Genomic DNA, 57,671 nt, shown 5'->3' on the forward strand with positions numbered 1-57,671 from the left:
TCCGGGCAGGCCGAAGTCCAGGTCCAGGCCGGGGAAGGTGAAGCCGGGGAAGCCGGGCAGGGCGGGCAGGGTGAGGTTGGCGCCCAGGTTGAGTATTGCGTTGATGCCGCTGTTGAATGCAGCGTTCAAGGCTGGCAATCCGCCGCTCAGCGCGGCGGAAATGTTGCCGATCAACGCGCCGCCGGTTTGTGCAAGCGCAGCCAGCGACGGCAGCGCCCCGGTGAAGTTTGCGGTGAGGTTCGCGGAGATGTTGGCGCCCAGTGTTCCGCTCAAGAACGCCGCAAGCGCAGCGTTGGCCTCGCCGGTAAGTCCCGCGCCCAAGGCCGAGATAGACGCACCAGCGCCGCCCAGCCCCACGCCGAGGTTGGTGATGATCTGACCGGTTTGGGCAAGCCCCGCGCCGAAGCCAGAGGCAAGCGCCCCGCCAGTCTGCAGCGCCAGACCCGCGCCGAGGCTGGGCAGTGCTGCGAAGGCGCGGAAGGCGTTCGCGGCGTTGAGGCCGAGGGACCCGGATCCGCCGAGCGAGAGGCCGAAGCCACCCAACGATGCGTTGAGGGCACCGTTGAGCCCGGCGGCCAGATTGCCGAGACCGATCTCAATATTGGTGGCGAGCTGACCCAGATTGAACAGGGCCGACACGTTCAACGCTTCCGCGGCAGCGTAGGACGTCGCGCCACGGGTCAGTGCATTGACGAACTCCTGGTGATACGCCGCGGCTTGGGCGCTGGCGGCCTGGTAGTCGCTACCAAAGGTGCCGAACAGCCTCGCGATTGCAGCTGACACCTCATCTGCGGCCGCCGGCGCCACCTCAGCCGTCGCTCCCACTGCTGCAGAACTGACGTCGACCAATGTGGAACGAAGCCCGGCCAATTGCTCGGCAGCCGCTTCCACGAATTCAGGCACGATCAATACAGACATGTCCATCTCCCCAGATGACCCAAACAGACATAAACCATGAGCCTCAGACGCCCGAACGCCGCGAAGGCAACACGTGCGCAATAGATCCCCACGCCAGGATTGCGCTAAACCAAATATTTCTGAGAGTTTCCGGCCGGAATCTTAGGGTCTGCGATCACCCCAGCAGTCCTACCTTTGGGCCGAAATCAACTGCGCGAGAGAGCAACTGCTCCTGCGTAGCAGGGCTCCGATGGGGATCGGGTGAGGTCCTCACCGGCGTGTCGAGTTGACTTTAGCGCCAACCGACGAGGAGTCAATGGGCAAGGTGCTATCCCGCGGTGTACGGAATGAATTTGCAATCTAATGAATAACCATGCAACTATCGCCGGATGATCGACGGGATGAAGGTGGCCGTTGCCGGGGCGAGTGGCTATGCGGGTGGTGAGATCCTTCGTCTGCTCCTCGGGCATCCCGCACTGGCCGACGGTCGGCTTACCATTGGAGCAGTCACCGCGGCATCCAGCGCCGGCAGCACCCTCGGCGAACATCACCCGCACTTGGTCCCACTGGCACACCGGGTAGTCCAACCTACTGATCTCGACATCCTCCGTGGCCACGACGTGGTCTTTCTCGCTCTCCCCCACGGGCATTCGGCCGCCCTTGCCGAACAGCTCGGCCCCGAGACCCTCATCGTCGACTGCGGTGCGGACTTTCGGCTCACCGATGCCGCAGCCTGGGAACGCTTCTACGGCTCCGCGCACGCCGGGAGCTGGCCCTATGGGCTGCCCGAGTTGCCCGGCGCGCGAGAGCAGCTCAAAAATGCCCGACGCATTGCCGTGCCTGGCTGCTACCCGACGGCGGCACTGCTGGCCCTGCTGCCTGCAATCGCTGACGAACTCGTCGATCCAGCGGTCACCGTGGTGGCTGTCAGCGGGACCTCGGGCGCCGGTCGCGGCGCCAAGACCGAATTGCTCGGCGCAGAGGTGATCGGGTCGGCGCGGGCATACAGCATCGGTGGCGTCCACCGCCATACTCCCGAGATCGCCCAAGGATTAGGTGCAGTCGGCGCCGGTGACATCACCGTGTCATTCACTCCCGTGTTGATTCCGACGTCGCGCGGCATCCTGGCCACCTGCACGGCACGTACCCGAGCCTCCATCGACCAGTTCCGAACCGCTTACGAGAAGGCCTACGACGCCGAGCCCTTTGTTTACCTGTTGCCGGAGGGTCAATTGCCGCGCACCGGGTCTGTGATCGGTAGCAACGCCGCGCACATCGCGATAGCAGTGGATGAGCGGGCGCAGACATTCGTGGCAATCGCAGCCATCGACAATCTCGTCAAGGGCACCGGCGGCGGCGCGGTGCAGTCGATGAATCTGGCACTGGGATGGCCTGAAACCGAGGGGCTTTCGGTCGTCGGAGTCGCGCCGTGACTGAAACTGTCAACGCCACGCGACTGCTGCGGGCCCAAGGGGTCACCGCCCCGGCCGGCTTCCGCGCCGCCGGAATCGCCGCCGGCATCAAGGTGTCCGGTGCTCTGGATCTGGCATTGGTCTTCAATGAGGGGCCCGATCATGCGGCGGCCGGCGTCTTGACCCGCAACAAGGTCAAGGCCGCCCCTGTGCTGTGGACCCAGCAGGTGTTGACCACCGGTCGCCTGCGGGCAGTCATTCTCAATTCCGGTGGCGCTAACGCGTGCACCGGTGCGGGCGGTTTCCAGGACACCCACGCGACGGCCGAAGCGGTGGCTGCCGCATTGTCGGACTGGGGAACCGAGACCGGGGCCATCGAGGTCGCCGTGTGCTCCACCGGGTTGATCGGCGACCGGCTTCCGATGGACAAGGTCCTCGCCGGAGTTCGCGACATCGTTCACGACATGCACGGCGGACTGACCGGAGGCGACGATGCCGCACACGCCATCATGACCACCGACACGTTTCCGAAACAGGTTGCGCTGCACCACAAAGACAACTGGACGGTGGGCGGGATGGCCAAGGGCGCCGGGATGCTGGCACCGTCGCTGGCCACCATGCTCTGCGTGATCACCACCGACGCGGTGGCCCAGACCCCCGCGCTCGAACATGCATTGCGCCGCGCCACCGCCCGCACGTTCGACCGGCTCGACGTCGACGGCAGCTGTTCCACCAACGACACCGTCTTGCTGTTGGCCTCGGGCGCCAGCGAAATCATCCCCTCCCAAGCAGATCTCGATGAGGCGGTGCTGCAGGTCTGTGACGACCTGTGTGCCCAGTTGCAGGCCGACGCCGAGGGCGTCACCAAGCGGGTAAACGTGACGGTGAAAGGCGCCGCCTCAGAGCAGGACGCGCTGGTCGCGGCGCGGGTCATCGCCCGCGACAGTCTGGTGAAAACCGCTCTATTCGGATCCGACCCGAACTGGGGCCGAGTGCTCGCAGCCGTGGGGATGGCACCGGTCGCACTCGAGCCCGAGCTGATCACCGTGTCATTCAACGACTTTGTCGTCTATCGCGACGGGGCAGGGGCGCCGGGCGCCCGCGACGTCGATCTATCGGGTGCCGACATCAACATCGTGGTGGACCTTGCGCTCGGTGACGGTGCGGCCACCATCCGCACCACCGACCTTTCGCACGGGTATGTCGAAGAGAACTCGGCCTACAGCTCATGACCGACGGCACCGACATGTTATCCACCCAGGTCAAGGCGCAGGTATTGGCTGAGGCACTGCCGTGGCTCAAACAGCTGCACGGCAAGATCGTGGTCATCAAGTACGGCGGCCACGCGATGATCGACGAATCGCTGCGCCGGGCATTCGCCGCCGATATGGCGTTTCTGCGTAATTGCGGCGTGCACCCCGTGGTGGTCCACGGTGGCGGGCCGCAGATCACCGCTATGCTGCGGCGGCTGGGCATCGAAGGTGACTTCAAAGGCGGATTCCGCGTCACCACACCGGAAGTGCTCGACGTCGCCCGGATGGTGCTGTTCGGCCAAGTGGGCCGCGAGCTGGTCAACCTCATCAATGCGCACGGGCCGTACGCGGTCGGGATCACCGGCGAGGATGCGCAGTTGTTCACCGCGGTGCGGCGCAGCGTGACTGTCGACGGCATCGACACGGACATCGGCCTGGTCGGCGATGTCGAATTGGTGAATACCGCAGCAGTTTTGGATCTCATTGCGGCACGGCGCATTCCGGTGGTTTCCACGCTGGCACCGGATGCCGAAGGCGTGGTGCACAACATCAACGCCGACACTGCGGCCGCTGCACTGGCCGAAGCCCTGGGTGCCGAGAAGTTGTTGATGCTGACCGATGTCGAAGGTCTCTACACCAGCTGGCCGGACCGCACCTCGTTGGTCAGCGAAATCGACACGGCCACACTGTCTCAACTGCTCCCCAGACTGGAGGCGGGCATGATCCCCAAAGTCGAGGCATGCCTGCGGGCCGTCACCGGTGGAGTACCCAGCGCGCATGTCATCGACGGACGTGTTCAGCATTGTGTACTTGTGGAGTTGTTCACCAACGCCGGGACCGGCACCAAAGTGGTGTCGGCATGACGAAAACAAGGGCGCTTCAACAACGTTGGCAAGCAGTCATGATGAACAACTACGGCACGCCGTCGATGGCATTGGCCAGCGGCGACGGGGCCGTCGTCACCGATGTGGACGGTAAAACCTATATCGACCTACTGGGCGGGATCGCGGTCAATGTTCTCGGACATCGCCATCCCGCCATCATCGACGCTGTCACCCAACAGATGTCGACACTCGGCCACACCTCCAACCTGTACGCCACCGAGCCCGGGATCGCCCTGGCCGAGCAGCTGGTCGAACTGCTCGGCGCCGACGCTCCAGCGCGAGTATTCTTCTGCAACTCCGGAACCGAGGCCAACGAGGTGGCGTTCAAAGTCACCAGACTCACCGGCCGCACGAAAATCGTTGCCGCACAGGAAGCCTTCCACGGCCGGACGATGGGTTCCCTCGCCCTCACCGGACAACCTGCCAAGCAGGCACCGTTCGAGCCGTTGCCGGGCAACGTCACTCACATCCCGTACGGCGACGCTGAGGCCCTCACCGCTGCGGTCGACGACGACACGGCCGCGGTCTTTCTGGAGCCGATCATGGGTGAAAGCGGTGTCGTCGTCCCACCCGAGAGTTACCTGACGGCTGCCCGCGAGGTCACCGCACGCCACGGCGCGCTGCTGGTGCTCGACGAAGTGCAGACCGGAATGGGGCGCACCGGAACGTTTTACGCCCATCAGCACGACGGCATCACTCCTGACGTGGTGACCTTGGCCAAGGGCCTGGGCGGGGGTCTGCCGATCGGGGCGTGTATCGCGATCGGACCCGCCGCCGACTTGTTGACCCCCGGCCTGCACGGCAGCACTTTCGGCGGCAATCCGGTGTGCACCGCGGCGGCGCTGGCTGTGCTCCAGGTTCTCGAGGCCGACGATCTGGTGCGCAGCGCGGACGTCAAAGGCAAGGCACTGCGACACGGTATCGAATCGCTGGGCCACCCGCTGATCGAGCAGGTGCGGGGACGGGGACTGTTGCAGGGCATCGTGCTGAGGGCGCCGCACGCCAAAGCCGCCGAAGCGGCGGCCCGGGACGCCGGGTATCTGGTGAACGCGGCCGCTCCCAACGTTATTCGGCTGGCACCGCCGTTGGTCGTCAGCGAGGCTCAGCTCGAGGGCTTCGTCGCCGATCTCACCGGCATCCTCGACACGGCAGGAACACGCGATGCTTAGACACTTCCTGCGCGACGACGACCTCACGCCAGCGGAACAGGCCGAGATCCTGACCCTGGCAGCCGAACTCAAGAAGTCTCCGTTCAGCCGTCGTCCCCTCGAGGGGCCGCGCGGAATCGCGGTGATCTTCGACAAGAACTCCACCCGTACCCGGTTCTCGTTCGAGATGGGCATCACCCAGCTGGGCGGGCACGCCGTCGTCGTGGATGGGCGCAGCACCCAACTGGGCCGTGACGAGACCCTCGAGGACACCGCCAGGGTGTTGTCCCGCTTCGTCGATGGCATCGTGTGGCGGACGTTCGGCCAGGAACGCCTGACCGCCATGGCATCGGCCGCATCGGTGCCCGTCGTCAACGCGCTGTCCGACGAATTTCACCCCTGTCAGGTGCTGGCCGACCTTCAGACCGTCGCCGAGCGCAAGGGGACGTTGAACGGCCTGAAGATGACCTATCTGGGCGACGGCGGCAACAACATGGCTCACTCGCTGATGCTGGGCGGTGTGACCGCCGGCATGCACGTCACCGTTGCTGCGCCCGAGGGTTTTACCCCCGATCCCGAGGTGGTCGCCGCGGCCGAGCGGCGCGCCCAGCAGACTGGCGCGACAGTCACCGTCACCGCCGACCCGGAGGGCGCGTCCGGCGGCGCCGACGTCCTGGTGACCGACACCTGGACGTCGATGGGGCAGGAGGACGACGGACTGGACCGGGTCGAACCTTTCCGACCGTTCCAGGTCAACCAGCGCCTGCTGAGCATCGCTGACCCGGAAGCCATTGTGCTGCACTGTCTTCCGGCGCACCGCAGTGACGAGATTACCGACGAGGTGATCGACGGGCCGGCCAGCGCGGTGTGGGATGAGGCCGAGAACCGGTTGCACGCCCAGAAGGCGCTGCTGGTGTGGTTGCTGGAGCAGCGCTCATGACCACCGGCGGCACCAAGGCCGCACCCGAGGTCAGCGCCAACCGGGCCGGCCGGCAGGCCCGCATCGTGGCCATCCTGTCCACCCACGAGGTGCGTAGCCAAGGCGAACTGGCGGCCCTGCTGGCCGCCGAAGGTGTCGAGGCCACCCAGGCCACCTTGTCCCGTGACCTCGAGGAGCTGGGTGCAGTGAAGTTGCGCGGCGCGGACGGCGGCGTGGGCGTCTACGTCGTCCCCGAGGACGGCAGCCCGGTGCGCGGCGTCGCCGGCGGTACGTCGCGACTTTCGAGGTTGCTCGGCGAGTTGCTGGTGTCCACCGATGCCAGCGCCAACCTCGCGGTGCTGCGCACTCCACCCGGTGGGGCGCCGTACCTGGCCAGCGCGATCGATCGCGCGGCGTTACCGTACGTGGTCGGCACCATTGCCGGCGACGACACCGTGTTCGTGGCGGCCCGCGAGCCGATGACCGGCGCCGAGCTGGCGAACGCACTGGAAGACCTCAAATAAACTGCTGCAGACTCGCGACCCTAAAGGAGAACTGTTCATGTCAGAGCGCGTCATCCTGGCCTACTCCGGCGGCCTGGACACCTCGGTGGCCATCAGCTGGATCGGCAAGGAGACCGGCCGCGAGGTCGTTGCGGTGGCGATCGACCTCGGCCAGGGCGGCGAGGACATGGAAGTCGTGCGGCAGCGGGCACTGGACTGCGGAGCTGTCGAGGCCGTCGTCGTCGACGCCCGCGACGAATTCGCCGAAGGCTACTGCCTGCCGACGATCCTCAACAATGCGCTCTACATGGATCGTTACCCGCTGGTGTCGGCGATCAGCCGACCGCTGATCGTCAAACACCTGGTTGCCGCGGCACGTGAGTACGGCGGCAGCATCGTCTCGCACGGCTGCACCGGCAAAGGCAACGACCAGGTCCGGTTCGAAGTCGGATTCGCTTCGCTGGCACCAGATCTCGAGGTGCTGGCGCCGGTCCGCGACTACGCGTGGACGCGGGAGAAGGCCATCGCGTTCGCCGAGGAGAACGGTATCCCGATCAGCGTCACCAAGCGTTCACCGTTCTCCATCGACCAGAACGTGTGGGGCCGCGCGGTGGAAACCGGGTTCCTCGAGCACCTCTGGAACGCGCCCACCAAGGACGTCTACGACTACACCGAAGACCCCACTGTCAACTGGAACACCCCCGACGAGGTCATCGTCGGCTTCGAACAGGGCGTGCCGGTCTCGATCGACGGCACCCGGGTGAGCGTCCTGCAAGCTATCGAGGAGCTCAACCGCCGCGCCGGCGCCCAGGGTGTAGGGCGCCTCGACGTCGTCGAGGACCGGTTGGTGGGCATCAAGAGCCGCGAAATTTACGAGGCGCCCGGTGCGATGGTGCTGATCACCGCACATAGCGAACTCGAGCACGTCACCCTCGAGCGCGAGCTCGGCCGGTTCAAGCGCCAGACCGACCAGCGCTGGGCCGAGTTGGTCTATGACGGCCTGTGGTACTCGCCGTTGAAGATTGCGTTGGAGAGCTTCGTCGCCAAGACCCAGGAGCACGTCACCGGCGAGATCCGCCTGGTGCTGCACGGCGGTCACATCGCGGTCAACGGCCGGCGCAGTCCTGAATCGCTGTACGACTTCAACCTGGCCACCTACGACGAGGGCGACACCTTCGACCAGTCCATGTCCAAGGGCTTCGTCTATGTGCACGGGCTGTCGTCGAAGCTGTCCGCCCGCCGGGACCTACGGTGACGGCAGGCCGGCGAGCAGACACAGAATCGCACCGAACTGCGCGATTGAGTGCGATTCTGTGTCTGCTCGCGGGAGAAAAGTGAGCACCAATGAGGGGTCGCTGTGGGGCGGCCGGTTCGCCGGCGGACCCTCGGACGCGTTGGCCGCGCTGAGCAAGTCCACCCATTTCGACTGGGTGCTGGCCCCTTACGACATCATCGCGTCCCGCGCGCACACCGTGGTGCTGTACGCGGCCGGGCTATTGACCGAGGACCAGCGCGACGGCCTGCTGACCGGCCTGGACAGCCTGGCCGAAGACGTGGCCGACGGCAGTTTCGGGCCCCTGGTCACCGACGAGGACGTGCACGCCGCCCTGGAACGCGGCCTGATCGACCGGGTCGGAGCGGACCTCGGTGGCCGCTTGCGGGCCGGACGCTCCCGCAACGACCAGGTGGCCACCCTGTTCCGGATGTGGTTGCGCGACGCAGTGCGCCGGGTCGCCGACGGGGTGCTGGATGTGGTCGCCGCGCTGGCTGACCAGGCCGGCGCCCACCCGACGGCCATCATGCCGGGCAAGACCCATCTGCAGTCCGCGCAGCCGATCCTGCTGGCACACCATCTGCTTGCGCACGCCCAGCCGTTGCTGCGGGACGTGGACCGGATCCTCGACTTCGACAAGCGTGCGGCGATCTCGCCGTACGGATCAGGTGCGCTGGCCGGCTCGTCGCTGGGTCTGGATCCCGACGCGATCGCTGCGGACCTGGGCTTTTCCGCAGCCGCCGACAACTCGGTGGACGCCACCGCGGCCCGGGATTTCGCGGCGGAGGCCGCGTTCGTCTTCGCGATGATCGGCGTCGACCTGTCCCGCCTCGCCGAAGACATCATCATCTGGAGTTCGACCGAATTCGGTTACGTGAGACTGCACGACTCCTGGTCCACCGGCAGTTCGATCATGCCGCAGAAGAAGAACCCCGATATCGCCGAACTGGCCCGCGGCAAGTCCGGTCGAATGATCGGCAACCTGGCCGGCTTGCTGGCCACCCTGAAGGCCCAACCGCTGGCCTACAACCGTGACCTGCAGGAAGACAAGGAGCCGGTCTTCGACTCGGTCGCGCAGTTGGAGTTGCTGCTGCCCGCGATGGCGGGTCTGGTGGGCAGCCTGACGTTCGACGTCGAACGGATGGCGGCCTTGGCGCCGGCGGGTTACACGCTGGCCACCGATATCGCGGAATGGCTTGTGCGGCAAGGTGTTCCGTTTCGCTCCGCGCATGAGGCGGCGGGTGCGGCGGTACGCACGGCCGAACAGCGTGGCGTCGGGCTGCAGGACCTGACCGACGACGAACTGGCCGCGATCAGCCCCGAGTTGAGCCCGACCGTCCGTGACGTGCTGACCATCGAGGGTTCGGTGTCGTCCCGGGATGCGCGGGGCGGCACCGCCCCGGTTCAAGTGGCCGCGCAACTGGACGCCCTGCGGTCGGCCGCCGACCGGTTGCGCGAGCAGTTGCAGCGCTGAGCCGCGGCCTGCTCCTTTGCCGGTCAGATTGAGGCCGACTAAACTTTGACCTTTGAGCGATTCCGTTGACCGATCCTGGTGAACAAAGCGACCTTGATGTTCGTATCAAAGGGGTGGGACCAATGAGCGTCATCGCAGGTGTTTTCGGCGCGCTGCCCCCGCATCGCTACTCGCAGGACGAACTGACCGAGACCTTCGTCAACATCCCCGACTTCGCGGGATATGAAGATATCGTTCGGCAGCTGCACGCCAGCGCAAAGGTCAACAGCCGCCACCTGGTGTTGCCGCTGGAGAAATACCCTCACCTCAACGATTTCGGCGAGGCCAACGAGCTCTTTCTGGAGAAGGCCGTCGATCTGGGTGTCGAGGCCCTGGTGGGCGCCATCGAGGAAGCCGGGCTGGCGCCGGAGGATCTCGACGTGCTCATCACCACCACGGTGACCGGCCTGGCAGTACCGTCGCTGGACGCCCGGATCGCGGGGCGACTGGGGTTGCGCCCCGATGTGCGCCGGGTGCCGTTGTTCGGGCTGGGTTGTGTTGCCGGCGCGGCCGGCGTGGCCCGGCTGCACGACTATCTGCGGGGCGCTCCCGACGGCATCGCGGCGCTGGTGTCGGTCGAGTTGTGTTCGCTCACCTTCCCGGGATACAAGCCGTCGGTGGCGGGACTGGTGGGCAGTGCGCTGTTCGCCGACGGCGCTGCCGCGGTGGTGGCGGTCGGAGACCGTCGCGCCGAGCAGGTCGGGGCCAATGGTCCAGCCATCCTCGCTTCGCGCAGCCACCTCTACCCGGACTCGCTGCGAACCATGGGTTATGACGTCGGCTCCGCGGGTTTTGAACTGGTGCTGTCGAAGGATCTGGCCGCTGTCGTCGAGCAGTACGTCGGCCAGGATGTTTCTGCGTTCCTCGGCGAACACGGTCTACAGATCACCGACATCGGTGCCTGGGTGACCCACCCGGGTGGGCCCAAGATCATCAACGCGATCACCGAAACGCTCGGGTTGCCGTCGGAGGCACTGGAGCTGACTTGGCGGTCGCTGGGCGAGATCGGCAACCTTTCCTCGGCCTCGGTGCTGCATGTGCTGCGCGACACCATCGCCAAACCACCGCCCAGCGGCAGTCCGGGCCTGATGATCGCGATGGGTCCCGGGTTCTGTTCCGAACTGGTGCTCCTGCGCTGGCACTGAATTGGCGCCCAACCGGCCGGTTTTATGACCAGTACCCAAGACGAGCTCATCGAGGCCCTCCGCCGGTCCCTCAAGGAGAACGAGCGACTCAAGCGGGAGAACCGCGACTACCTGGCTCGGGCCACCGAACCAATTGCGTTGGTGGGCATGGGTTGTCGCTATCCCGGCGGGGTCGATTCAGCCGAGGCGCTGTGGCAGCTGGTGGCCGACGGGCGCGACGTGATCTCAGCGTTTCCGACCGACCGCGGCTGGGATACGACGGGATTGTTCGATTCCGATCCGGACGCTGCCGGCAAGTCCTACACCCGATCCGGCGGTTTCCTGGCCGACGTCGCGGGATTCGACGCCGAGTTCTTCGGGATCGCGCCCAGCGAGGTGCTCGCGATGGACCCGCAGCAGCGGTTGTTGCTGGAGGTGTGCTGGGAAGCGTTGGAGCGAGCGGAGATTGACCCGCTCTCGCTACGGGGTTCGTCGACCGGGGTGTTCGCCGGCGTGTTCCACGGTTCCTACGGTGGTCAGGGCCGGGTGCCCGCAGAGTTGGAGCGTTACGGGTTGCGTGGTTCGACCTTGAGCGTGGCCTCCGGCCGGGTCGCCTACGTGCTGGGGCTGGAAGGTCCGGCGGTGTCGGTGGATACTGCGTGCTCGTCGTCGTTGGTGGCGCTGCATCTGGCGGTGCAGTCGTTGCGCTCGGGGGAGTGTGACCTGGCGCTGGTCGGGGGGGTCACCGTGATGGCTACGCCCGCCATGTTCATCGAATTCAGTCGGCAGCGGGCGCTTTCGCCGGACGGTCGATGCAAGGCGTACGCCGGTGCTGCGGACGGGACGGCGTTCGCCGAGGGCGCCGGCGCCCTGGTCGTGGAGCGGCTCGCGGATGCGCGGCGGTTGGGACACCGGGTGTTGTCGGTGGTGCGGGGCTCGGCGGTCAACCAGGACGGCGCTTCCAACGGTCTGGCCACCCCGAACGGTCCCTCCCAGCAGCGGGTCATTCGGGCGGCATTGGCCAGCGCCCGCCTGTCCCCGGCTGACGTGGATGTTGTCGAAGGCCACGGGACCGGCACCACGCTCGGGGATCCCATTGAGGCACAGGCGATTCTGGCTGCTTACGGAAAGGGTCGTGCCGAGCCGCTGTGGCTGGGTTCTATCAAATCGAACATGGGCCACACGTCGGCGGCGGCCGGGGTGGCCGGCGTCATCAAGATGACGATGGCGATGCGGAACGGCGTGCTGCCCAAGACATTGCATGTGGATGTGCCGACGCCGCAGGTGGATTGGTCTGCGGGCGCGGTGTCACTGTTGACCGAGGCGCGGGCATGGCCCGAGTCCGGGCGGCCACGCCGGTCCGCGGTGTCGTCGTTCGGGATCAGCGGGACCAACGCCCACGTGATCCTGGAATCAGTTCCTGACACGAACCGAGACGTGGAAAGCTCTGTGCCATCTCGTGGTTCGGCTCCATGGCTGCTGTCGGCGCGCTCCGCTCAGGCCTTACGCAACCAGGCGGCACGATTGCTGGCCTGGGTGGGCGGCGACGACGATGTGAGTGCGCCCGACGTGGGTTGGTCGTTGGTCACCACGCGATCGCTGTTCGAGCACCGGGCGGTCGTGGTCGGTGCCGACCGTAGGCAGCTGATGGACGGGCTGGCCGGGTTGGCTGCCGGTGACCCCGGTTCCGGCGTGGTGGTCGGCCAGGCCCGCCCGGTGGGCAAGACGGTGTTCGTATTTCCCGGCCAGGGGTCGCAGTGGGCCGGCATGGGTGCCGAATTGCTCGACAGCTCGGCGGTTTTCGCCGCACAGCTACAGCGGTGTGAGCAGGCGCTGCGAAAGCATGTCGAGTGGTCCCTGCTCGACGTGATCCGGGCCGCGCCCGGGGCGCCCGGGTTGGATCGGGTGGATGTGGTGCAGCCCGCACTGTGGGCGGTGATGGTGTCGCTGGCCGAACTGTGGCGTTCGCTGGGGGTGAAACCCGACGCGGTGATCGGACATTCGCAGGGCGAGATCGCCGCGGCCTGTGTGGCGGGGGCGCTTTCGCTGCCGGATGCGGCGCTGGTGGTGGCGCTGCGCAGTCGTTTGCTGGTGCGGCTGGCCGGGTCCGGTGCCATGGCATCGGTCGCCGTCGGGCCGGCTGAAGCTGAGCGGCTGGTGGCTCGGTGGGCCGGGCGAATGAGTATTGCCGCGGTGAACGGAGTTTCGGCGGTGGTCGTGTCCGGCGAGGTGGCCTGCATCGAGGAACTGCTTCGCCAGTGCGATGCCGCCGGCATTCGGGCCCGGCGAATCGACGTCGACTACGCCTCGCACTCTGCCCAGGTCGAGGCGATCCGCGCCGATCTCACTGCGGGACTCAGATCAATCCAGCCCCGGTCCAGTCCGGTGGCTTTCTTCTCCACGGCGACCGGCGAACTTTCCGACACCGCCGGGTTGGACGCCGATTACTGGTATCGAAGTATCAGGCAGCCAGTGCAATTCGAGCGTGCCGTGAGCGCCGCAGCCGATGCCGGCTACCAGGTGTTCATCGAATGCAGCCCGCACCCGGCACTTCTCGGCGCCGTCGAGGACACGGTGCAGGCGCACCATCCGGTGGTGGTCCCGACGTTGGGTCGCGACGATGGTGGGCTGCTTCGGTTCTGGCTGTCGGCCGCCCAAGCCCACGTGTCGGGTGTGGCGGTGGATTGGCGGCAGGCGTTCGCGGGAGCCCGTCCGGTGGCATTGCCCACATATGGGTTTGCGCGACGACGGTTCTGGCTGGCTGAGTCCGCTACCCGGGATGTGCGTCGCGACGGTTTGCTCGGCGCCGGGCACGGGATGCTTGGTGCGGTGGTGGAAAGGCCCGATTCCGCCGGCGTGGCGCTGACCGGCCTGTTGTCGTTGACTGCACAACCGTGGTTGGCCGACCACGCGGTCAGCGGCTCGGCACTGTTTCCCGGCGCGGGTCTCGTCGAATTCGCCATCCGCGCCGGGGATCAGGTCGGGTGTCCGGTCGTCGAAGAGCTCACGCTGACGGCGCCGTTGTGGGTGCGCGGCGACACCCGGATCCAAGTGGTGCTCGGTCCGCCGGACCATTCGGGCCGCTGCTCGATCGCGATCTATTCGTCCGCCCAGTCGGATTCGGGGTGGACGTTGCACGCCGAGGGCATCCTGAGCGCCGGTGTGCCGGTGCCGCAAGCAGGCATGGCGGTGTGGCCGCCCGCGGCCGCGCAGCCGATTGATCTGGGTGACGCCTACCAGCGGTTGGCTGCCCGGGGATACGACTATGGTCCGGCGTTTCGCGGCTTGCGGGCGGTGTGGCGCTCCGGTGACGATCTCTACGCTGAAGTCGCGCTCGCCGACGATGCCGGGCTGACCGCGACGGGTTTCGGTATCCATCCGGCACTCCTGGATGCCACGCTGCATGCCCTCGGACTCATCGACGCGCACGCCGGCACGGTGGTGCCGTTCGTCTGGCAAGGGGTGGCGTTGCACGCCGCGGGGGCCACGGCGCTGCGGGTCCGGATCAGCCGCACCGAGACCGACTCGGTCTCGTTGGAGCTGGCCGATCAGGCCGGGCTTGCCGTCATGATCGTCGAAAATCTGGTCTTCCGCCCGCTGTCGGCACACCCGTCGCCGGCGACCGGTGATGCCGGGTTGTTCCAGGTCGAGTGGTCGCCGGTCGCCGCCGCTGGGTGCGATACGCCGGTGACGTTGTGGCAGCTGCCATCCGGAGCTGCTGGGCTGCCGGAGGCGGTGTATGCGGCCACGCACGCCGCACTGGCGGCGGTGCAGGCGTGGTTGGCCGGTGACCAACCCGGGGTGCTCGTCGTGCTCACCGACGGGGCGGTGGCGTTGGACGACGAGGACGTCTCGGATCTGACCGGCGCTGCGGTGTGGGGCTTGGTCCGTTCCGCGCAGGCCGAACATCCCGGCCGGCTGCTGCTGGTGGACTCGGACGGAACGGTCGATGTGCACAAGGTGATCGGTTGCGGCGAAACGCAATTGGTGATCCGCCGCGGAGCCGCCCACCGCGCGCGGCTGAGGCCGGCCGGTCCACCGTCGACTCTGGTGTTGCCGGAGGCCTCCTGGCGCCTGGTCACCGGTGCGGCGGGGACGATCGAGGATGTACGGGTTGCGCAGTGTGCGCCGGCACCGCTCGGTGCCGGGCAGGTGCGTGTCGCGGTGCATGCCGTAGGAGTGAACTTCCGGGATGTTCTGGTGGCCCTGGGCATGTATCCCGGCGGTGGCGAGCTGGGTGTGGAGGGTGCCGGAACAGTCACCGAGGTGGGTGCGGGAGTTTCCGATCTCGCTGTCGGTGAGGCGGTGACGGGCCTGTTTGGCGTGGTGGGTCCCGAAGCGGTGGTCGATCGTCGGCTGGTGACGCCGGTTCCGGACGGCTGGTCCATGGCGACCGCGGCCGGTGTTCCGGTGGTGTTTCTGACTGCGTGGTACGGATTGTCGGTGTTGGGCTCGGCTCAGGCCGGTGAGCGGGTGCTGGTGCACGCGGCCACCGGTGGGGTCGGTATGGCCGCGGTGCAGTTGGCGCGGTGGTGGGGGCTGGAGGTGTTCGCGACCGCCAGCCGCGGCAAGTGGGACACGTTGCGCGCGATGGGTTTTGACGACGATCATATCGGCGACTCCCGGACCCTGGAGTTCGAGACACATTTCCGGAAGGCCACCGCCGGTGCCGGCGTCGATCTGGTGCTCAACTCGCTGGCCGGGGAGTTCGTCGACGCCTCGTTGCGGCTGTTGAACGAGGGCGGGCGTTTCGTGGAGATGGGCAAAACTGATGTTCGCGATGCGCAGGCACTGGCCCACCGTGGGGTTCGCTACCGGGCGTTCGACTTGATCGAGGCGGGACCGGACCGCACCGCGCACATGTTGAGCGAACTGATGGTGCTGTTCGACGCCGGAGCCTTGACACCGTTGCCGGTCAAGGTCTTTGATGTGCGGTCGGCGCGGCAGGCGTACCGCTATGTGAGCCAGGCCCGGCACACCGGCAAGGTGGTGCTGACCATGACCAGCGCGACCGCCGACGCGGTAGCCAACGGCACCGTGCTGATCACCGGTGGTACCGGGATGGCCGGCGCCGCGCTGGCGCGGCATGTGGTGTCCCGCTACCGGGTGCCGCACGTGCTGCTCACGAGCCGTTCCGGACTGGAGGCGCACGGTGTTCCGGAGTTGGTGCGCCAGCTGCAGGACGCCGGCGCCCAGGTGTCGGTGGCGGCCGTTGACGTGGCGGACCGTGACAGTGTTGCCACCTTGCTGGGCGAGGTACCCGAGAAGTTTCCGCTCAAGGCCGTGATTCACGCCGCCGGAGTTCTCGACGACGGGTTGATCGCCGCGTTGACGCCGGACCGGCTGGACGCGGTACTGCGCGCCAAGGTCGACGGGGCATGGAACCTGCACGAACTGACCCGCGATCACGACCTGGCCGTCTTTGCGGTGTTCTCCTCGATGGCCGGTATCCTGGGCACCCCGGGGCAGGCCAATTACGCGGCGGCAAACAGCTTCCTGGACGGATTGATCGCACACCGGCGCGCGCAGGGACTGCCGGGTCTGTCCCTCGCGTGGGGGCTCTGGGAGCAGCCCAGCGCCATGACGCGACATCTGGGGGACCGCGACAGGACCCGGATGAGCCGGGCAGGTTTGGCCGCGCTGTCCACCGAGCAGGCGCTCGCGTTGTTTGACATGGCGGTCGCCAGGACTCTCGGTGCCGCCGGCACCCTGGTCGCCACCCGCCTGGATGCCGCCGCACTCGGCGACGAGGCTCCGGTGTTGCTGCGCGATCTGGCCCGCCGCCCCACCCGACGTGTCGTCGATGACACCGAAGTCAGCTCAGCGTCAACGGGTCTGGCTGCCCGTCTGCGTGGCCTCGACGCCGATCAGCGTCATCGCGAACTCGTCGATGTGGTCTGTAGCAACGCCGCCACCGTGTTGGGCCGTTCGAGTATCGCCGACATCAGCGCCCAGCGCGCATTCCAGGACCTGGGGTTCGACTCGCTCACCGCCGTGGAACTGCGCAATCGACTGAAAAAGGCTACCGGCCTTGCACTTTCGCCCACATTGATCTTCGACTATCCCAGCCCCAGTGCGCTGGCCGAGCACCTCGACCTGCGGTTGACGACCCCCGCCGAGCACGCTCAGCCGATGAGCCGCTTCAACGACATCACCCGGGAATTGGACGCCTTGGTCAATCGGGGGGACTGGACGCCGACCGAGAGGGCGCAGCTGTCACACCGACTGCACGCGATCCTGGCCGACCTGACCACCGATGACGACCTGGCCGCGGCCAGCGAGGACGAACTGTTCGCCATCCTGGACGAAGAGCTGGGCTCCTAGACGATGGACCCAGGGATGCAGGACACCTCCAAGCACGTGGACTACCTCAAGCGGCTCACCGCCGATCTGCGACGTACCCGGCGCCGGTTGTCCGAACTGGAGGGCAAGCTGTCCGAACCGGTCGCTGTGGTGGGCATGGCGTGCCGGTATCCGGGCGGCGTGGATTCGCCGGAAGCGTTGTGGGACATGCTGATCGCCGGGCGCGACGGCGTCTCGGACTTCCCCGGGGATCGGGGCTGGAATATCGACGACCGCTACGATCCGGATCCGGACAAGCCCGGCAAGACCTACACCCGCCGGGGCAGCTTCCTGCACGATGCCGGTGACTTCGACGCCGGTTTCTTCGGCATCGGACCCAACGAAGCGCTGGCCATGGACCCTCAGCAGCGACTGATGTTGGAGGTGTCCTGGGAAGCGTTGGAACGCAGCGGAATCGACCCGGCCACGTTGCGCGGCACGTCGACCGGAGTGTTCGCCGGGGTGATCCACGCCGGGTACGGCGGCGAGGTCAAGGGCGAGTTGGAAGGCTACGGCCTGACCGGTTCGACGTTGAGCGTGACATCGGGGCGGGTGGCGTACGTACTGGGCCTCGAGGGTCCCGCGGTCTCAGTGGACACGGCGTGTTCCTCGTCGCTGGTGGCGCTGCACCTGGCGGTGCAGTCGTTGCGCGCGGGGGAGTGTGATCTGGCGCTGGTGGGCGGGGTGACGGTGATGGCCACCCCGGCGGCATTCGTCGAGTTCAGCCGGCAGCGGGCGCTTGCCGCCGACGGCCGGTGCAAGGCCTACGCGGGTGCGGCGGACGGCACGTCGTGGTCCGAAGGTGCCGGGGTGCTCGTGGTCGAGCGGTTGGCCGACGCGCAGAAGTCGGGGCACCGGGTACTGGCGGTGGTGCGCGGCTCGGCGGTCAATCAGGACGGCGCCTCCAACGGGTTGACGGCGCCGAACGGTCCCGCGCAGCAACGCGTCATTCGCGCGGCGCTGGCCGGCGCCGGTCTGACGGCAGCCGAGGTGGACGTTGTCGAGGGGCACGGGACCGGCACCACGTTGGGTGATCCGATTGAGGCGCAGGCGATTCTGGCGGCCTACGGCCAGGACCGTAGCGAGCCGCTGTGGCTTGGTTCGATCAAGTCCAACATCGGTCACACCTCGGCTGCGGCGGGGGTGGCCGGGCTGATCAAAATGATGTTGGCCATTCAGCACCGGGTGATGCCCAAGACGTTGCACGTGGATGTGCCGACGCCGCATGTAGATTGGTCGGCGGGTGCGGTGTCGCTGCTCACCGACGCGCGGCCGTGGCCGGACCCGGGTCGCCCGCGGCGGGCCGGGGTCTCGTCGTTCGGTATCAGCGGTACCAACGCGCACGTGATTCTCGAAGAGGTGAACACACCCGAAAACGTTGCGGCACCGCCGTTCAGCGGGGTACTGCCGTGGGTGTTGTCGGCCCGCTCGGCAGCGGCACTGGCGAACCAGGCCCGCCGGTTGCTGGCGCATGTCAGTGCTGACCACAGTGCGCTGGATGTCGGTTGGTCGCTGGTCAGTACGCGATCGCTGTTCGAGCATCGTGCCGTGGTGGTGGGCGCGGACCGGGCTCAATTGCTGACCGGCCTGGAACGGGTTGCCGCGGCGGAGCCGGCACCGGGCGTGCTGATGGGCCGCGCGCACGCGGTGGGCCAGACGGCGTTCGTGTTTCCCGGTCAGGGCGCCCAATACCTGGGCATGGGACGCGGCCTCTATCAACGGTTCCCGTTGTACGCCAGAGTGTTCGACGACGTCGCCGCAGCGTTGGATGATCATGTGCGGGTGCCGCTGCGCCAGGTGGTCTGGGGTACCGATGAGGCGCTGCTGGAAAGCACCGAGTTTGCGCAGCCGGCCTTGTTCGCCGTCGAAGTGGCCCTGGCCGCCCTGCTGCAATCCTGGGGCGTCCTGCCCGACCTGGTGCTGGGTCATTCGGTGGGCGAGCTGGCTGCCGCGTACGTGGCGGGGGTGCTGTCGCTCGGGGACGCAGCGCGTCTGGTCGCGGTCCGTGGCCGATTGATGGCCGGCCTGCCCGCCGGCGGGGTGATGGTGGCAGTGACGGTCAGCGAGGCCGAAGCGGCGGAGCAACTCGGCGACGAGGTCAGCATCGCCGCCGTCAATGCCCCGGAATCGGTGGTGCTTTCGGGTGGGCAGGCGGCAGTCGGTGCGGCGGTGGGTCGATTGACGGGCCGCGCGCGCCCCTTGGCCGTGTCGCATGCATTCCACTCGGCACTGATGGAGCCGATGATTCCGGAGTTCTCGGCATCGCTGGCCGACGTGGCCGCCGGTGAGCCGCGAATCAGGCTGATATCCAACGTGACCGGCCGGCTCGCCGCTACCGGATACGGCACGGCGGCCTATTGGGCCGAGCACGTGCGCAAACCCGTCCGGTTCGCCGACAGCGTGCGGCTGGCGCAGACGCTGGGCGCCGGGGTGTTTGTCGAGGTCGGTCCCAGCGGAGGATTGGCCGGACTGGTCGAACAGTGCCTCGACAATCCGGCCTTATCGGCTGTGACGCTGGCCAAGAACCGGCCGGAGATCGACTCGTTGTTCACCGCACTGGGACAACTGTTCACCGCGGGTGCCGGCGTGGATTGGCGGGAAACGTTCACCGGTCTAGGGGCGCGCAGCACGCCGTTGCCTACCTACGGCTTTGACCGACGCCACTTTTGGTTGACCGACCTGGGAACCGGGCCCGCCCAGTTGGGTGCCGCCGGGCTGGACGGACTGGGTCATCCGCTGCTGGGCGCGGCGGTGGCGCGACCGGATGTCGGCGGGGTGGTGCTGACGGGTTGGCTGTCACCAGCTGTGCAGGGGTGGCTGGCCGACCATGTCGTCAGTGGCGTGCCGCTGTTCCCGGGCGCCGGCTTCGTGGAACTTGTCCTGCGGGCCGGAGAGCAGGCCGGCGCCCCGGTGGTGGAGGAGTTGACGCTGCTGTCGCCGTTGGGGTTGCCGGCCACCGGCGGGGTGCGGATCCAAGTGGTGGTCGGACCCGCCGACGATGTGCGGCGGTCGAGCGTATGGGTGTATTCCGCTGCGCCCGAATCTGATTCGTGGATCCTGCATGCCGAGGGGGTGCTGGGCCCGGGTGGTATCCGCGGGGGTGCTGACCTGTCGGCGTGGCCGCCGGTCGGTGCCGCGGCGGTGGACGTGTCCGGGGTGTACGAGCAGTTGGCCGTGCGCGGCTACGCCTACGGCCCGGCGTTCCAGGGTCTGCGCCGGGTATGGCGGCGCGGACGCGAGATCTTCGCCGAGGTCGTCGCCCCCAGAGGCCTGAGTGTGGGCGGTTTCGGACTCCACCCGGCCCTGCTGGACGCCGCGCTGCAGGCCTGGGGAGTGGTCGAGGGCGGCGAGCGGTTGGCGTTGCCGTTCTCCTGGCAGAACGTGTCGCTGCACGCCGCGGGTGCGTCGAGGTTGCGGGTCCGCGTCGCGCCGACCGGGGCCGGGTCGGTGTCGGTGGAACTGGCCGACTCCGGGGGGTTGCCGGTGTTGTCGGTGCGGGAGTTGGTGGTCCGCCCGGTGTCTGCCGACGCGTTGTCCGCGGCGATCTCGTCGGGTCTGGCTCCGGGCACCGGCCTGCTGGACCTCAGGTGGTCACCCGTGCAGAGCGACGCCGTCGAGTTCCGCGGCGATGTGATGGTGTGGCAGTCCGAGCCCGGCGCGGTGTCGGGGGCCACGCATCGGGCGCTGGAAGCGGTGCAGGCGCACTTGCGCGCGGGATCCGGTCTTCTCGTCGTGTCGACCCGCGGTGCGGTGGGGTTGCCGAATGAGGCCGTGACCGACCTGGCGGGTGCGGCGGTATGGGGCCTGGTGCGTGCTGCGCAGGCCGAGCATCCGGGCCGCGTGGTGTTGGTGGATTCCGATGACTCGATACCCGTGCAAGACGTGGTGCGGTACGGGGAGCCGCAACTGGTGGTGCGGTCGGGCGTGGTGTACGGCGCGCGGCTGGCCCGGGTCGAGTCGTCGGGCAACGTGCAGTTGCCGGATGGGTTGTGGCGGTTGAGTGTTGGTGACGGCGGCACGCTGGATGACGTTGTCGCGCGCCGCAGCGCGCCGCTGGAGCTGGGTCCCGGTCAGGTGCGTGTCGCGGTGGGTGCGGTGGGGGTGAACTTCCGGGATGTGTTGGTGGCGTTGGGCATGTATCCGGGCGGCGGGCAGCTGGGTGCCGAAGGCGCCGGGGTCGTCGTCGAGGTTGGGCCTGGGGTGACCGACGTATCCGAAGGCGACGCGGTGCTGGGTCTGCTGGGCGTGGTGGCGCCCGAAGCGGTGGTTGACCGGCGCTTGGTGGCAGCCGTTCCGGCCGGCTGGTCGTTGGACACGGCCGCCGGTGTACCGGTGGTGTTCCTGACCGCGCTGTACGGCTTGTCGGTGCTTGCCGGACTCAAAGCCGGCGAACGGGTCCTGGTGCACGCCGCCACCGGTGGGGTGGGGATGGCAGCGGTGCAGTTGGCCCGGCACTGGGGTTGTGAGGTGTTCGCCACCGCCAGCCAGGGCAAGTGGGAGACGTTGCGGGCCATGGGGTTCGACAACGACCACATCGGCGATTCCCGCAGCCTGGAGTTCGAGACACAATTCCTGAAAGCCACCGACGGCGCCGGGGTCGACGTGGTGCTCAACTCCCTGGCCGGTGACTTCACCGACGCCTCGTTGCGGTTGCTGGCCCCGGGCGGGCGGTTCATCGAGATGGGTAAGACCGACCTGCGCTCCCCGGAAGCAGTCGCCGAACACTACGGGGCGGTCAGCTACCGGTCGTTCGACCTGATGGAGGCCGGTCCGGATCGCATCGCGGAAATGCTGGCCGAGGTGTTGGCAATGCTGCAGGCGGGAGCGGTGAAACCGCTGCCCGTGAGAGCTTTCGACGTTCGCTGTGCTCGGCAGGCGTACCGATTCGTCAGTCAGGCCCGCCATATCGGCAAGGTGGTGCTGACCATTCCGTCCAGACCCGACGGACCGGCCGGAGCGCAGTCGCCCCTGGCGGGGGGCACCGTGCTCATCACCGGCGGCACCGGGATGGCCGGCGCAGCGGTGGCTCGTCATCTGGTCGACCGGTACGGCGTCGCCAACCTGGTGTTGGTGAGTCGCTCCGGCGCGGCGGCCGACGGTGTCAGTGATCTGGTCAGCGAACTTCAGGGGGCCGGCACGCGGGTGGCGGCCGCCGAGTGCGATGTGACCGACCGGGCCGCACTGGCCGGTCTGCTGGCGCGGATTCCCGCCGAGTTTCCACTCAAAGGGGTCTTCCATGCCGCCGGCGTGCTCGACGACACCGTGATCACGTCACTGAGTGCGGACCGGCTGGACGCGGTGTCGCGGGTCAAGGTAGACGGCGCATGGAATCTGCACGAGCTGACCCGCGACGCGAACATTGCTGCGTTCGTGATGTTTTCATCGCTGGCGGGAATCGCGGGCAGTCCGGGTCAGGGCAACTATGCAGCCGCGAACGCTTACCTGGACGCGCTGGCCGGTTACCGGCGCCACCAGGGTCTGCCCGGCCTGTCCATCGCGTGGGGGCTCTGGGAACAGGCCAGCGCGATGACCCGGCACCTCGGTGATCGAGACCTGGCCCGGATGCGGCAGGCTGGATTGTCGCCGCTGCCCACCGAACAGGCGCTGGCGCTGCTGGATGCGGCGCTGCTCACCGATCGGGCACTGGTGATCGCTGCCCGGGTGGACACCGCCGCACTGGTAGGTGCGGCCGAACTGCCGCCTCTCTGGCAGGATTTGGTCACCCGCCGTGCCCGGCGCGTTGTCGATGCGGCCGATACCGCCGCAGCCGCAACGGGTTTGCTCGCCCGCCTCCACGACCTGGCACCAGAGCAACGGCAGCGCGAGCTCACCGATTTCATATCGAGCAATGCCGCAACGGTGTTGGGTCATTCCAGCACAGTTGACATCGATGCCCACAAGGCGTTCCAGGAACTCGGCTTCGACTCCCTGACCGCCGTCGAATTGCGCAACCGCCTCAAAACCGCCACCGGGTTGACGCTGTCGCCCACCCTGATCTTCGACTACCCGACGCCGGCCGCGCTGGCTGAACATCTCGCCGGTGAATTGGTTGGCAGCGCGCCACTTGTCGCAGCGAAGCCCGACCTGATGGGCCGTTTCGACGACGTCACCCGCGAACTCGATGCCCTGATCCACCGGCCCGAGTGGACTGAGGCGGAAAAGACCCACGTCACCAGCCGGTTGCATGCGATGATCGCTGAGCTGACCGCAGCACCGGCAGCCGAGCCGAAGCCCGGCCGGGACAACGACATCGCCAGGGACGGCGAGTTGTTCGCCATCCTCGACGATGACTTCGGCCTCTGATGGCGCCAACCGCGATCGCCGTCATCGGGCTGGCATGCCGATTCCCCGCCGCGGCCGGGCCGAGTGAATTCTGGCGGTTGGTCAGTACCGGGCAGGAGGTGTGCCGCCCGCTCGATGCCGTGGCCGATTTCGACGCGGCATTTTTCAACATTTCGCCCCGCGAAGCGGCTGCAATGGATCCGCGCCAGCGACTGGCCCTGGAACTGAGCTGGGAACTGTTCGAGGATGCGTTCCTGGTGCCAGAACACCTGCGGGGCGACCCGATCGCGGTTTATCTCGGCGCGATGAACGACGACTACGCATTGCTGACGCTGCGCGCCGACGCTGTCGACCACCACACGTTCGCCGGCATCAGCCGGGGGATGATCGCCAACCGGCTCTCGTACTTCTACGGGTGGTGCGGCCCCAGCCTGACGGTCGACTGCGGTCAGTCGTCGTCGTTGGTGGCGGTGCATCTGGCTTGTGAAAATCTACGTGCCGGCGCGGTCCCGATGGCGGTCGCCGGCGGCGTCCATCTGAACACGGCAGGCGAAATCGCAAGACTGGAAACCGAATTCGGTGCTATCTCGCCATCCGGCCACACCTACGCATTCGACGAACGGGCGGACGGTTACGTGCGTGGCGAAGGTGGTGCACTGGTGTTGCTGAAGCCGTTGCCGGCCGCGCTCGCAGACGGAAACCGCATCCACGCGATCATAGCGGGGAGCGCGGTCGGTAACGCGGGCCGCGACACCTCCGGACTGACCGTGCCTTCGGCCGCTGCACAAGCCGAGGTGATGCGTCGCGCCCTGGCCGGCGCGGGCCTGCGGCCCGACCATCTCGACTACGTCGAAGCCCACGGCACCGGCACCGCGGTCGGGGATCCCGTGGAGGCTCGAGCCCTTGGTGAGGTGTTCGGTGCGCGCCGGAACCATCCGCTGCCCATCGGCTCGGTCAAGACCAACATCGGCCACACCGGTGCGGCGGCCGGCGTAGCAGGTCTGGTCAAGACGATCCTTGCAGTCGAAAAGGCTTGTCTCCCAGCAAGTCTCAACTTCAAGAGCGCCGGCACCGATCTGCACCGGCTGGGTCTTCAGGTCAATACCGCGCTGACCCCCTGGCCGCAGGGTGAGTGCCGGCGGGCCGGCGTGTCATCCTTCGGAATGGGCGGCACCAACGCGCACGTCATTGTCGAGCAGGCCCCCACCGTGCCGGACCCCGCTGCCCAGCGGGGCGGGCGGGTGACCGTTCCCTGGGTGCTGTCTGCGCGGTCGGCGCAGTCATTGGCAGGTCAGGCCGCCCGATTGGGCGGACTTGCCGACGCGGCCGACATCGTCGACGTGGGTTGGTCGTTGGTGGCGACGCGATCGGTGTTCGAACATCGGGCAGTGCTGGTGGGCGATGACCGTGCCCAGTTGGCGGCCGGGCTGGCGGGTTTGGTCGCCGGCGGGCCGGGCGGCGGCGCGGTGACCGGCCACGCGCGTTCACTGGGCGGCGTCGTATTCGTGTTTCCGGGGCAGGGAGCGCAGTACCCGGGCATGGGCCGCGAACTGTACCAACGATTTCCGGCGTTTGCCGCGGCCTTCGACCGTGCCGTCGACGCATTGGAACCGCACTTGAGTTTGCCGCTGCGGCAGGTGCTTTGGGGTGACGATGCGCATCTAACGGACGGTACCGAGTTTGCTCAGCCGGGACTGTTCGCGGTTCAGCTGGCGCTGACCGCGCTCCTGCGCAGTTGGGGCATCACAGCCGATGCCGTGCTGGGCCACTCGGTGGGGGAACTCGCCGCGGCCTGCGAGGCCGGGGTGCTGTCGTTGCCGGATGCGGCGCGGGTGGTGGCGGCCCGGGGCCGGTTGATGGCGGGGCTTCCGACCGGAGGGGTGATGGTCGCGGTTGCCGCCGGCGAGGGGGAGGTGCTGCCCTTGTTGGGCGCGCAGGTCAGCCTGGCGGCGGTGAACGCACCGGATTCGGTGGTGCTGTCCGGGTCCGAGGCCGCCGTGGGTGCGGCGGTGGAGCGGTTGACCGGTGCAGGGCGACGGGTGCGCCGCTTGGCGGTGTCGCATGCGTTCCATTCGGCCCTGATGGAACCGATGATCGAGGACTTCGCGCAGGTGCTCACCGGCCTGTCGGCGCATCCGCCGCGAATTCAGTTGGTGTCGAACGTAACCGGTCAGTTGGCTGACACCGGATACGGGTCGGCGTCGTATTGGGTCGAGCACGTACGTAAACCGGTGCGGTTCGCCGACGGGATGCAGACGGCGGTGGCTCTGGGTGCCGAGGTGTTCATCGAGGTCGGTCCGGGCGCCGGTTTGGCCGCGGACCACGACGTTTCGGCAGCGACGTTGATCCGGGGCCATTCCGAGGTGCTCACGTTGCTCACCGGGGTGGGCCGGCTGTTCGCCGCAGGGTTGCCGGTGGACTGGGTTCGTGTCTTCGACGGGCTCGGCGCGCGGCCGGTGGACCTACCCACCTACGCGTTCGCGCGGCAACGGCACTGGCTCGGTGGCAACGTAGCGCTCGACGTGGCCGCGCCGGTCGCCGCACAGTTGTCGACCGAGGATCCCGCCGAGCAGCGTCGCCTCCTGGTCGACGTGGTGTGCCTGCACGCCGCCGTCGTGCTGGGTCTGCACGACCGGCACGCCATCGATCCGCAACGCGCTTTCCAGGACCTGGGGTTCACCTCGATGAGCGGTGTCGAACTGCGCAATCGCCTCAAAACAGAGGCCAGCTTGGCGGGATTGCCGCTATCGCGGACCCTCATTTTCGACTATCCGTCCCCAGTTGCCCTTGCTGACCACCTCCTGCATGAACTCGGAAACCAGGAGAAACAATCCGATGACGAAAAGATCTGGTCGCTGCTACGAAATATTCCAATCTCGGAATTACGTCGAACCGGGTTGCTTGACAAACTCCTACTTCTCTCCGGTAATCCTCAAATAACCAGTTCAGACCTGATAGCTGCCGAAAAAGACATCGACTCGTTGAGTCCGGACGCATTAATCGAGATGACCCGGTCCATTTCTGACGCAGGTCATTGATAATCCCGGTGAGACAATGCGGGACGGCTGTAATCCGGCGATCAAATAATACAGGTGTCGAATACCGCAATACTTTGCGGAGTCGTGGTAGGGCCCACTAAACTGGGCATTTCGGGACGCTACGGGGGCGGGCTACCCGGCAATCGATTGACTGAGACTGATTGAGGCAGGTGCATGAGCGTCATCGCAGGCGTGTACGGCGCATTACCGCCACACCGATACACCCAGGCTGAGACCACCGATTTGTTCGTCGAGTTCCCCGGTCTCAAGGAGCACGAGGAGATCGTCCGGCGTCTGCACACGGCGGCCAAGGTCAACGGCCGGCATTTCGTGCTGCCGCTCGACCAGTACCCGGCACTGACCGACTTCGGTGACGCCAACGAGATCTTCATCGAAAAGGCAGTGGATCTCGGTATCGAGGCGCTGATGGGCGCGCTCGACGAGGCCGGGTTACAACCGCAGGACATCGACCTGATCATCACCACCACGGTGACCGGGGTTGCTGTCCCGTCGCTGGATGCCCGCATCGCCGGGCGGCTGGGTCTGCGTCCTGACGTGCGTCGGATGCCGCTGTTCGGCCTGGGTTGTGTGGCCGGGGCAGCAGGGGTGGGCCGGCTGCACGACTATCTGCGGGGCGCGCCCGACGACGTGGCCGTGCTGATTTCGGTCGAATTGTGTTCGCTCACTTACCCTGCCATCAAGCCGACGGTATCCGGCCTGGTCGGGACGGCGCTGTTCGGCGACGGGGCGGCCGCCGTCGTTGCCGTCGGCGACCGACGCGCCGAACAGCTGAACCCCGCCGGCCCCGACATCGTCGACTCCCGCAGCCGGATGTACCCGGAGTCGCTGCACATCATGGGCTGGGACGTGAGTTCGGCTGGCCTGCAGCTGCGGTTGTCGCCGGATCTGACCGACCTGATCGAGCAGTACCTGGCCGCAGATGTCGACGGTTTCCTCACCGATCACGACCTGACCAAGAACGACATCGGTGCCTGGGTCAGCCATCCGGGCGGGCCGAAGGTCATCAACGCGATCACCGACACCTTGCAGCTGCCGCCTGAGGCGCTTGAGCTGACATGGCGATCGCTTGGCGAAATCGGCAATCTGTCCTCGTCCTCGGTCCTGCACATCCTGCGCGACACCATCGAGAAGCGACCGCCCAGCGGCAGCCCCGGATTGATGCTTGCGATGGGTCCTGGATTCTGCTCCGAACTCGTCCTACTGCGCTGGCGCTGACGCTGACGCGCAATGAATTGGTGCGCAGCGTATTTGCGGTAGTCCGGCACTGCAGACGCATCACGTGCGGCGGGCGATGGGTCAGGTCCGGCAACGATTGCAGGCCCTATCCCGTTGGTCACCGGACCCCGGCGCCGCTACAGCGTGCGCAGTACTTCGCCGGGCGGATGGGAGATCAGCGTCATTCCAGTGCTTCCGACAGTTCCAGCCAGTGCCCCTCCAAGGAGGCCACCTCGGCTTCGAGATTGCGCAACTCGTGGGTCAGCGCCGCGATCGCGACGTGGTCGGACTGATCGTGCTCGGCCAGTTCGGTGTGCTTGGCGGCGATCCGGTCGGCGAGACGGGCGAGTTGGCGGTCGATGGACGCCAGCTCTTTTTCCGCGGTCCGGCGTTGCGCGCCCGACATGGCCTGGGCCGCCGGTGCGGGCGCGGGCGTGGTGGGCCCGGTCGGCGCCGCCTCGGCCAGCCGTAGGTATTCGTCGATGCCGCCGGGCAGATGCCGCAACCGGCCGTCCAGGATGGCGTATTGCTGGTCGGTGATGCGCTCGAGCAGGTAGCGGTCGTGCGATACGACGATCAAAGTGCCCGCCCACGAGTCGAGCAGGTCCTCGGTGGCGGTCAGCATGTCGGTGTCGACGTCGTTGGTGGGCTCGTCCAGCAGCAGCACATTCGGCTCCGACAGCAAGGTCAGCATCAGCTGCAGCCGGCGTCGCTGGCCGCCGGAGAGCTCGCCGACCCGCGCCGACAGTTGCCCGCGGCCGAAGCCGAGGCGCTCCAGCAGTTGGGTGGGAGTCATGTCACGGCCCTCCACCCGGTATTCGGTCTGCAGGCGACCCAGCACGTCGGCGATCCGGTCCTCGGCCAGCGCTTTGAGCTCGTCACCACGTTGATCCAGCACCGCCAGCTGCACCGTCTTGCCGCGTTTGACGCGTCCGGAATCCGGTTGCACCGTCCCGGCGATCAAACCCAGCAGCGTCGACTTTCCGGCGCCGTTGGCCCCGACGATGCCGGTGCGTTCGCCTGGCGCGATCCGCCACTCGACATCCCGCAACACCGTCCGGCCCTCGAAGGTGACCGACACGTCCAGCAGGTCGACGACGTCCTTGCCCAACCGGGCTGTCGCCACCTTGGCCAATTCGACGGTGTTGCGCAACGGCGGTACGTCGGCGATCAGTTGATTGGCGGCTTCGATGCGGAACTTCGGCTTCGAGGTGCGCGCGGGGGCGCCCCGGCGCAGCCAGGCCAATTCCTTGCGCATCAGATTCTGCCGCTTGGCTTCCGCGGTCGCCGCGACCCGATCGCGCTCGACGCGCTGCAACACATACGCCGCGTAGCCGCCTTCGAACGGCTCGACGGTCCCGTCGTGCACTTCCCATGTGGTGGTGGCGACTTCGTCGAGGAACCAGCGGTCGTGGGTGACCAGTAACAGTCCGCCGCTGTTCCGTGCCCAGCGTTGTCCGAGATGGTTGGCCAGCCAGGCGATGCCCTGGATATCGAGGTGGTTGGTGGGCTCGTCGAGCGCGATCACATCCCAATCGCCGATCAGCAGCTGAGCCAGCTGCACCCGTCGGCGCTGACCACCGCTGAGGGTGGAAACCGTTGTTGCCCAATCGATGTCGGATACCAACCCGGACATCACGTCGCGGATGCGGGCGTTACCGGCCCACTGGTGTTCGGGCTGGTCGCCGACAAGCGTCGCGGCCACGGTGCTGGCCGGGTCCAGGGTGTCGGCCTGGCTCAGCGCGTTGACCCGTAGCCCGCTGCGGCGGGTGACCCGGCCGGTGTCGGGTTGGATCTGGCCGGTGAGCAGGCCCAGCAGACTGGATTTCCCGTCCCCGTTGCGGCCGACGATGCCGATGCGGGCCCCGTCGTTGACCCCCAGGGTGAGCGAGTCGAAGATCACCTGAGTCGGATACGCCAGGTGCACGGCCTCAGCTCCGAGTAGGTGTGCCACCCGCACGACGGTAGTGGGTGGAACGCGCCGGCATCGCCATTCGAGCGCTGCTGCCGACGGCCACCCGCGACAGATCCGCGATCTGATAGCACGTCGCGGCCCTGCAGGCGACGGAACGGGCGCGCTTCGGAGAGGTGCGCGCCCGGCTCGTGCGCACCGGCGCAGTGACCCAGGCCACACTGTCGGGTCGATGTGCCATGATGACCACGCTGGTCAAGGCCAACTCAGCGAGCATTCAGGAGTAGCGGTGGATCTCAACTTGTCGATGGTCACCCGACCGGTCGAGCGTCTGGTGGCCACGGCGCAGAACGGTCTGGAGGTTCTGCGACTGGGCGGCCTGGAAACAGGCAGCATCCCGTCGCCGTCGCAGGTCGTCGAGAGCGTGCCGATGTACAAGCTCCGCCGGTACTTTCCGCCGGACAACCGGCCCGGTCAGCCGCAGGTGGGCCCCCCGGTCCTGATGGTGCACCCGATGATGATGTCCGCGGACATGTGGGACGTCACCCGCGAGGACGGCGCCGTCGGGATCCTGCACGCCGGTGGCCTGGATTGCTGGGTCATCGATTTCGGATCCCCCGACAAGGTCGAGGGCGGCATGCGCCGCAATCTGGCCGATCACATCGTTGCGCTCAGCCAAGCCATCGACACGGTGAAGGAGGCCACCGGGCAGGACGTGCACCTGGTCGGATACTCGCAGGGCGGCATGTGGTGCTACCAGGTCGCCGCCTACCGGCGCTCGAAGGATCTGGCCAGCATCGTTGCGTTCGGGTCGCCGGTGGACACGTTGGCCGCGCTGCCGATGGGGATTCCGGCGAACCTGGCCCCCGGCGTCGCCGATTTCATGGCCGATCACGTGTTCAACCGTCTGAATATCCCAAGTTGGATGGCGCGCACCGGTTTTCAGATGATGGATCCGCTCAAGACCGCCAAGGCCCGGGTGGATTTCGTCCGGCAGCTGCATGACCGTGAGGCTCTGCTGCCGCGGGAGCAACAGCGCAGGTTCCTCGAGCGCGAGGGTTGGATCGCCTGGTCGGGGCCGGCCATCTCCGAACTGCTCAAGCAGTTCATCGCGCACAACCGCATGATGACCGGCGGGTTTGCGATCAACGGTCAGCTGGTGACCCTCACCGACATCACCGTCCCGATTCTGGCGTTCGTCGGTGAAGTCGACGACATCGGCCAGCCGGCCTCGGTGCGCGGCATCCGACGTGCCGCGCCCAACACCGAGGTTTACGAATGTTTGATCAGGACAGGACATTTCGGTCTGGTGGTGGGATCCCGGGCGGCTCAGCAGAGCTGGCCCACCGTTGCCGAATGGGTGCGCTGGGTGTCCGGTGGTGGCGACAAACCGGGCAGCATCAGCCTGATGGTCGAACAGTCGGCCGAGCACACCGACAGTGGCGTGGCCTTCAGTTCGCGTCTTGCCCACGGGGTGGGCGAGGTCTCTGAGGCTGCGCTGGCGATGGCGCGCGGCGCGGCGGACGCGGTCGTCGCGGCGAACCGGTCGATGCGCACCTTGGCCGTCGAGACCGTCCGGACGCTGCCCCGGCTGGCGCGGCTGGGGCAGCTCAACGATCACACCCGAATCTCGTTGGGCCGCATCATCGATGAACAAGCACAGGACGCCCCGCAGGGCGAATTCCTGTTGTTCGACGGGCGGGTGCACGCCTACGAGGCCGTCAACCGCCGCATCAACAACGTCGTCCGCGGGTTGATCGAAGTCGGGGTGCGGCAGGGCGACCGGGTGGGTCTGCTGATGGAGACCCGGCCCAGCGCGCTGGTCGCAATCGCCGCGCTGTCCCGGCTGGGTGCCGTGGCCGTCATGATGCGCCAGGATGTCGATCTGGCCGCGCAGGTGCGGCTCGGGGGAGTCAGCGAGATCCTGACCGACCCCAGCAACCTCGAGGCCGCCCGGCAACTGCCGGGCCAGATCCTGGTCCTGGGCGGCGGTGAGTCGCGGGATCTGCACTTGGCTGAAGACGCCGACGTGATCGACATGGAGCAGATCGATCCCGACGCGGTGCAGTTGCCGGCCTGGTACCGGCCCAACCCGGGATTCGCGCGGGACCAGGCGTTCATCGCGTTCAACGCGGCCGGCGGCGAACTGGTCGCCAAGCAGATCACGAATTTCCGATGGGCCCTCTCGGCATTCGGAACGGCGTCGACGGCGGCGCTGGACCGCAAGGACACCGTGTACTGCCTGACGCCGTTGCATCACGAGTCCGCGCTGCTGGTCAGCCTGGGTGGCGCGGTGGTCGGGGGTACCCGCATCGCATTGTCCCGTGGCATCCGGCCGGACCGGTTCGTCTCCGAGGTCCGGCAGTACGGCGTCACCGTGGTGTCCTACACCTGGGCCATGCTGCGCGACGTCGTGGACGACCCGGAGTTCGCGCTGCACGGCAACCATCCGGTGCGGCTGTTCATCGGGTCCGGCATGCCCACCGGGTTGTGGCAGCGGGTCGAAGACGCGTTTGCCCCTGCCCATGTCGTCGAGTTCTTCGCCACCACCGACGGCCAGGCGGTGCTGGCCAACGTCTCCGGGGCCAAGGTGGGCAGCAAGGGCCGGCCGCTGCCGGGTGCCGGGCGGGTCGAACTCGGTGCCTATGACGCTGAGCAGGATCTGATCCTGGAGAACGACGACGGGTTCGTCCAAGTCGCCGAGACCAACCAGATCGGGGTGCTGCTCGCCCAGTCCCGCGGGCCTATAGATCCCACCGCGTCGGTCAAGCGCGGCGTTTTTGCGCCTGCCGATACCTGGATCTCCACCGAGTATCTGTTCCGGCGCGATGAGGACGGTGATTATTGGCTGGCCGGCCGGCGCGGATCGGTGGTGCGTACAGCCCGCGGCATGGTGTACGCCGAACCGGTCACCGATGCGCTGGGTTGCATCAGTGCAGTCGACCTTGCGGTGACTTACGGTGTCCCAGTGGGAGATCGACATCTGGCGGTATCGGCGGTGACGTTGCGTCCGGGGGCGACCATCACCGCCGCCGATCTCACCGAGGCGATCGCGGGTATGCCGGTGGGCCTGGGGCCCGACATCGTGCACGTGGTGCCGAAGTTCGACCTCAGTGCGACCTACCGCCCGACGGTGAGTGCGCTGCGGGCCGCCGGCATCCCCAAGTCGGGTCGCCAGGCCTGGTACCTGGATGCGGGCAGCGGCGAGTTCCGCCGCCTGACACCGGCCGCGCGGACCGAGATCAGTGGGAAGCGAGCACCTGCCAATGCTTGACGACACTCTGCTGCAGATCCTGGTGTGCCCGGCCGATCGGGGGCCGCTGCTGCTCGTCGAGGGCGGCAAGACCCTCTACAACCCCCGGTTGCGGCGCGCCTACCGCATCGACGACGGAATCCCGGTGCTGCTGGTCGACGAGGCCCGCGACGTCGACGAACAGCAGCACACCGCCTTCACGGCGCAAGGCCTTCCGGAAGATCCCCAGTGAGGTAACGCTGCAGGTTGGGCGCAATGATCTGCACGATCTGATCGGTCGGCAGGGATGCGAAAGGCTCCACCTTGACGATGTGGCGAGCCATCACCACGCCCATCAGCTGCGACGCGACGAATTGCGTGCGGATCTTGCCCGTTCCCGGTGGATTGTCCACGCGCGCGCCGAGTTCCCCACCGATGATCTCCTGCAGGAAAGTGCGTGCCAAACCCACCTCGTCTCCGGAGATCAACGATCGCAGGGTCGCAATCAGGCTGGTGCCCAGTTCCGAATCCCACAGCGGCAGCAATATCGACGGCAGTCGGACCCCGAGTTCCTCGACCGGAACGCGTCGCATCTGTTCGATCACCACCATGGGGTCGATCGGTAACTCGACGGCGGCGGTGAACAACTGCTGTTTGGTGCCGTAATAGTGATGCACCAACGCGGAATCGACGCCGGCCCTGGCGGCGATTGCCCGTATCGAGGTGCGGTCGATTCCGTTCCGCGCGAACAATTCTCGCGCGCTGGCCAGAATTCGCTCGCGGGTGTCGGAATTCCCGGCGGGCCGGCCGGGCCGGTTACGGCCGGTGGTCGTCACGCTAGGGCGTCCGCCTGCGCAGTGTGGCAGCGGCCAGGCCCAGCGCCGCGACCGCGAACGCCATCACCACGACGATGTCGCGTACGGCGAGAAACGTCAGGTCCGGGTGGGCGCCCACCTGTTGCAGGGCCTCCAGCGCATAGCTGGCCGGCATCACATTGCTGATCCACTCGAGCCAGTCTGGCATCGCGGCCCGCGGCACGATCACACCAGCCAGCAGAAACTGCGGGACGATCACCACCGGCATGAACTGCACAGCCTGAAACTCGCTGCGCGCAAATGCACTGCACAACAGGCCCAGCCCGACACCCAGCACCGCATTGATGATGGCAATCACGAACACCCACAACGGGTTTCCCGCCGTGTCGAGGCCCAGCAACCAAAACGACACCACGCACGCCAGGCTCGCCTGAGCCGCCGCGGCGACCGAGAACGCGGTCCCGTAGGCCGCCAGCAGGTCCAGTCGGCGCAATGGCGTGGTCAGGATGCGCTCCAAAGTTCCCGACGCCCGCTCGCGTTGCATGGTGATCGAGGTGATCAGGAACATCAGCAACAGCGGGAACAGGCCCAGCAGGATCAGGCACGCGTTGTCGAACGGTGTCGGTGCGCCGGGCCGGTGCGGGGCGTTCTGAAACATGAAGTACATCAGCGTGATGATCGCGCTGGGCACCACCAGAATCATCGCCACGCTGCGGCGGTCGGCGACCAACTGACGCAGGATCCGTCCGGTGCTCGCCGGGTACGCCTGAAGTCCTATCCGGCCTTGGATTCCTGCTCGGTGCTGCGCCGAATGATGGACAGAAACGCTTGCTCCAGGGACGTGCATGAGGTGTCCTCTCGTAGCTGGGCCGGGGTGGTGTGGGCGACCAGACGCCCTTCCCGCATGAGCAGTAGGTCGTCGCAATGGTCGGCTTCGTCCATCACGTGGCTGGAGACCAGCAGCGTGGTTCCGCCGCGGGCGAGTTCGGTGAACTGTTCCCAGAGATCGACGCGCAGCACCGGATCCAGGCCTACCGTGGGTTCGTCGAGGACCAGTAGGGCGGGGTGGCAGACCAACGCGCACGCCAGCGACACCCTGGTGCGCTGACCGCCGGACAAGTTGCCGCAGTACGCCGTTCGATGATCGGCCAGACCGACCCGGTCGATGGCTTGCGTGGCGGCCTCGCCGTGGTAGCCGTGCAGCGCGGCGATGTAGCGGACGTTGTCGATGATGCGCAGATCGTCGTAGATGGCCGGGTTCTGCGGCAGGTAGGCGACCTGCCGACGCAGCGCCGCCGATCCGGCGGGGTGGCCCAGCACGGTGACGGCCCCTTTGGAATGGCTGGGCAGGATCTGCGTGCCGACGATGCTGCGCATCAAGGTCGTCTTTCCGCAGCCGGACGGGCCGAGCAATCCGGTGATGGTGCCTTCGGCGATATCCACCGAGATGTCGTGCAGCGCGGTGCGTTTTCCCCGAACCACTCGCAGGTGTCTGATGCTGACGGCGGGGGGCGAACTGCTTCCAGAAAATTCATCATGCGATGAAGTCATCATGAGATGAATAATTCGCCGGTGCTGCGTGGATGTCAAGAGGCGCTCGGGCAGAATCGGTTCGGTGAGCGCTGAGCAACTGCTGGTAGACCCGGTCGCGGCCGCCCACCGGCTGCTCGGTGCCACCCTGACCGGCCGTGGTGTCAGCGCAGTGATCGTCGAGGTGGAGGCCTACGGCGGGGTTCCCGACGGCCCGTGGCCGGATGCCGCTGCGCATTCCTACCGCGGACGCAGCGCGCGCAACGCCGTCATGTTCGGGCCACCCGGGCGGCTCTACACCTACCGCAGCCACGGAATCCACGTCTGTGCCAACGTGGCCTGCGGACCCGACGGGACCGCCGCCGCGGTGCTGCTGCGGGCCTGCGCCGTGGCCGACGGCTTCGACACGGCACGGTCGCGGCGCGGCGAACTCGTGCGCACCGCCGCGCTGGCGCGCGGGCCGGGTAACCTCTGCTCAGCTCTGGGAATCACCATGGCGGACAACGGTATTGATGTGTTCGACCCGGACAGCCCGGTGCGGCTCGAACTGTGCGGCCCGCTGACCGCAACGACGGGACCCCGGGTCGGAGTGAGTCACGCCGCCGACCGGCCGTGGCGATTGTGGCTGCCCGGCCGGCCCGAGGTGTCCGCGTACCGCCGGAGTCCCCGAGCGCCGGCACCCGGCGCCAGTGACTAGTGCGGTGGCTACGCCGGAGGTTTCCGCGCCAGGGTGTCGTCGGCGTCGGGGGCCGAGCGGTACGCCGGGTCCAGACGCCGGACCGCAAAGATGAACGGCAGCGCGATGAACGGCGCGAGGATGCCGTAGATCGCAGCCGGAGTGGCCATTTCGGCGTTGTTCAACAGCTGCGGGCTCAACGCGATCCCGATGGCCACCACGGCATTGTGCAGTCCGATCTCCAGACTGACCGCGATCGCCTGGCGCGGAGCCAGCTTGAGGAAGCGCGGCGCGAGGTAGCCGATGGTGAGGCTGATCGCGCAGAACAACACCACCGCGGCGCTGAGCACCCCGAAGTTGTTCCACAGCGTCGCCTGGCCACCGGCCACCCCCGCGACGACGGCGATCACCAGCAGCACCGCCGCGGCGATCTTGACCGGAAACCCCAGCCGTCGAGCCAGATCCGGGAACCGGTGCCGGATCGCGACACCGACCGCGGTAGGGATCAGGACGAGGGCGAACACGGTGAGAAACTTGTCGAACTGCAGGGGGATGAAGCGTCCGTTGCCCAGGAACCACGTCATCGAGACCGCCAGGATCGCGGGGATGGCGAAGATCGACAGCACCGCGTTGATCGCGGTGAGGGTGAGGTTGAGCGCCAGGTCACCATTGGCCAGATGGCTGAGCACGTTGGCGAACATGCCGCCGGGAGTAGCCGCCATCAGCATCAGCCCGACCGCCAGATTGGGGGACAGGTCCAAGGCTTCGGCAATCGCCAAGCACACCGCTGGCAGCAGCGCCGCCTGACAGAGCAACGCCACCAGCAGCGGACGGCGCAGCGTGGCGGCCCGGCGGAAGTCGTCCACCGTCAGCGTCAGCCCGAGCGCGAGCATGACCGCACCGATGACCAAGGGGAACAACTGGCTCTGCATATCGCTTCCGCGGGACGTGGGCTGATTTTGCCTTCAGTGGCAGCAAGTCACTCTACGGCCGGTGGTGGGCAGCGCCCTCAGCTGGAATCAGGTAGAGCGGATCGCGGCCACGTACCGGCCGCGGTAACCGTCCTGCAAGACTCTGTGCCATGGGTAGCGAGCCTTCCGGGATCCTCGACGAGTTGAGCTGGCGCGAACTGATCGCGCAGTCCACCGACCTCGACGCGCTGGCCGCCGAGGCGCAACGCGGACCCCTGACCGTCTATGCGGGATTCGACCCCACCGCGGCCAGCCTGCACGCCGGACACCTGGTGCCGTTGCTGGCGCTGCGTCGATTCCAGCGGGCTGGGCACCGCCCGATCGTGCTGGCCGGCGGCGCCACCGGGCTGATCGGCGACCCACGCGAGGTCGGCGAGCGCAGCATGCACGAGGTCGACACCGTCGCCGAATGGACCGAACGAATCCGGGGCCAGCTGGAGCGCTTCGTCGACTTCGACAATTCGCCGACCGGAGCGATCGTCGAGAACAATCTCGACTGGACCCGGCCGATGTCGGCGATCGAGTTTTTGCGCGACATCGGCAAGCACTTCTCGGTCAACGTGATGCTGGACCGGGACACCGTCCGGCGCCGCCTGGAGGGCGAGGGGATCTCCTACACCGAGTTCAGCTACATGTTGCTGCAGGCCAACGACTACGTGGAACTGCACCGGCGGCACGGCTGCACACTGCAGCTCGGTGGATCGGATCAGTGGGGCAACATCATCGCCGGGGTGCGATTGGTGCGCCAGAAGCTCAGTGCTGCCGTGCACGCGCTCACCGTGCCGCTGGTGACCGCAGCCGACGGCACCAAATTCGGCAAGTCCACCGGTGGCGGCAGTCTGTGGCTGGACCCGCAGCTCACCAGCCCGTACGCGTGGTACCAGTACTTCGTCAACACCGCCGACGCGGACGTGATCCGCTACCTGCGCTGGTTCACCTTCCTGAGCAGCGACGAATTGGCCGAGCTGGCGCAGGCCACCGCCGAACGCCCGCAGCAACGCGCAGCGCAGCGCAAGCTGGCCGGTGAGCTCACCACGCTGGTGCATGGTGAGGCGGCCACCGCCGCCGTCGAGCACGCCAGCCGGGCGCTGTTCGGGCAGGGTGAGCTGGCCCGTCTTGACGAGGCGACGTTGTCCGCGGCCCTGCGCGAGACGACGGTCGCCGAATTGAAACCCGGTGAGGCGGACGGGATCATCGACTTGTTGGTGGCCACCGGGCTGTCCGACAGCCGTAAGGCGGCGCGTCGCACGATCGGCGAAGGGGGCGTGTCCGTCAACAACATTCGCATCGACAGCGACGAATGGGCCCCACACTCAACGGATTTCCTGCACGGACAGTGGCTGGTGCTGCGCCGCGGCAAGCGCAACATCGCCGGGGTGCACCGGGGTTAAGCGGGCTGGGGGCAACCCAGCCGGCCGACTTCAAAGGACGGCAGTTCGTCGTCGGCGGCGGCTACCGCGAACATGGTTGCGGCGGTGTAGAAGGCATCGGTGGTCATCAGCCCGCGGCTGGCCAGTTCGACGCGGTCGGCTGCCGTGCCCCAGCGGTTGCTGAACAGCCTGTTGAGTTGGGTGGGGTCGGGGCGGTGCAGGTTCAATTGCGGCTTCTGCCTGGCCAACTCGTCTCGCCTGGCCAGGGCCTGTGCCACCAGCATCCGCCACTGCGGCAACCGCGGGTCGGTGCGCAGCAGGTCGAGGAAATGCTGGATCGCGGGCAGTGAGCGGGCGAAGAACAGCGTGCGGGTGGTCAGTCGCGCCGCGACCGAGATCGGATCGTCGTGCAGAGTGGCGTTCTCCTCGTCGGTCAACCAGTACGCCCGGACCTGCGCGGGGAAACCGGACTCGTCGACGATCCCCGTCGCCAGCGCGTAGTGGTGCGCAACGGTCTCCAGCGCGCGCTCGTAGTCGGCGATGCCTACCGCGGCGACGGCCTTGGCGGCGCGCTCTCGGACGCTGCTCCGGTCACCGGGATGGGTCAGGTTCCAGTGCCAGGCGGCGACCTGCTCGAGGGCGGGCAGGTAGGCCCAACGGTCGGTGGCGCACAGGCTGAGTAGCGACAGCACGTCGAGGTCGAGAATGTCGACGCTGGAGTCGTCCGGCAGGGCGACGGGGGTCGGCGGGGCCCAGCGCTGCCGCCACCGTTGCGACCAGATGGTCGGTGGCGGGCCGGGCCGTACCGCGACATCCCGTGGCCCGCGCACGATCTCCTGCAACGCCAGCACCGCGTCGGCATGTTTGACGTCGACCCGCATCGACTTCAATTGCTTTGCCAGCTCACGATTTTCCGGTATCCCTACCGCTTCCAGCAATCGATCCCAGGTGCGCTGGGTGAAGGTGGTGCGGCGCGCGGTCTCGACGATTCGTGCACCGGCCGCCGCGGACAGCACACCGGAACGCACTGCGTGGGCGACGGTTTGGCGAATGTTCACCAACGCGTCCACAAACACCGGATAACCGTCTTCGGGGTCGCCGTGCACCATGCCGACTTCGTCGTCTGCCTCGATGACTCCGTCTCGGTAACCTTCGAAGACCCAGCCGTAGCCCTCCATGCCGAACGGGTGCAATTCGGCCGCCCGCAACGCGCCCATGCTCGATGAGCCGACCACCCGCACGCCGTCGTCGATCAGCGTCAGTAGTTCCTTGTGCCGCACCGCAGCGCTCTGGAAGAACAGCCCGTCGACGATGAGCAGGGTGTCACCGGACCGCAATCCGTAGCGAAAGGCGTCACCGAATGAAATCGGTGCTACCACTTCGGCATCGGAGATGATCGCATGAATGTCCGCCGCGCTGATCGTGGGGCCGGCCGTCACCACGATCCGGGTCATGAGTGCTCCTCCAGCGGGGTGCGCAGGGGTGACTGGATGGTCGCCGACAAGCCGGGGGCGATGACTTTGACGACCGGCACGCACGCGTCGGCGAAATCGCACACCACGGCCAGCGGTTCGGCGCCGGCCTGAGCCGCCACCGCGGTCGCCGCCGACGCCAGCAGGTCGTGCAGCGAGTCACTGGACGTGACATGCCACGGTGTCGGTTCGGCATCGGGCATGTCCTGCATGGACTTTCGGGCCGGGGCATAGGTGTGCACCCGGGCGAATCGTTGGTAGATCGCCGACGGCAGATCTTCGCGGGCTCCGCTGATGGCCGTCAGCCGGGACTGCGCGGCTTCGGTAATCGCCCGCGACAGCGCAACATTGGGGTTGTGGTGAAGTCCGCTGCCGCTGAACGGGACCTCCATCATCGGCGAGCTGATCTCGGCGGCGAACAGGTAGTAGCCGTCCCAGGTGTCCATCCGGGCGACCTGCAGTTCGCTGCCCGCCCGATGAATCATCTCGATGAGCTCGGCGCACTCCGAGCGGGCGACGTCGTCCAGCGGGACCCCGAACAACGTCGAGCCGGGTCGGGCGGCGGCCATGCCGTGACGCTCCATGATCTCGTAGAGACCGTGCAGGGCGGCTTCGTGGTAGCTGTTGCCCGATGCCAAACCCGTTGTGTCCATTCCGAATATCGGCGGACCCCAGGAATCGCCGACCGCGATGTTCACCACGGTGGCCAGCCAGGGCACCCAGGTCTTGCGTCCGGTCAACAATGTCGTGGCGATCATCCAGTCGAGCTTGGCGCCGCGGTGATAGAAGCTGCCCGCCGGACGGTTCAGCTCGGCGGGATCGTAGGTGAGGGTTTCAGCGAGTTCGTCGGTGGAGGTCGAGGTCAGATCGGGGGTGATGTTCTCGACGTGCCAGTTCTCCAGAGACTCCATCGCGGCCGATACCTGCGCGGCGCGGTAAGTGGTGGCTTTGCCCTGACTGACCGACAGGGTCAGCGAGGCCGGTCGTACTGCCTGCACGGTGGGGATGCCGAGGTCGTCGAGCCAGGTGAGGTCGGCGACGCGAGTGATTCCCGCTGCGCTGAGCAGCGGCTGAATCGCCGCCCAGGTCTGCTCGGGAGAGATGATGCGGTGGGTGCCCGCATGGTGGCCGATGGTCAGCGGATCGGCGTGACCGAGAACTCGGGACGGCCAGTGCGACCAGTCAGGGCCGGTGCGTACCACGGTGCCTGCACTAGTGCTCAAGCCCGGCAGTTCCGACATGGCTTCACGCTACTTAGTTCGGTGATCGACGGGTGGGAAATCAGCGAGTCGGCGAAAAATGTTCCAGCGGGATCTCATCGCGGAGAGAGGGGGGGAGGGCTGCGATGAGATCCCGCTGGATGGTCTGACTACTCGGCAGCGTCAGCGACCGTGAAGAACGGCATCGAGTAGGCGGACTCGGTCTCGGAGAACAGGATTTCGTGGGACATGGGGTACTACCTTTCGGGGAAGTTGTTTCGTCGGATTCGGGCAAGCGGGTCAGAACGGGATGGACATGCAGATCTGCCTTTCCGGTCGACGAGATGGTGTCGGGGAAGGTCAGATCACTCGGCGTCGCCGGCGTGGAAAGCCGGAGCGGTGTAAGCGGTCTCGTACTCGCAGAACAGGTTCTCGTAGGACATGGTTTCCTTCTTTCGGGAGCTGGGCGGTTGAGCTGACCTGGATTCGTGGTGTCTTGTCTCCGTGTCGAAACCCATTCTTCGGCGCCGGGCACCGGCCCGGTATCCCCTTACCGGCTGCTGCGCAGCGGAAAACTCGGTCCGCTGACGGCACGAGTCGGGCCGTCCACCGATCGGGGGACGACCACTACCCGAGCCGCGTCCCCCTGCAAAACGCGGTAGTGCGCAAATCTTTATCGCACTGTGTTGCGGACGTGACCCGCGTTGCGCACTGTTGTCACGATGACCGCACCCGTGCTCGCGCTCAGAGTTCTGGCGCTGACACTCGGTGCCTTCGGGGTGTCGGCCGGGGTGGCAGCACCAATTCACGCGGACATGCTGGGCAATTCCTTTCTGAACGCGTTGACCGCCGCCGGCATCTCCTATGGGCAGCCGGCGACCGCGATCGCGCTGGGCCGGACGGTGTGTCCGAAGGTGTTGGCGCCCGGGGGCACGTTCGACGCCGTCGCCGCCGAAATGGCGGAGATCAACGGGCTGTCGCGGGAGCGGGCGGCGGGATTCACCGTTGTGGCGATCGCAACGTACTGCCCGTCGTTGCTGTCGCCGCTGTTCCCCACCCGGCTGCAGGCGTAGCCGCCGCTGCTGTCCGGCCGTGCCTGCTGTCGGCAAATTGTGTGGTTGTCCCGAGTGCCCGTAACCTCTAGCGGGTGGTCGACGACAGGCAGGGGCGCAGCGGGGCGAGGCGTCCGCGACCTGCGTCCGGCGGCGCCCGCGGGCGTGATCCGCGCCGGGAGGGCGACGCGTCATGGTCGGGTCCCGGCCGAGCCCGCCCGGCCCAACCCAGGCCCAACGCCGATCGCGCCACGCACGACGGGCCCCGGATACCGGCGGACGTCGACGCCCGACAGCTGGCCCCCGAGGTCCGGCGCGAGCTGAGCACCCTGGACCGTGCCACCGCCGACGCCGTTGCGCGCCATCTGGTGGCCGCGGGCGGGCTGCTCGACGACGACCCGGAATCCGCGCTGAGTCACGCTCGGGCGGCGCGGGCCCGCGCCAGCAGAATCGCCGCGGTCCGCGAGGCGGTCGGCATTGCCGCGTACCACTGCGGCGACTGGGCGCAGGCGCTCGCCGAATTCCGCGCGGCCCGCCGGATGGGCAGTAAATCCGCGTTGCTGGCACTGATCGCTGATTGCGAACGCGGCCTGGGTCGTCCGCAGCGGGCCATCGACCTTACGCGCGGGCCCGAGGCAGCGGAGCTCACCGGTGACGACGCCGACGAGTTGCGCATCGTCGCCGCCGGCGCCCGCGCTGACCTGGGTCAGCTCGAGCAGGCGTTGACCGTATTGTCCACCCCGCAGTTGGACCCGGCACGGACCGGCTCCACCGCGGCACGGTTGTTCTACGCCTACGCCGAGACGCTGCTGGCGCTCGGGCGTAACGACGAAGCGCTGCAATGGTTCCTGCGCTCGGCGGCAGCCGATGTCGAAGGTGTCACCGACGCCGAAGACCGGGTCAGCAGCCTTGGCTGACACCAAAACGCTTGCGCAGGAACATGATTGCCTGCTCCTCGACCTGGACGGGACAGTCTTCCGCGGCCATCAGCCCACCGAGGGTGCGGTGCAGACGCTGAGCGAGATAGCAAGCCGCACACTGTTCGTCACCAACAACGCCTCCCGGGCTGCGGACGAGGTCGCCGCGCACCTGTGTGAGCTGGGTTTCACCGCAGCGGCCGACGACGTCGTCACCAGTGCCCAGAGCGCGGCGCACCTGCTGGCCGGGCAACTTCCGTCGGGCTCGAAAGTCCTGGTCGTCGGCACCGACGCCCTGGCCGGTGAGATCTCGGCGGCCGGCCTGCGGCCGGTCCGCTCCTTCGATGACGACCCGGACGCCGTCGTCCAGGGTCTCTCGAAGACCCTCGGTTGGCCTGAGCTGGCCGAGGCCGCGCTGGCGATCCGGGCGGGCGCACTGTGGGTCGCCGCCAACGTCGACGCAACCCTGCCCACCGAGCGAGGCCTGTTGCCGGGCAATGGGTCTCTGGTCGCCGCGCTGCGTGCGGCCACCGGCGAGGAACCGCAGGTAGCGGGCAAACCGGGCCCGCAGCTGATGAAGGATGCGGTGGGGCGGGGCGATTTTCGCGCGCCGCTGGTGGTCGGTGACCGGCTGGACACCGACATCGAGGGCGCCAATGCCGCCGGACTGCCCAGCCTCATGGTGCTCACCGGCGTGAACTCCGCACGCGACGCGGTCTTCGCCGACGCGGCCCGCCGGCCCAGCTACATCGGCGCGGATCTGCGGTCGCTGCTGCGCGAACCCGACGAGCTCAAAGTCGGCGATCAGCCAGGCTGGCAAATCGACAGCCGGGACCGGACGGTCACCGTCACCGCGAGCGGCAACGGCCAGAAGGACGATCTGGCCATCGTGCGTGCCGTCGCCGGTGCAGTTTGGGACATGGACGAGACACCGCGCATCGAGGCCGGTGACGATCAGGCCCGCGACGCGCTGGAGCGCTGGTCGCTGCTGTCCGACGAGTAGCGTAGGAGCGCAATGACTATCGATCCCGAACAGATTCGCGCGGAAATCGAAGGGCTGATGGCCCAGCTGCCCGACCCGGCCGACGCGACAGGCGGACCGTCGCTCGAAGAGCTCGAGGACATCGCCAGACGACTATCCGAGGCGCACGACGTGCTGATGCGGGCGCTGGAGTCGGCGGAGAAGGGCTGAGTGCGCGCATGGCACGGCGTGCTCGCGTCGACGCCGAGCTGGTCCGGCGGGGTCTGGCGCGATCCCGGCAGCAGGCCGCCGAGTTGATCGGTGCCGGCCGGGTGCGCATCGACGGACTCCCGGCGCACAAGCCGGCCACCGCGGTAGCTGTCACCGCCGCCTTGACGGTCGCCGACGACGGCGAACGCAGTTGGGTGTCGCGCGGCGCGCACAAGCTGATCGGAGCGCTGGACGCGTTCGCCATCCCCGTGGCGGGCCGCCGTTGCCTGGACGCGGGCGCATCGACCGGGGGATTCACCGAGGTGCTGCTGGACCGGGGCGCCACCGAAGTCGTCGCTGCCGACGTCGGGTACGGCCAGCTGGCGTGGTCGCTGCGCAGCGACCCGCGGGTGCTGGTGATCGAACGCACCAACGTCCGCGACCTCGCGCCCGCAGCGGTCGGCGGGCCGGTCGAGCTGGTGGTGGCCGACCTGTCATTCATCTCGTTGGCCACGGTGCTGCCTGCGCTGGTTGATTGCGCTTCGCCCGGCGCGGATATCGTTCCCATGGTGAAACCGCAATTCGAGGTGGGCAAGGGCCAGGTCGGGCCCGGTGGGGTGGTACAGGATCCCCGATTGCGCGCGGAGTCGGTGCTTGCGGTCGCGCGTCGTGCCGGCGAGCTGGGCTGGCACCCGGTCGGAGTGACGGCCAGTCCGTTGCCGGGCCCGTCGGGCAATGTCGAGTACTTCCTGTGGTTGCGCGCCCAGACCGAGGGTGCGCTGAGCGGCGATGAGTTAGCCGGCGCGGTTCAGCGCGCAGTCTCGGAGGGGCCGCAGTGACGTCACCACGAACCGTACTGCTGGTCGTCCACACGGGCCGGGACGAAGCGACCGAGACCGCCCGGCGGGTGGAAAAGGTCCTCAACGAGAACAACATTGAGCTGCGCGCGTTGTCGGCCGAGGCGGTGGACCGGGGATCGTTGCGGATGGCTCCCGGCGATATGCGGGCCATGGGCGTCGACATCGAGGTCGTCGATGCGGACCCACGGGCCGCCGAAGGCTGCGAACTGGTCTTGGTCCTCGGCGGCGACGGCACGTTCCTGCGCGCGGCCGAATTGGCCCGCAACGCCGGCATTCCGGTGCTGGGGGTGAACCTGGGCCGGATCGGTTTCCTGGCCGAGGCTGAGGCCGAGAATATCGATGTCGTGCTCGATCACATCTGTGCGAAGAGCTATCGGGTGGAAGACCGCCTGACGCTGGATGTCGTTGTGCGCCAAGGTGGCGAGGTGATCGGGCAGGGTTGGGCGCTCAACGAGGCCAGCTTGGAGAAGGGTCCCCGCCTGGGTGTGCTCGGTGTGGTGGTCGAGGTCGACGGCCGGCCGGTGTCGACGTTCGGCTGCGACGGGGTGCTGGTGTCGACTCCCACCGGGTCCACCGCCTACGCATTCTCCGCCGGTGGCCCGGTGTTGTGGCCCGACCTCGAGGCAATCCTGGTGCTGCCCAACAATGCTCATGCCTTGTTCGGCCGGCCGATGGTCACCAGCCCGGACGCGGCGATCGCGGTCGAGATCGAAGCCGACGGACACGACGCGCTGGTGTTCTGCGACGGCCGTCGGGAAATGTTGGTCCCGGCGGGCAGCCGGCTCGAGGTGACCCGCGCTGTCACACCGGTGAAGTGGGCGCGACTGGACAGCGCACCGTTCACCGACCGGCTGGTGACCAAGTTCCGGCTACCCGTCACAGGTTGGCGCGGGAAGTAGCCGGTGCTCACCGAGATCCGCATCGAGTCGCTGGGCGCCATCAGCGTCGCGACCGCCGAATTCGGCCGTGGCCTGACGGTGCTGACCGGTGAAACCGGAACCGGCAAGACGATGGTGGTCACCGGTCTGCATCTGCTCGGCGGCGCGCGCGCCGACCCGACCCGGGTGCGGTCGGGCTCCGACCGTGCCGTGGTCGAAGGTCGTTTCACCACAACCGATGTCGACGATGCGGTGACCGCGGACCTCGACGGCATCCTGGACGCCTGCGGTGCCGAGCGCGATGAAGACGCCAGCGTGATCGCGCTGCGCACCGTCAATCGGGACGGGCCGTCGCGCGCCTACCTCGGCGGTCGCAGTGTGCCCGCGAAGTCGCTGAGTGAATTCACCACGCACTTGCTCGCGTTGCACGGCCAGAACGACCAGTTGCGGTTGATGCGTCCGGACGAGCAGCGCGGAGCGTTGGACCGCTTCGCGGCGGTGGGGGCCGCGGCTGAGCGTTACCGCAAGCTGCGCGATGCCTGGCTGACGGCGCGACGCGATCTCGCCGATCGCCGCGACCGGACCCGCGAACTCGTCCAGGAGGCCGACCGGTTGAAGTTCGCGCTGCAGGAGATCGACGCGGTCGCCCCCCAACCCGGTGAGGACGAGGCGCTGGTCGCCGATATTCTGCGGCTCTCTGAACTGGACACGCTGCGCGAGGCCGCGGCCTCAGCGCGCGAGTCGCTGTCGAGTTCGTCGGAGGAGGCCGTGGGCGCCGCTGACGTGCTGGCACGGGCCCGGGCGGCGCTGGAATCGACCGGAGACACCCGGCTGCGGGCGCTGGCCGACCAGATCTCTGATGCGCTGACGGTGGTCGTCGACGCGGTCGGCGAACTCGGCGACTACCTGGACGGGCTGCCGGTCGACGCCAGCGCGTTGGATGCCAAGCTGGCCCGGCAGGCTCAGTTGCGCACGCTGACCCGCAAGTACGCCGCCGACATCGACGGCGTGCTGCAGTGGGCGCAGGACTCCCGCGCGCGGCTTGCGCACCTGGACGTGTCCGAAGAAGGGCTGGCCGCGCTGCAGCGCCGCGTCGACGATCTCGGACACCAATTAGCTGACGTAGCAATCGATCTCAGCAAGATCCGGCGCCGGGCAGCCAAGAAACTGGCCAAGGAGGTCACCGCCGAGCTGTCCGCGCTGGCGATGGCCGACGCCGAGTTCAGCATCGGCGTCGCATCGGACCTCGCCGAGTCGACCGACGCGGCCGCGCTGTTGCTGCCCTCCGGCGAGACGGTCAGGGCCGGTGTCGACGGCATCGACGTCGTCGAGTTCGGCTTCGCCGCGCACCGCGGCATGTCGCTGCTGCCGCTGGCCAAGAGCGCCTCCGGCGGGGAGCTTTCCCGCGTCATGCTCGCCCTGGAGGTGGTGCTGGCAGCGTCGGCGACCGGGACCACCATGGTCTTCGACGAGGTGGACGCGGGTGTGGGTGGTTGGGCGGCGGTGCAGATCGGCCGGCGGTTGGCCAAGCTGGCACGTACCCACCAGGTCATTGTCGTCACGCATCTACCGCAGGTCGCCGCCTACGCCGACGTGCATCTGGTGGTACACAGCCACGGACCCAAGGGGGCCAGTGGCGTGCGCCGATTGGACAGCGACGACCGGGTGGCCGAACTGGCGCGCATGCTGGCCGGTCTGGGCGAGTCCGACAGCGCGCGGGCGCACGCCCGCGAACTGCTCGACACCGCGCAGAGCGAGCAGTGACCCCGGCGCCCGCGGGGTGCGCGAGCGACCTCATAGGTGCGCCGACACGCCGATGCGGACCGTACATATGGGGACTCTGGTCCCGCGCTCCAACACCTTGATGCCGCACCGCCATCAAGGTGTTACAGATGTGACGCTTTTAAACTAATGAGGCAGATGTTACGGCGCGCCTCCCCGCAGCGAGCGGTCCGCGCGGACAGAATCAGCCCCCATGAAGATGTCAGCACTTCTATCTCGCAACACTGACCGACCGGGTCTGACCGGCACCGCTCGCGTGGACCGCAATATAGACCGACTGCTGCGCCGGGTGTGCCCCGGCGACATCGTGGTCCTCGACATCCTGGACCTGGACCGCATCACCGCCGATGCCCTGGTCGAAGCTGACATCGCCGCCGTCGTCAACGCCTCGCCCTCGGTGTCGGGTCGCTACCCCAACCTCGGGCCCGAGGTGCTGGTCAACAACGGGGTCACCCTGATCGACGAGACCGGGCCGGAAATCTTCAAGAAGGTCAAGGACGGCGCGAAGATCCGCCTGCACGAGGGCGGGGTGTACTCCGGTGACCGCCGACTGATCCGGGGCACCGAACGCACCGATCACGACATCGCCGACCTCATGCGTGAGGCCAAGAGCGGACTGGCTGCGCACCTGGAAGCGTTCGCCGGCAACACCATCGAGTTCATCCGCAGCGAGAGTCCGCTGCTGATCGACGGAATCGGCATCCCCGACATCGACGTCGACATGCGGCGCCGGCATGTGGTGATCGTCTCCGAGGAGCCCAGCGCCGCAGACGATCTGAAGTCCCTCAAGCCGTTCATCAAGGAGTACCAGCCGGTGCTGGTCGGCGTCGGGCAGGGCGCCGACGTGCTGCGCAAAGCGGGCTACCGTCCGCAACTCATCGTGGGCGATCCCGACCAGATCAGCACCGAAGTCCTCAAGTGCGGCGCGCAGGTGGTGCTGCCCGCCGACGCCGACGGGCACGCCCCGGGTCTGGAGCGCATCCAGGATCTCGGTGTCGGGGCCATGACGTTCCCGGCCGCCGGGTCGGCGACCGATCTGGCGCTGCTGCTGGCCGATCACCACGGCGCTGCGCTGCTGGTCACCGCCGGCCACACCGCCAACATCGAGACGTTCTTCGACCGCACCCGCTCGCAGAGCAACCCCTCGACGTTCCTCACCCGGTTGCGGGTGGGGGAGAAGTTGGTGGACGCCAGGGCGGTCGCCACCCTGTACCGCAACCACATCTCCGGGGGTGCCATCGCGCTCCTGGCGCTGACGATGCTCATCGCGATCATCGTGGTGCTGTGGGTGTCGCGCACCGACGCTGTGGTGCTGCACTGGGTTGCCGACTACTGGAACCGCTTCACGCTCTGGATCCAGCACTTAATCTCCTAGATCGGACTCGTCATGATCTCGTTACGCCAACATGCGATCTCGCTGGCCGCGGTCTTCCTGGCCTTGGCCATCGGAGTTGTGCTGGGCTCGGGGTTCTTCTCCGACACCGTGCTGTCCAGCCTGCGTAACGAGAAGCGCGATCTGGCCGCACAGGTGAGCGGACTCAACGACCAGCGCAACGCGCTCAACGAAAAGCTGAGTGCGGCAAACAATTTCGATGCCCAAGTGCTCGGCCGGATCGTGCACGACGCGCTGACCGGCAAGGCGGTGGTCGTTTTCCGAACCCCCGACGCCAAGGATGACGACGTCGCCCGGGTGTCGAAGATCGTCGGGCAGGCCGGCGGCTCGATCACCGGAACCGTGTCGCTGACCCACGAGTTCGTCGAAGCCAACTCGGGGGAGAAGTTGCGCTCGGTGGTCAACTCGACGGCATTGCCGGCCGGCTCACAACTGAGCACCAAACTGGTCGACCAGGGCTCGCAGGCGGGCGACCTGCTCGGTATCGCACTGCTGACCACGTCCAAGCCAGATGTGCCGCCCGTCGACGAGGCCCAGCGCGACACCGTCCTGGCCGCCCTGCGCGAGACCGGCTTCATCACCTATCAGCCCAGCCAACACGTCGGCGTGGCGAACGCGGCGATCGTCGTCACCGGCGGAGGGCTACCGGCCGACGCCGGCAATCAAGGGGTCACGGTGGCGCGGTTCGCCGCCGCGCTGGCCCCACACGGCTCCGGCACGGTGCTGGCCGGGCGCGACGGCTCGGCGGGCGGCAGTGCGGCGGTGGCCGTGGCCCGTGCCGATGCCGCCATGGCGGGTGCGGTGAGCACTGTTGACGACGTCAACGCCGAGTCCGGGCGGATCACCACGATTCTGGCGCTGCACGAGTTGCTCGGTGGCGCGCATCCGGCGCACTTCGGCACCGGACACGGCGCGACGTCGGTGACCGTTCCCGAGTAAGGGCGTGTTACCCGCGGCGCGACGCGGTGGATGTTAGGGTGGGTTTCCGTGGGTCGGCAGGCCCAGTTCGTTGAATTCCATGCATCGCCCTGCCCGTCTTCACGGAGGTCGCCCAGTTGCGCAAGCATCCGCAGACTGCCACCAAGCACCTCTTCGTCAGCGGTGGGGTCGCGTCGTCACTGGGCAAAGGCTTGACCGCCAGCAGCCTCGGACAGTTGCTCACCGCCCGCGGACTGGCCGTGACCATGCAGAAACTCGACCCGTATCTCAATGTCGATCCGGGCACCATGAATCCGTTTCAGCACGGCGAGGTCTTTGTCACCGAGGACGGCGCCGAGACCGACCTCGACGTCGGACACTACGAACGCTTCCTCGACCGCGACCTGTCAGGTTCTGCGAATGTCACTACCGGACAGGTGTATTCGACGGTGATCGCCAAGGAGCGCCGTGGTGAATACCTCGGTGACACCGTTCAGGTCATCCCGCACATCACCGACGAGATCAAACGGCGCATCCTGGCCATGGCCGAACCGGACGCCGAAGGCAACCGTCCCGACGTCGTCATCACCGAGATCGGCGGCACCGTCGGTGACATCGAGTCGCAACCGTTCCTGGAGGCCGCCCGCCAGGTCCGTCACTACCTAGGCCGCGAGGACGTGTTCTTTCTGCACGTGTCGCTGGTGCCCTATCTGGCGCCGTCCGGGGAACTCAAGACCAAACCCACCCAGCACTCGGTGGCCGCGCTGCGCAGCATCGGTATCAGTCCGGACGCGTTGATCCTGCGCTGCGATCGGGTCGTTCCCGAGGCGCTGAAGAACAAGATCGCGTTGATGTGTGACGTCGACATCGACGGCGTCATCTCCACCCCGGACGCGCCCTCTATCTACGACATCCCCAAGGTGTTGCACCGCGAGGAACTCGATGCCTTCGTGGTCCGCCGGCTCAACCTGCCCTTCCGCGACGTCGACTGGACCGAATGGGACGACCTGCTGCGCAGGGTGCACGAACCCCACGACACCGTGCGAATTGCTCTGGTGGGCAAATACGTCGAACTCTCCGATGCCTACCTCTCGGTCAGCGAGGCGCTGCGCGCCGGTGGCTTCAAGCATCGCGCGAAGGTCGAAATCCATTGGGTGGCTTCCGATGACTGCGAGACTCCCAGCGGCGCCGCGCACGCGCTGGCCGACGTGCACGGGGTGCTGATCCCCGGCGGGTTCGGCATCCGCGGTATCGAAGGCAAGATCGGCGCCATCCGGCATGCGCGGGCCCGCGGGTTGCCGGTGTTCGGGTTGTGCCTCGGTCTGCAGTGCATCGTGATCGAAGCCGCCCGCTCGGTGGGGCTCACCGAGGCGAACTCGGCCGAGTTCGAGCCGGACACACCGGATCCGGTGATCTCCACGATGGCCGACCAGGAACACATCGTGGCCGGCGAGGCAGATCTGGGCGGCACCATGCGGCTAGGTGCCTATCCCGCTGTGCTGCAGGAAGATTCGATTGTCGCCGAAGCGTATGGTGCTACCTCGGTGTCCGAGCGGCACCGGCATCGCTACGAGGTGAACAACGCCTACCGGGAGAAGATCGCGGAGAGCGGCCTACGATTCTGCGGGACCTCACCGGACGGGCACCTGGTGGAATTCGTCGAGTACCCCCCCGATCAGCATCCGTTCGTCGTCGGCACTCAGGCACATCCGGAGCTGAAGAGCCGGCCCACCCGTCCGCACCCGTTGTTCGTCGCATTCGTCAAAGCGGCCATCGACTACAAGGCCGGCGAACTGCTGCCTGTCGAAATCCCGGAATATCCCGATCAGCATGCGCCCAACGGCAACGAGCATCGTGGCAGTGTCGGCCAACCGTTACCCGAACCCGTCACCCGTGGCTGAGCACGATTTCGAGACCGTAGCGTCCGAAACCCTTTATCAGGGTGCAATTTTCGCGTTGCGGCGCGACGAAGTCCGGATGCCCGGCGGCAACACCGCAAAACGGGAAGTGCTGGAGCACTACGGCGCCGTCGCGATCGTCGCGATGAACGACGACAACGAAATCGCGATGGTCTATCAGTACCGCCACACCTATGGTCGCCGGATATGGGAGTTGCCGGCCGGGCTGCTCGACGCGCCCGGCGAGGCACCGCACCGGACGGCGGAGCGCGAACTCGAAGAGGAGGTCGGCCTGCACGCCGACACCTGGCAGGTGCTGCTCGACGTCAACACCGCTCCGGGTTACAGCGACGAATCGGTGCGTGTCTATCTGGCCACCGGGTTGCGCGACATCGGGCGGCCCGAGGCGCAGGACGAGGAAGCCGACATGACCATGCGCTGGTATGCCGTCGACGACGCGGTGCAGCGGGTGCTGAGCGGGGAGATCGTCAATTCGATTGCCATCGCGGGGATTTTGGCGGCCCACGCCGTGCATGAGGGGTTGGCCCAGCCGCGCCCGCTGGACAGCCTGTGGCTGGACAAGCCCGGCGCTTTCGCCAAGCGCAAGGCAGGGCAGTGACGACGCTGACCCTCGATGATCAGATGCAGGGTTATCTCGACCATCTGACGATCGAGCGTGGCGTTGCGGCGAACACCTTGAGCTCGTACCGACGCGACCTGCGTCGTTACTCAAAGCATCTGGAAGAGCGTGGAATTCACGATCTGGCCAAGGTCGGTGAAAGCGACGTCAGCGAATTCCTGGTGGCGCTGCGACGCGGCGACCCGGAGTCCGGATCGGTAGCGCTGTCCGCGGTGTCGGCAGCGCGGGCGTTGATCGCGGTGCGCGGGCTGCACCGCTTCGCCGCCGCGGAGGGTTTGGCGGAACTGGATGTGGCGCGGGCGGTGCGACCGCCGACGCCGGGCCGCCGGTTGCCCAAGAGCCTGACCATCGACCAGGTGCTGGCGCTGCTGGAAGCCGCCGGCGGCGAGGACGCCGCGGACGGGCCGTTGACGTTGCGTAACCGCGCGCTGCTGGAATTGTTGTACTCCACCGGATCACGGATCTCCGAGGCAGTCGGCCTGGACGTCGACGACGTCGACACGCACGCCCGGTCGGTGTTGCTGCGGGGCAAGGGCGGTAAGCAGCGGCTGGTGCCGATCGGACGTCCGGCCGTGCAGGCGTTGGACGCCTACCTGGTGCGGGGACGTCCCGACCTGGCCCGACGCGGCCGCGGCACCCCGGCGATCTTTCTCAACGCCCGGGGCGGGCGGTTGTCCCGGCAGAGCGCGTGGCAGGTCCTGCAGGATTCCGCCGAGCGTGCCGGCATCACCTCAGGGGTGTCGCCGCACATGCTGCGGCACTCGTTCGCCACCCACCTGCTCGAGGGCGGTGCGGATGTCCGCGTGGTGCAGGAGTTGCTGGGCCACGCGTCGGTGACCACGACGCAGATCTACACGCTGGTCACGGTGCATGCGCTGCGCGAGGTATGGGCCGGCGCGCACCCCCGCGCCCAGTAGCTCCCTTACTCTCGCGAGCAGACGCAAAAGCCCCCTCTGACAGCGCAAATAAGGGGCTTTTGCGTCTGCTCGCGAGGGAACCTACCCCAGGAACTCGGACTCGAGCACCAGGTCGGACACCATGGACTGGTATTCCAGATGGGTCTTGTGCTCGACCGTTCGCCACGACTTGCCCTCTTGTTCGTGCATGTAGGCGCGATACTGCGGCGCACCCGGTACCCGGACATTGTCGGCGACGGCGATCGAGCCGGGATGCAGCCAGCCGCGGTCCACAATGCTCTGCAGGTCATCGAGGTACGCATCTTTGTCGTGATCGAGAAAGAGGAAATCGATTGCCCCAGAGGCGAATTGATGCTCACTGGCCAACACGTCCAAGGTGCGTCCGCCATCGCCGATGGTCCCGACCACACACGTCACCCGATCGGCCACGCCGGCATGACTCCAGATCCGGCGGGCGTTGGCGGCGTTGGCTTCGGCGAGCTCGACGGAGTACACCGCGGCGTTGGGGGCGGCCCGCGCAATTCGCAGCGCGCCGTAACCCAGGTAGGTGCCCAGTTCCAGGGCCAGCGCCGGATTGGTGCGCTTGACCGCCGCGTCGAGCAGCTGGCCCTTCTCGTCGCCGACGTTGATCAAGATGGACTTCTCGTAGGCGAACTTATCGATAGCGGCCAGCACACCGTCAAGATCCCCGGCGCGGGCGTTGTTCAGCACATAGTCCACGGCCGCAGCCTCGCGCCCGTCGCCGATCTGGCCGGTTTTGGTGATGTTGCGCGCACCGGTGGCCATCCGCCAGACCGACCACCGGAGCAGAGGTATACGTCGCTTCAGGTCCATAGTGACCCACCATAGGCCCACACCGTGCAGCACGATCGGCGTCGCTGCCGCGGTACAAATGTGACGGATGTGACTGTCGTGACTCCATCACCAATACGACGATAATTGCTGGTCGCGTCACCTGCGGGTCGGCCGGTACCGGCGGGGGCAGCCGTTAGACTTTCCAGCGATGTCCAACCAGGCGCCCGTCACCACCAGTCACGACCGGGTATGACCGACCGACCCGACAGCGGCCCGGAGATCGGCCTTACTGGCCGGCCGCCGCGGGCGATCCCGGACCCCCAACCGCTCACCGCCCACGGCCCGGCCAAAGTCGTCGCGATGTGCAACCAAAAGGGCGGCGTCGGCAAGACCACCTCGACCATCAATCTGGGTGCCGCCCTGGCCGAATACGGCCGACGGGTGTTGCTGGTGGATATGGACCCGCAGGGCGCACTGTCGGCGGGTCTCGGTGTGCCGCACTGGGAGTTGGACAAGACGGTCTACAACCTGCTGGTCGAGCCGCGGACGTCGATCGACAACGTGCTGATCAACACCCGGGTCAAGAACCTGGACCTGGTGCCCAGCAACATCGATCTGTCCGCCGCCGAAATCCAGCTGGTCAACGAAGTGGGCCGGGAGCAAACGCTGAACCGGGCACTGTACCCGGTGCTGGACCGCTACGACTACGTCCTCATCGACTGCCAGCCCTCGCTGGGGCTGCTCACTGTCAACGGATTGGCCTGCTCGGAAGGCGTGGTGATCCCGACCGAGTGTGAGTTCTTCTCGCTGCGCGGGCTGGCGTTGCTCACCGACACCGTGGACAAGGTGCGTGACCGGCTGAACCCCAAATTGGACATCAGCGGCATCCTGATCACCCGCTATGACCCGCGGACCGTCAACTCCCGCGAAGTGATGGCCCGTGTCGTCGAGCGGTTCGGTGATTTAGTGTTCGACACCGTGATCACCCGCACCGTGCGCTTCCCGGAGACCAGTGTCGCCGGCGAACCCATCACGACCTGGGCCCCCCGGTCCGGCGGCGCCGTCGCATATCGGGCCTTGGCGCGCGAGTTCATCGACCGATTCGGCGTGTGAACGCCGCACCCGAGAGCGGCTACTCGGATGGCTTTCGAGTCCGGCTGAACAACTTCGAAGGGCCGTTCGACCTGCTGTTGCAGCTCATCTTCGCGCACCGGCTCGATGTCACCGAGGTGGCGTTGCACCAGGTCACCGACGACTTCATCGGCTACACGAAGGCCATCGGCGCCCAGCTCGACCTCGAGGAGACCACCGCCTTCCTGGTGGTCGCGGCCACACTGCTGGATCTCAAGGCAGCCCGACTGCTGCCCACAGGTCAGGTCGACGACGAAGAAGACCTTGCTCTGCTGGAGGTGCGCGACCTGCTGTTCGCGCGGCTGCTGCAGTACCGCGCGTTCAAGCACGTCGCGGAGATGTTCGCCGAATTGGAGGCGACCGCGCTGCGCAGCTACCCCCGAGCGGTGTCGCTGGAGGATCGCTTCGCGAGCCTGCTACCAGAGGTGATGCTCGGCGTCGACGCCGCGAAGTTCGCCGAGATCGCGGCCATCGCGTTCACGCCGCGCCCGGTTCCGACGGTGGGCGTCGGGCATCTGCACGTGCAAACGGTGTCGGTGCCCGAACAGGCCCGGCACATTCTGGCGATGTTGGAGAGCCGGGGTAATGGGCAGTGGGCGTCGTTCTCCGAGTTGGTCGCCGACTGCACGGTGCCGGTCGAGATCGTCGGGCGCTTCCTGGCGCTGCTCGAACTGTATCGCTCTCGGGCGGTAGCATTCGACCAGTCCGAGCCCCTCGGCGTGCTTCACGTGTCGTGGACCGGGGAGCGGCCCAGCAGCGAAGTTTTATTAGAAACGCGAGACCATGACTGACCAGACGCCCGATCTGGACGCTGGCATCCCGGACATCGCTGAGCCGCTGGAACTTGATCCGGATGAACTCGGCCGAGTGCTGGAGTCGCTGCTGTTGGTGGTAGACACGCCGGTGACCGCGGAGGCCCTGGCGTCGGCGACCGAGCAACCGGTCTACCGGATCACCGCCAGATTGGAACAGCTGGCCGACGAACTCACCACGCGTGACAGCGGCATCGATCTGCGGCACAACAGCGAGGGCTGGCGGCTGTACACCCGCGCCCGGTTCGCGCCCTACGTCGAGAAGCTTTTGCTCGACGGTGCGCGGACCAAGCTGACCCGCGCCGCCCTGGAGACGCTGGCAGTGGTGGCCTACCGCCAGCCGGTGACGCGCGCGCGCGTCAGCGCGGTGCGCGGGGTGAACGTCGATGCGGTGATGCGTACGTTGTTGGCGCGCGGGCTGATCACCGAGGTCGGCAGCGACGAAGACACCGGTGCGATGACCTTCGCCACCACCGAATTGTTCTTGGAGCGTTTGGGATTGACCTCATTGACGGAATTGCCGGATATCGCGCCGCTGCTTCCCGACGTCGACACCATCGACGACATCAGCGACTCGCTGGACAGCGAACCCCGGTTCATCAAACTCGGCGGCGGCCCGTCGGCCGATCAGGCATTGAGCTTCGACGTGGATCACGACTGATGGTCGAATTCGAGGAGCCGCAGGGCACCCGCCTGCAAAAGGTGTTGTCGCAGGCGGGAATTGCGTCGCGGCGCGCAGCCGAGAAGCTGATCATGGAGGGTCGCGTCGAGGTGGATGGTCAGGTGGTGACCGAGCTGGGCACCCGGGTCGATCCGGACGCATCGGTGATCCGCGTCGACGGAGCCAGGGTCGTGCTCGACGACTCACTGGTCTATCTGGCCTTGAACAAGCCCCGCGGCATGCACTCCACCATGTCCGACGACCGCGGCCGGGCCTGCATCGGCGACCTGATCGAGCGAAAGGTCCGCGGCAACAAGAATCTTTTCCATGTGGGTCGGCTGGACGCCGACACCGAAGGCCTGATTCTGTTGACCAATGACGGCGAACTGGCGCACCGGTTGATGCACCCCTCGCACGAGGTCCCGAAGACTTACCTTGCCACCGTGACGGGTTCGGTGCCGCGGGGACTGGGCAAGCAGCTGCGCGCCGGAATCGACTTGGACGATGGTCCGGTCCGGGTCGACGATTTCGCGGTGGTCGACGCGATACCCGGCAAGTCGCTGGTGCGGGTGACGCTGCACGAAGGACGCAACCGCATCGTGCGACGCATGCTGGCCGCAGTGGGTTATCCGGTGGAAGCGTTGGTGCGCACCGACATCGGCGCGGTGACGTTGGGCAAGCAGCGTCCCGGTTCGGTGCGGGCGTTACGGCAGGACGAGATCGGGCAACTGTATAAGGCGGTGGGATTGTGACGGTTGTCGCCATCGACGGTCCTGCCGGTACCGGAAAGTCCTCCGTCGCAAGGGGATTGGCGCGTGGGTTGGATGCCCGCTTCCTCGACACCG

General features: G+C 67.3%; 44 protein-coding genes (1 of these 44 running past the window's edge). 34 read left to right on the forward strand and 10 right to left on the reverse strand.

What is annotated here, in order from left to right:
- On the reverse strand, positions 1 to 903 hold a 903-nt coding region (locus ACZYZ9_RS05850; RefSeq protein ID WP_463825462.1), incomplete at its 3' end, for a PE family protein.
- A 383-nt stretch (positions 904 to 1,286) separates the two neighbouring features.
- Between ACZYZ9_RS05850 and argC the strand changes: the two genes are divergently transcribed.
- The 13 genes from argC (at position 1,287) to ACZYZ9_RS05915 (ending at position 27,824) form a co-directional block, all read left to right on the forward strand.
- Positions 1,287 to 2,330, forward strand: coding sequence for an N-acetyl-gamma-glutamyl-phosphate reductase (argC, locus tag ACZYZ9_RS05855; protein ID WP_463825260.1), 1,044 nt, complete (start codon positions 1,287 to 1,289; stop codon positions 2,328 to 2,330).
- On the forward strand, positions 2,327 to 3,541 hold the full coding sequence (gene argJ / locus ACZYZ9_RS05860) for a bifunctional glutamate N-acetyltransferase/amino-acid acetyltransferase ArgJ (protein ID WP_463825261.1): 1,215 nt from the start codon (positions 2,327 to 2,329) through the stop codon (positions 3,539 to 3,541). The genes argC and argJ overlap by 4 nt, the downstream gene beginning before the upstream one ends.
- On the forward strand, positions 3,538 to 4,425 hold the full coding sequence (gene argB, locus ACZYZ9_RS05865) for an acetylglutamate kinase (RefSeq protein WP_463825262.1): 888 nt from the start codon (positions 3,538 to 3,540) through the stop codon (positions 4,423 to 4,425). The genes argJ and argB overlap by 4 nt, the downstream gene beginning before the upstream one ends.
- On the forward strand, positions 4,422 to 5,615 hold the full coding sequence (locus ACZYZ9_RS05870; protein WP_463825263.1) for an acetylornithine transaminase: 1,194 nt from the start codon (positions 4,422 to 4,424) through the stop codon (positions 5,613 to 5,615). The genes argB and ACZYZ9_RS05870 overlap by 4 nt, the downstream gene beginning before the upstream one ends.
- Positions 5,608 to 6,534 carry an ornithine carbamoyltransferase gene (gene argF, locus ACZYZ9_RS05875; RefSeq protein ID WP_463825264.1) on the forward strand — a complete coding sequence of 309 codons (927 nt, stop codon included), beginning with the start codon at positions 5,608 to 5,610 and terminating at the stop codon, positions 6,532 to 6,534. Before ACZYZ9_RS05870 ends, argF begins: the two co-directional genes overlap by 8 nt.
- On the forward strand, positions 6,531 to 7,037 hold the full coding sequence (locus tag ACZYZ9_RS05880; protein WP_463825265.1) for an arginine repressor: 507 nt from the start codon (positions 6,531 to 6,533) through the stop codon (positions 7,035 to 7,037). Before argF ends, ACZYZ9_RS05880 begins: the two co-directional genes overlap by 4 nt.
- A gap of 37 nt (positions 7,038 to 7,074) precedes the next feature.
- Positions 7,075 to 8,271, forward strand: a complete 1,197-nt coding sequence (locus ACZYZ9_RS05885) for an argininosuccinate synthase (RefSeq protein ID WP_463825266.1) — start codon at positions 7,075 to 7,077, stop codon at positions 8,269 to 8,271.
- A gap of 79 nt (positions 8,272 to 8,350) precedes the next feature.
- Positions 8,351 to 9,763 carry an argininosuccinate lyase gene (gene argH, locus ACZYZ9_RS05890; RefSeq protein ID WP_463825267.1) on the forward strand — a complete coding sequence of 471 codons (1,413 nt, stop codon included), beginning with the start codon at positions 8,351 to 8,353 and terminating at the stop codon, positions 9,761 to 9,763.
- 122 nt (positions 9,764 to 9,885) lie between these two features.
- Complete coding sequence (locus ACZYZ9_RS05895; protein ID WP_463825268.1) at positions 9,886 to 10,947, forward strand: type III polyketide synthase; 1,062 nt, start codon at positions 9,886 to 9,888, stop codon at positions 10,945 to 10,947.
- A gap of 24 nt (positions 10,948 to 10,971) precedes the next feature.
- Positions 10,972 to 17,250 (forward strand): SDR family NAD(P)-dependent oxidoreductase, encoded by a 6,279-nt coding sequence (locus ACZYZ9_RS05900; RefSeq protein WP_463825269.1) that lies wholly within the window; start codon positions 10,972 to 10,974, stop codon positions 17,248 to 17,250.
- Between the two features lie 15 nt (positions 17,251 to 17,265).
- Positions 17,266 to 23,571 carry an SDR family NAD(P)-dependent oxidoreductase gene (locus tag ACZYZ9_RS05905; protein ID WP_463825270.1) on the forward strand — a complete coding sequence of 2,102 codons (6,306 nt, stop codon included), beginning with the start codon at positions 17,266 to 17,268 and terminating at the stop codon, positions 23,569 to 23,571.
- Positions 23,571 to 26,588 carry a type I polyketide synthase gene (locus tag ACZYZ9_RS05910; protein WP_463825271.1) on the forward strand — a complete coding sequence of 1,006 codons (3,018 nt, stop codon included), beginning with the start codon at positions 23,571 to 23,573 and terminating at the stop codon, positions 26,586 to 26,588. Before ACZYZ9_RS05905 ends, ACZYZ9_RS05910 begins: the two co-directional genes overlap by 1 nt.
- A 174-nt stretch (positions 26,589 to 26,762) precedes the next feature.
- Positions 26,763 to 27,824 carry a type III polyketide synthase gene (locus ACZYZ9_RS05915; protein WP_463825272.1) on the forward strand — a complete coding sequence of 354 codons (1,062 nt, stop codon included), beginning with the start codon at positions 26,763 to 26,765 and terminating at the stop codon, positions 27,822 to 27,824.
- 181 nt (positions 27,825 to 28,005) lie between these two features.
- On the opposite strand, the gene ACZYZ9_RS05920 is transcribed toward ACZYZ9_RS05915, so the two are convergent.
- Positions 28,006 to 29,778: an ABC-F family ATP-binding cassette domain-containing protein gene (locus ACZYZ9_RS05920; protein WP_463825273.1), complete on the reverse strand. Its 1,773-nt coding sequence runs from the start codon at positions 29,776 to 29,778 to the stop codon at positions 28,006 to 28,008.
- 190 nt (positions 29,779 to 29,968) lie between these two features.
- On the opposite strand from ACZYZ9_RS05920, the gene ACZYZ9_RS05925 reads away from it, so the two are divergent.
- The gene (locus ACZYZ9_RS05925) at positions 29,969 to 33,010 is read left to right on the forward strand and encodes an acyl-CoA synthetase (RefSeq protein WP_463825274.1); all 3,042 of its coding nucleotides are present in this window, start codon (positions 29,969 to 29,971) and stop codon (positions 33,008 to 33,010) included.
- Positions 33,003 to 33,221, forward strand: coding sequence for a Trm112 family protein (locus ACZYZ9_RS05930; RefSeq protein WP_463825275.1), 219 nt, complete (start codon positions 33,003 to 33,005; stop codon positions 33,219 to 33,221). Before ACZYZ9_RS05925 ends, ACZYZ9_RS05930 begins: the two co-directional genes overlap by 8 nt.
- Here ACZYZ9_RS05930 and ACZYZ9_RS05935 read toward each other — a convergent pair.
- Genes ACZYZ9_RS05935 through ACZYZ9_RS05945 form a run of 3 tightly spaced genes read right to left on the reverse strand, consistent with a single transcriptional unit; the run spans position 33,187 to position 35,337 of the window.
- Complete coding sequence (locus ACZYZ9_RS05935; RefSeq protein ID WP_463825276.1) at positions 33,187 to 33,804, reverse strand: TetR/AcrR family transcriptional regulator; 618 nt, start codon at positions 33,802 to 33,804, stop codon at positions 33,187 to 33,189. The genes ACZYZ9_RS05930 and ACZYZ9_RS05935 overlap by 35 nt on opposite strands.
- 1 nt (position 33,805) lies before the next feature.
- Positions 33,806 to 34,630: an ABC transporter permease gene (locus ACZYZ9_RS05940; RefSeq protein WP_463825277.1), complete on the reverse strand. Its 825-nt coding sequence runs from the start codon at positions 34,628 to 34,630 to the stop codon at positions 33,806 to 33,808.
- Positions 34,558 to 35,337 carry an ABC transporter ATP-binding protein gene (locus ACZYZ9_RS05945; protein ID WP_463825278.1) on the reverse strand — a complete coding sequence of 260 codons (780 nt, stop codon included), beginning with the start codon at positions 35,335 to 35,337 and terminating at the stop codon, positions 34,558 to 34,560. Before ACZYZ9_RS05945 ends, ACZYZ9_RS05940 begins: the two co-directional genes overlap by 73 nt.
- Before the next feature lie 61 nt (positions 35,338 to 35,398).
- Here ACZYZ9_RS05945 and ACZYZ9_RS05950 point away from each other — a divergent pair, with 61 nt between their 5' ends.
- Positions 35,399 to 36,010 carry a DNA-3-methyladenine glycosylase gene (locus ACZYZ9_RS05950; protein WP_463825279.1) on the forward strand — a complete coding sequence of 204 codons (612 nt, stop codon included), beginning with the start codon at positions 35,399 to 35,401 and terminating at the stop codon, positions 36,008 to 36,010.
- Positions 36,011 to 36,018: 8 nt separating this feature from the next.
- On the opposite strand, the gene ACZYZ9_RS05955 is transcribed toward ACZYZ9_RS05950, so the two are convergent.
- Positions 36,019 to 36,921: a bile acid:sodium symporter family protein gene (locus ACZYZ9_RS05955; RefSeq protein ID WP_463825280.1), complete on the reverse strand. Its 903-nt coding sequence runs from the start codon at positions 36,919 to 36,921 to the stop codon at positions 36,019 to 36,021.
- A gap of 149 nt (positions 36,922 to 37,070) precedes the next feature.
- Here ACZYZ9_RS05955 and tyrS point away from each other — a divergent pair, with 149 nt between their 5' ends.
- Positions 37,071 to 38,351, forward strand: a complete 1,281-nt coding sequence (gene tyrS, locus ACZYZ9_RS05960; protein ID WP_463825281.1) for a tyrosine--tRNA ligase — start codon at positions 37,071 to 37,073, stop codon at positions 38,349 to 38,351.
- Here tyrS and ACZYZ9_RS05965 read toward each other — a convergent pair.
- The 3 genes from ACZYZ9_RS05965 to ACZYZ9_RS05975 all read right to left on the reverse strand — a co-directional run bounded on the left by ACZYZ9_RS05965 (position 38,348) and on the right by ACZYZ9_RS05975 (position 41,519).
- On the reverse strand, positions 38,348 to 39,784 hold the full coding sequence (locus ACZYZ9_RS05965; RefSeq protein WP_463825282.1) for a TfuA-like protein: 1,437 nt from the start codon (positions 39,782 to 39,784) through the stop codon (positions 38,348 to 38,350). The two genes, tyrS and ACZYZ9_RS05965, sit on opposite strands and share 4 nt — an antisense overlap.
- The gene (locus ACZYZ9_RS05970; protein ID WP_463825283.1) at positions 39,781 to 41,043 is read right to left on the reverse strand and encodes a YcaO-like family protein; all 1,263 of its coding nucleotides are present in this window, start codon (positions 41,041 to 41,043) and stop codon (positions 39,781 to 39,783) included. Before ACZYZ9_RS05970 ends, ACZYZ9_RS05965 begins: the two co-directional genes overlap by 4 nt.
- Positions 41,044 to 41,366: 323 nt before the next feature.
- On the reverse strand, positions 41,367 to 41,519 hold the full coding sequence (locus ACZYZ9_RS05975; RefSeq protein ID WP_463825284.1) for a hypothetical protein: 153 nt from the start codon (positions 41,517 to 41,519) through the stop codon (positions 41,367 to 41,369).
- Between the two features lie 204 nt (positions 41,520 to 41,723).
- On the opposite strand from ACZYZ9_RS05975, the gene ACZYZ9_RS05980 reads away from it, so the two are divergent.
- The 12 genes from ACZYZ9_RS05980 (at position 41,724) to xerD (ending at position 53,427) form a co-directional block, all read left to right on the forward strand.
- Positions 41,724 to 42,074 carry a DUF732 domain-containing protein gene (locus ACZYZ9_RS05980; protein WP_463825285.1) on the forward strand — a complete coding sequence of 117 codons (351 nt, stop codon included), beginning with the start codon at positions 41,724 to 41,726 and terminating at the stop codon, positions 42,072 to 42,074.
- A gap of 74 nt (positions 42,075 to 42,148) precedes the next feature.
- Positions 42,149 to 42,970, forward strand: a complete 822-nt coding sequence (locus ACZYZ9_RS05985; protein WP_463825286.1) for a tetratricopeptide repeat protein — start codon at positions 42,149 to 42,151, stop codon at positions 42,968 to 42,970.
- Entirely contained in the window at positions 42,963 to 43,973 is a 1,011-nt protein-coding gene (locus ACZYZ9_RS05990; protein ID WP_463825287.1) for an HAD-IIA family hydrolase, read from the forward strand. Before ACZYZ9_RS05985 ends, ACZYZ9_RS05990 begins: the two co-directional genes overlap by 8 nt.
- Before the next feature lie 12 nt (positions 43,974 to 43,985).
- Entirely contained in the window at positions 43,986 to 44,162 is a 177-nt protein-coding gene (locus ACZYZ9_RS05995; RefSeq protein WP_463825288.1) for a hypothetical protein, read from the forward strand.
- Between the two features lie 8 nt (positions 44,163 to 44,170).
- Positions 44,171 to 44,980, forward strand: coding sequence for a TlyA family RNA methyltransferase (locus ACZYZ9_RS06000; RefSeq protein ID WP_463825289.1), 810 nt, complete (start codon positions 44,171 to 44,173; stop codon positions 44,978 to 44,980).
- Positions 44,977 to 45,900, forward strand: coding sequence for an NAD kinase (locus ACZYZ9_RS06005; RefSeq protein ID WP_463825290.1), 924 nt, complete (start codon positions 44,977 to 44,979; stop codon positions 45,898 to 45,900). The genes ACZYZ9_RS06000 and ACZYZ9_RS06005 overlap by 4 nt, the downstream gene beginning before the upstream one ends.
- Before the next feature lie 3 nt (positions 45,901 to 45,903).
- On the forward strand, positions 45,904 to 47,643 hold the full coding sequence (gene recN / locus ACZYZ9_RS06010) for a DNA repair protein RecN (protein WP_463825291.1): 1,740 nt from the start codon (positions 45,904 to 45,906) through the stop codon (positions 47,641 to 47,643).
- A gap of 211 nt (positions 47,644 to 47,854) precedes the next feature.
- Entirely contained in the window at positions 47,855 to 49,036 is a 1,182-nt protein-coding gene (steA, locus tag ACZYZ9_RS06015) for a putative cytokinetic ring protein SteA (protein WP_463825292.1), read from the forward strand.
- A 12-nt stretch (positions 49,037 to 49,048) separates the two neighbouring features.
- Positions 49,049 to 49,993 carry a copper transporter gene (locus tag ACZYZ9_RS06020; RefSeq protein WP_463825293.1) on the forward strand — a complete coding sequence of 315 codons (945 nt, stop codon included), beginning with the start codon at positions 49,049 to 49,051 and terminating at the stop codon, positions 49,991 to 49,993.
- A gap of 116 nt (positions 49,994 to 50,109) precedes the next feature.
- A complete protein-coding gene (locus ACZYZ9_RS06025; RefSeq protein WP_463825294.1) occupies positions 50,110 to 51,873 on the forward strand; it encodes a CTP synthase in 1,764 nt (587 codons plus the stop codon).
- Complete coding sequence (locus ACZYZ9_RS06030; RefSeq protein ID WP_463825295.1) at positions 51,866 to 52,489, forward strand: NUDIX domain-containing protein; 624 nt, start codon at positions 51,866 to 51,868, stop codon at positions 52,487 to 52,489. The genes ACZYZ9_RS06025 and ACZYZ9_RS06030 overlap by 8 nt, the downstream gene beginning before the upstream one ends.
- 23 nt (positions 52,490 to 52,512) lie before the next feature.
- Positions 52,513 to 53,427 (forward strand): site-specific tyrosine recombinase XerD, encoded by a 915-nt coding sequence (xerD, locus tag ACZYZ9_RS06035; protein ID WP_463825463.1) that lies wholly within the window; start codon positions 52,513 to 52,515, stop codon positions 53,425 to 53,427.
- Between the two features lie 81 nt (positions 53,428 to 53,508).
- Here xerD and ACZYZ9_RS06040 read toward each other — a convergent pair whose 3' ends face one another.
- The gene (locus ACZYZ9_RS06040) at positions 53,509 to 54,261 is read right to left on the reverse strand and encodes an O-methyltransferase (protein WP_463825296.1); all 753 of its coding nucleotides are present in this window, start codon (positions 54,259 to 54,261) and stop codon (positions 53,509 to 53,511) included.
- Positions 54,262 to 54,471: 210 nt separating this feature from the next.
- Here ACZYZ9_RS06040 and ACZYZ9_RS06045 point away from each other — a divergent pair, with 210 nt between their 5' ends.
- The 5 genes in view from ACZYZ9_RS06045 to cmk are tightly spaced (each overlapping or abutting the next) and all read left to right on the forward strand, a layout consistent with a single transcriptional unit that may run on beyond the window.
- On the forward strand, positions 54,472 to 55,335 hold the full coding sequence (locus ACZYZ9_RS06045) for a ParA family protein (protein WP_463825297.1): 864 nt from the start codon (positions 54,472 to 54,474) through the stop codon (positions 55,333 to 55,335).
- Complete coding sequence (locus ACZYZ9_RS06050) at positions 55,332 to 56,144, forward strand: segregation/condensation protein A (RefSeq protein ID WP_463825298.1); 813 nt, start codon at positions 55,332 to 55,334, stop codon at positions 56,142 to 56,144. The genes ACZYZ9_RS06045 and ACZYZ9_RS06050 overlap by 4 nt, the downstream gene beginning before the upstream one ends.
- On the forward strand, positions 56,137 to 56,826 hold the full coding sequence (gene scpB / locus ACZYZ9_RS06055; RefSeq protein ID WP_463825299.1) for an SMC-Scp complex subunit ScpB: 690 nt from the start codon (positions 56,137 to 56,139) through the stop codon (positions 56,824 to 56,826). Before ACZYZ9_RS06050 ends, scpB begins: the two co-directional genes overlap by 8 nt.
- Complete coding sequence (locus ACZYZ9_RS06060; RefSeq protein WP_463825300.1) at positions 56,826 to 57,578, forward strand: pseudouridine synthase; 753 nt, start codon at positions 56,826 to 56,828, stop codon at positions 57,576 to 57,578. The genes scpB and ACZYZ9_RS06060 overlap by 1 nt, the downstream gene beginning before the upstream one ends.
- A protein-coding gene (cmk, locus tag ACZYZ9_RS06065; protein WP_463825301.1) for a (d)CMP kinase crosses the window boundary here: on the forward strand, positions 57,575 to 57,671 show its start. The gene runs 581 nt beyond the window's last position; the window shows 97 of its 678 coding nt (coding positions 1–97); the start codon lies at positions 57,575 to 57,577; its stop codon lies off the right edge, out of view. The genes ACZYZ9_RS06060 and cmk overlap by 4 nt, the downstream gene beginning before the upstream one ends.

This window comes from Mycobacterium sp. IDUB_28, from assembly GCF_055419285.1.

Coding starts and splice junctions, on each gene's coding strand:
- argC (WP_463825260.1), top strand. CDS start 1,287: ATGATCGACGGGATGAAGGTGGCCGTTGCCGGGGCGAGTGGCTATGCG.
- argB (WP_463825262.1), top strand. CDS start 3,538: ATGACCGACGGCACCGACATGTTATCCACCCAGGTCAAGGCGCAGGTA.
- ACZYZ9_RS05870 (WP_463825263.1), top strand. CDS start 4,422: ATGACGAAAACAAGGGCGCTTCAACAACGTTGGCAAGCAGTCATGATG.
- argF (WP_463825264.1), top strand. CDS start 5,608: ATGCTTAGACACTTCCTGCGCGACGACGACCTCACGCCAGCGGAACAG.
- ACZYZ9_RS05880 (WP_463825265.1), top strand. CDS start 6,531: ATGACCACCGGCGGCACCAAGGCCGCACCCGAGGTCAGCGCCAACCGG.
- ACZYZ9_RS05885 (WP_463825266.1), top strand. CDS start 7,075: ATGTCAGAGCGCGTCATCCTGGCCTACTCCGGCGGCCTGGACACCTCG.
- ACZYZ9_RS05895 (WP_463825268.1), top strand. CDS start 9,886: ATGAGCGTCATCGCAGGTGTTTTCGGCGCGCTGCCCCCGCATCGCTAC.
- ACZYZ9_RS05900 (WP_463825269.1), top strand. CDS start 10,972: ATGACCAGTACCCAAGACGAGCTCATCGAGGCCCTCCGCCGGTCCCTC.
- ACZYZ9_RS05905 (WP_463825270.1), top strand. CDS start 17,266: ATGCAGGACACCTCCAAGCACGTGGACTACCTCAAGCGGCTCACCGCC.
- ACZYZ9_RS05910 (WP_463825271.1), top strand. CDS start 23,571: ATGGCGCCAACCGCGATCGCCGTCATCGGGCTGGCATGCCGATTCCCC.
- ACZYZ9_RS05915 (WP_463825272.1), top strand. CDS start 26,763: ATGAGCGTCATCGCAGGCGTGTACGGCGCATTACCGCCACACCGATAC.
- ACZYZ9_RS05925 (WP_463825274.1), top strand. CDS start 29,969: ATGTGCCATGATGACCACGCTGGTCAAGGCCAACTCAGCGAGCATTCA.
- ACZYZ9_RS05930 (WP_463825275.1), top strand. CDS start 33,003: ATGCTTGACGACACTCTGCTGCAGATCCTGGTGTGCCCGGCCGATCGG.
- ACZYZ9_RS05940 (WP_463825277.1), bottom strand. CDS start 34,630: ATGCACGTCCCTGGAGCAAGCGTTTCTGTCCATCATTCGGCGCAGCAC.
- ACZYZ9_RS05945 (WP_463825278.1), bottom strand. CDS start 35,337: ATGATGACTTCATCGCATGATGAATTTTCTGGAAGCAGTTCGCCCCCC.
- ACZYZ9_RS05955 (WP_463825280.1), bottom strand. CDS start 36,921: ATGCAGAGCCAGTTGTTCCCCTTGGTCATCGGTGCGGTCATGCTCGCG.
- tyrS (WP_463825281.1), top strand. CDS start 37,071: ATGGGTAGCGAGCCTTCCGGGATCCTCGACGAGTTGAGCTGGCGCGAA.
- ACZYZ9_RS05965 (WP_463825282.1), bottom strand. CDS start 39,784: ATGACCCGGATCGTGGTGACGGCCGGCCCCACGATCAGCGCGGCGGAC.
- ACZYZ9_RS05970 (WP_463825283.1), bottom strand. CDS start 41,043: ATGTCGGAACTGCCGGGCTTGAGCACTAGTGCAGGCACCGTGGTACGC.
- ACZYZ9_RS05975 (WP_463825284.1), bottom strand. CDS start 41,519: ATGGGTTTCGACACGGAGACAAGACACCACGAATCCAGGTCAGCTCAA.
- ACZYZ9_RS05980 (WP_463825285.1), top strand. CDS start 41,724: ATGACCGCACCCGTGCTCGCGCTCAGAGTTCTGGCGCTGACACTCGGT.
- ACZYZ9_RS05995 (WP_463825288.1), top strand. CDS start 43,986: ATGACTATCGATCCCGAACAGATTCGCGCGGAAATCGAAGGGCTGATG.
- ACZYZ9_RS06000 (WP_463825289.1), top strand. CDS start 44,171: ATGGCACGGCGTGCTCGCGTCGACGCCGAGCTGGTCCGGCGGGGTCTG.
- steA (WP_463825292.1), top strand. CDS start 47,855: ATGAAGATGTCAGCACTTCTATCTCGCAACACTGACCGACCGGGTCTG.
- ACZYZ9_RS06020 (WP_463825293.1), top strand. CDS start 49,049: ATGATCTCGTTACGCCAACATGCGATCTCGCTGGCCGCGGTCTTCCTG.
- xerD (WP_463825463.1), top strand. CDS start 52,513: ATGCAGGGTTATCTCGACCATCTGACGATCGAGCGTGGCGTTGCGGCG.
- ACZYZ9_RS06040 (WP_463825296.1), bottom strand. CDS start 54,261: ATGGACCTGAAGCGACGTATACCTCTGCTCCGGTGGTCGGTCTGGCGG.
- ACZYZ9_RS06045 (WP_463825297.1), top strand. CDS start 54,472: ATGACCGACCGACCCGACAGCGGCCCGGAGATCGGCCTTACTGGCCGG.
- scpB (WP_463825299.1), top strand. CDS start 56,137: ATGACTGACCAGACGCCCGATCTGGACGCTGGCATCCCGGACATCGCT.
- ACZYZ9_RS06060 (WP_463825300.1), top strand. CDS start 56,826: ATGGTCGAATTCGAGGAGCCGCAGGGCACCCGCCTGCAAAAGGTGTTG.